The sequence below is a fragment of the Streptomyces sp. SP17BM10 genome, assembly GCF_036322405.1.
In the GTDB taxonomy this organism is placed as follows: Bacteria; Actinomycetota; Actinomycetes; order Streptomycetales; family Streptomycetaceae; genus Kitasatospora.
This window is the reverse complement of the sequence record NZ_JAQYXB010000514.1, coordinates 113,883-170,460: the sequence shown is the minus strand read 5'-3', so window position 1 is coordinate 170,460 and position 56,578 is coordinate 113,883. Positions and strand designations below refer to the sequence as shown.

At 70.1% G+C, this 56,578-nt stretch carries 46 protein-coding genes, 3 pseudogenes and 3 CRISPR repeat arrays (1 of these 52 running past the window's edge); of the genes and pseudogenes, 21 read left to right on the top strand and 28 right to left on the bottom strand.

The window, feature by feature from the left end; translation table 11 throughout:
* Positions 1 to 2,261 carry the 3' portion of a DUF6493 family protein gene (locus PUR71_RS10075; protein WP_329926225.1) on the top strand. The gene continues 205 nt to the left of window position 1, outside the view, so the window shows 2,261 of its 2,466 coding nt (coding positions 206-2,466); its start codon lies beyond the left edge, outside the window; the stop codon is at positions 2,259 to 2,261.
* Positions 2,262 to 2,414: 153 nt separating this feature from the next.
* Here PUR71_RS10075 and cas2 read toward each other — a convergent pair whose 3' ends face one another.
* The 7 genes from cas2 to PUR71_RS10040 are packed head-to-tail and all read right to left on the bottom strand — an operon-like array spanning position 2,415 to position 10,474.
* Complete coding sequence (gene cas2 / locus PUR71_RS10070; protein WP_329926223.1) at positions 2,415 to 2,678, bottom strand: CRISPR-associated endonuclease Cas2; 264 nt, start codon at positions 2,676 to 2,678, stop codon at positions 2,415 to 2,417.
* A gap of 6 nt (positions 2,679 to 2,684) precedes the next feature.
* Positions 2,685 to 3,665 (bottom strand): type I-B CRISPR-associated endonuclease Cas1b, encoded by a 981-nt coding sequence (gene cas1b, locus PUR71_RS10065; protein ID WP_329926222.1) that lies wholly within the window; start codon positions 3,663 to 3,665, stop codon positions 2,685 to 2,687.
* Positions 3,666 to 3,671: 6 nt separating this feature from the next.
* A complete protein-coding gene (locus PUR71_RS10060; protein WP_329926221.1) occupies positions 3,672 to 4,169 on the bottom strand; it encodes a CRISPR-associated protein Cas4 in 498 nt (165 codons plus the stop codon).
* The gene (cas3, locus tag PUR71_RS10055) at positions 4,166 to 7,297 is read right to left on the bottom strand and encodes a CRISPR-associated helicase Cas3' (RefSeq protein WP_329926220.1); all 3,132 of its coding nucleotides are present in this window, start codon (positions 7,295 to 7,297) and stop codon (positions 4,166 to 4,168) included. The genes PUR71_RS10060 and cas3 overlap by 4 nt, the downstream gene beginning before the upstream one ends.
* Positions 7,294 to 8,319 (bottom strand): type I-B CRISPR-associated protein Cas7/Cst2/DevR, encoded by a 1,026-nt coding sequence (gene cas7i / locus PUR71_RS10050; protein ID WP_329926218.1) that lies wholly within the window; start codon positions 8,317 to 8,319, stop codon positions 7,294 to 7,296. Before cas7i ends, cas3 begins: the two co-directional genes overlap by 4 nt.
* Positions 8,316 to 9,749 (bottom strand): hypothetical protein, encoded by a 1,434-nt coding sequence (locus PUR71_RS10045; protein WP_329926217.1) that lies wholly within the window; start codon positions 9,747 to 9,749, stop codon positions 8,316 to 8,318. The genes cas7i and PUR71_RS10045 overlap by 4 nt, the downstream gene beginning before the upstream one ends.
* Positions 9,746 to 10,474, bottom strand: a complete 729-nt coding sequence (locus tag PUR71_RS10040) for a CRISPR-associated endoribonuclease Cas6 (protein ID WP_329926216.1) — start codon at positions 10,472 to 10,474, stop codon at positions 9,746 to 9,748. Before PUR71_RS10040 ends, PUR71_RS10045 begins: the two co-directional genes overlap by 4 nt.
* 2,075 nt (positions 10,475 to 12,549) lie before the next feature.
* Between PUR71_RS10040 and PUR71_RS10035 the strand changes: the two genes are divergently transcribed.
* The 3 genes from PUR71_RS10035 to PUR71_RS10025 all read left to right on the top strand — a co-directional run bounded on the left by PUR71_RS10035 (position 12,550) and on the right by PUR71_RS10025 (position 15,598).
* Positions 12,550 to 14,109 carry an ISL3 family transposase gene (locus PUR71_RS10035; protein WP_329926214.1) on the top strand — a complete coding sequence of 520 codons (1,560 nt, stop codon included), beginning with the start codon at positions 12,550 to 12,552 and terminating at the stop codon, positions 14,107 to 14,109.
* A gap of 261 nt (positions 14,110 to 14,370) precedes the next feature.
* Entirely contained in the window at positions 14,371 to 14,769 is a 399-nt protein-coding gene (locus tag PUR71_RS10030; protein WP_329926212.1) for a hypothetical protein, read from the top strand.
* 217 nt (positions 14,770 to 14,986) lie between these two features.
* Entirely contained in the window at positions 14,987 to 15,598 is a 612-nt protein-coding gene (locus PUR71_RS10025; protein WP_329926210.1) for an SMI1/KNR4 family protein, read from the top strand.
* A 45-nt stretch (positions 15,599 to 15,643) separates the two neighbouring features.
* Here PUR71_RS10025 and PUR71_RS41240 read toward each other — a convergent pair whose 3' ends face one another.
* Positions 15,644 to 16,447, bottom strand: coding sequence for an ATP-binding protein (locus PUR71_RS41240; RefSeq protein ID WP_443077414.1), 804 nt, complete (start codon positions 16,445 to 16,447; stop codon positions 15,644 to 15,646).
* Between the two features lie 132 nt (positions 16,448 to 16,579).
* Complete coding sequence (locus PUR71_RS10010) at positions 16,580 to 17,530, bottom strand: ankyrin repeat domain-containing protein (protein WP_329926208.1); 951 nt, start codon at positions 17,528 to 17,530, stop codon at positions 16,580 to 16,582.
* Between the two features lie 450 nt (positions 17,531 to 17,980).
* Here PUR71_RS10010 and PUR71_RS10005 point away from each other — a divergent pair, with 450 nt between their 5' ends.
* Positions 17,981 to 18,613: a class I SAM-dependent methyltransferase gene (locus tag PUR71_RS10005; protein WP_329926206.1), complete on the top strand. Its 633-nt coding sequence runs from the start codon at positions 17,981 to 17,983 to the stop codon at positions 18,611 to 18,613.
* A 25-nt stretch (positions 18,614 to 18,638) separates the two neighbouring features.
* On the opposite strand, the gene PUR71_RS10000 is transcribed toward PUR71_RS10005, so the two are convergent.
* The 5 genes from PUR71_RS10000 to PUR71_RS09980 all read right to left on the bottom strand — a co-directional run bounded on the left by PUR71_RS10000 (position 18,639) and on the right by PUR71_RS09980 (position 23,623).
* On the bottom strand, positions 18,639 to 19,481 hold the full coding sequence (locus PUR71_RS10000) for an IS5 family transposase (RefSeq protein WP_329926205.1): 843 nt from the start codon (positions 19,479 to 19,481) through the stop codon (positions 18,639 to 18,641).
* A 350-nt stretch (positions 19,482 to 19,831) separates the two neighbouring features.
* A CRISPR array of direct repeats spans positions 19,832 to 20,728; the repeat unit is 30 nt; unit sequence GTCCTCATCGCCCCTTGGAGGGGTAACAAC.
* 414 nt (positions 20,729 to 21,142) lie between these two features.
* Positions 21,143 to 21,631, bottom strand: a complete 489-nt coding sequence (locus PUR71_RS09995; protein WP_329926203.1) for a hypothetical protein — start codon at positions 21,629 to 21,631, stop codon at positions 21,143 to 21,145.
* Positions 21,632 to 21,659: 28 nt separating this feature from the next.
* The gene (locus PUR71_RS09990) at positions 21,660 to 22,352 is read right to left on the bottom strand and encodes a hypothetical protein (protein ID WP_329926201.1); all 693 of its coding nucleotides are present in this window, start codon (positions 22,350 to 22,352) and stop codon (positions 21,660 to 21,662) included.
* A gap of 168 nt (positions 22,353 to 22,520) precedes the next feature.
* Positions 22,521 to 23,003, bottom strand: coding sequence for a hypothetical protein (locus PUR71_RS09985; protein ID WP_329926199.1), 483 nt, complete (start codon positions 23,001 to 23,003; stop codon positions 22,521 to 22,523).
* Positions 23,000 to 23,623 (bottom strand): hypothetical protein, encoded by a 624-nt coding sequence (locus PUR71_RS09980; protein WP_329926197.1) that lies wholly within the window; start codon positions 23,621 to 23,623, stop codon positions 23,000 to 23,002. Before PUR71_RS09980 ends, PUR71_RS09985 begins: the two co-directional genes overlap by 4 nt.
* A 377-nt stretch (positions 23,624 to 24,000) precedes the next feature.
* Here PUR71_RS09980 and PUR71_RS09975 point away from each other — a divergent pair, with 377 nt between their 5' ends.
* The 3 genes from PUR71_RS09975 (at position 24,001) to PUR71_RS09965 (ending at position 25,773) form a co-directional block, all read left to right on the top strand.
* Entirely contained in the window at positions 24,001 to 24,435 is a 435-nt protein-coding gene (locus PUR71_RS09975; protein ID WP_329926196.1) for a hypothetical protein, read from the top strand.
* Positions 24,436 to 24,927: 492 nt separating this feature from the next.
* Complete coding sequence (locus tag PUR71_RS09970; protein WP_329926194.1) at positions 24,928 to 25,347, top strand: DUF5959 family protein; 420 nt, start codon at positions 24,928 to 24,930, stop codon at positions 25,345 to 25,347.
* Between the two features lie 45 nt (positions 25,348 to 25,392).
* Positions 25,393 to 25,773: a hypothetical protein gene (locus PUR71_RS09965; protein WP_329926192.1), complete on the top strand. Its 381-nt coding sequence runs from the start codon at positions 25,393 to 25,395 to the stop codon at positions 25,771 to 25,773.
* Positions 25,774 to 25,884: 111 nt separating this feature from the next.
* Here the strand turns inward: PUR71_RS09965 and PUR71_RS09960 are convergent, their stop codons facing one another.
* Positions 25,885 to 27,324 (bottom strand): SMI1/KNR4 family protein, encoded by a 1,440-nt coding sequence (locus tag PUR71_RS09960; RefSeq protein ID WP_329926190.1) that lies wholly within the window; start codon positions 27,322 to 27,324, stop codon positions 25,885 to 25,887.
* Positions 27,325 to 27,972: 648 nt separating this feature from the next.
* On the opposite strand from PUR71_RS09960, the pseudogene PUR71_RS41235 reads away from it, so the two are divergent.
* Positions 27,973 to 28,305, top strand: a pseudogene (locus tag PUR71_RS41235) (RICIN domain-containing protein); the annotation flags it as partial.
* Positions 28,306 to 28,336: 31 nt separating this feature from the next.
* On the top strand, positions 28,337 to 28,531 hold the full coding sequence (locus PUR71_RS09955) for a hypothetical protein (protein WP_329926189.1): 195 nt from the start codon (positions 28,337 to 28,339) through the stop codon (positions 28,529 to 28,531).
* 845 nt (positions 28,532 to 29,376) lie between these two features.
* Positions 29,377 to 30,219: direct repeats of the CRISPR family, unit length 31 nt; unit sequence GGTCCTCATCGCCCCTTGGAGGGGTAACAAC.
* A 287-nt stretch (positions 30,220 to 30,506) separates the two neighbouring features.
* On the opposite strand, the gene PUR71_RS09950 is transcribed toward PUR71_RS09955, so the two are convergent.
* The 5 genes and pseudogenes from PUR71_RS09950 to PUR71_RS09935 form a co-directional block, all read right to left on the bottom strand.
* Positions 30,507 to 30,944, bottom strand: coding sequence for a hypothetical protein (locus tag PUR71_RS09950; RefSeq protein WP_329926187.1), 438 nt, complete (start codon positions 30,942 to 30,944; stop codon positions 30,507 to 30,509).
* Positions 30,945 to 31,665: 721 nt separating this feature from the next.
* Positions 31,666 to 33,873, bottom strand: coding sequence for a WD40 repeat domain-containing protein (locus PUR71_RS09945; protein ID WP_329926185.1), 2,208 nt, complete (start codon positions 33,871 to 33,873; stop codon positions 31,666 to 31,668).
* Between the two features lie 1,013 nt (positions 33,874 to 34,886).
* Positions 34,887 to 35,649: direct repeats of the CRISPR family, unit length 30 nt; unit sequence GTCCTCATCGCCCCTCCGAGGGGTAACAAC.
* A gap of 30 nt (positions 35,650 to 35,679) precedes the next feature.
* Positions 35,680 to 35,861 (bottom strand): annotated as a pseudogene (locus PUR71_RS41230) (ISL3 family transposase); the annotation flags it as partial.
* 84 nt (positions 35,862 to 35,945) lie between these two features.
* The gene (locus tag PUR71_RS09940) at positions 35,946 to 36,443 is read right to left on the bottom strand and encodes a hypothetical protein (RefSeq protein WP_329926183.1); all 498 of its coding nucleotides are present in this window, start codon (positions 36,441 to 36,443) and stop codon (positions 35,946 to 35,948) included.
* 675 nt (positions 36,444 to 37,118) lie between these two features.
* Positions 37,119 to 37,982 carry an alpha/beta fold hydrolase gene (locus tag PUR71_RS09935; protein ID WP_329926181.1) on the bottom strand — a complete coding sequence of 288 codons (864 nt, stop codon included), beginning with the start codon at positions 37,980 to 37,982 and terminating at the stop codon, positions 37,119 to 37,121.
* Between the two features lie 329 nt (positions 37,983 to 38,311).
* Here PUR71_RS09935 and PUR71_RS09930 point away from each other — a divergent pair, with 329 nt between their 5' ends.
* Positions 38,312 to 39,856 (top strand): immunity 49 family protein, encoded by a 1,545-nt coding sequence (locus tag PUR71_RS09930; protein ID WP_329926179.1) that lies wholly within the window; start codon positions 38,312 to 38,314, stop codon positions 39,854 to 39,856.
* A gap of 105 nt (positions 39,857 to 39,961) precedes the next feature.
* On the opposite strand, the gene PUR71_RS09925 is transcribed toward PUR71_RS09930, so the two are convergent.
* A complete protein-coding gene (locus PUR71_RS09925) occupies positions 39,962 to 40,126 on the bottom strand; it encodes a hypothetical protein (RefSeq protein WP_329926177.1) in 165 nt (54 codons plus the stop codon).
* 44 nt (positions 40,127 to 40,170) lie between these two features.
* On the opposite strand from PUR71_RS09925, the gene PUR71_RS09920 reads away from it, so the two are divergent.
* Positions 40,171 to 41,814 (top strand): hypothetical protein, encoded by a 1,644-nt coding sequence (locus PUR71_RS09920; protein WP_329926175.1) that lies wholly within the window; start codon positions 40,171 to 40,173, stop codon positions 41,812 to 41,814.
* Between the two features lie 782 nt (positions 41,815 to 42,596).
* Positions 42,597 to 43,958, top strand: coding sequence for a condensation domain-containing protein (locus PUR71_RS09915; protein ID WP_329926174.1), 1,362 nt, complete (start codon positions 42,597 to 42,599; stop codon positions 43,956 to 43,958).
* Here PUR71_RS09915 and PUR71_RS09910 read toward each other — a convergent pair.
* Positions 43,955 to 45,145 (bottom strand): UDP-N-acetylglucosamine--N-acetylmuramyl-(pentapeptide) pyrophosphoryl-undecaprenol N-acetylglucosamine transferase, encoded by a 1,191-nt coding sequence (locus PUR71_RS09910; RefSeq protein WP_329926172.1) that lies wholly within the window; start codon positions 45,143 to 45,145, stop codon positions 43,955 to 43,957. The two genes, PUR71_RS09915 and PUR71_RS09910, sit on opposite strands and share 4 nt — an antisense overlap.
* A gap of 107 nt (positions 45,146 to 45,252) precedes the next feature.
* Between PUR71_RS09910 and PUR71_RS09905 the strand changes: the two genes are divergently transcribed.
* Both PUR71_RS09905 and PUR71_RS09900 read left to right on the top strand, forming a co-directional pair.
* Complete coding sequence (locus tag PUR71_RS09905) at positions 45,253 to 45,819, top strand: MFS transporter (RefSeq protein ID WP_329926264.1); 567 nt, start codon at positions 45,253 to 45,255, stop codon at positions 45,817 to 45,819.
* Positions 45,726 to 46,520, top strand: a complete 795-nt coding sequence (locus PUR71_RS09900) for an MFS transporter (protein ID WP_329926262.1) — start codon at positions 45,726 to 45,728, stop codon at positions 46,518 to 46,520. Before PUR71_RS09905 ends, PUR71_RS09900 begins: the two co-directional genes overlap by 94 nt.
* Positions 46,521 to 46,557: 37 nt before the next feature.
* On the opposite strand, the pseudogene PUR71_RS09895 reads toward PUR71_RS09900, so the two are convergent.
* Positions 46,558 to 46,908: pseudogene (locus tag PUR71_RS09895) on the bottom strand (LLM class flavin-dependent oxidoreductase); the annotation flags it as partial.
* A 574-nt stretch (positions 46,909 to 47,482) separates the two neighbouring features.
* Between PUR71_RS09895 and PUR71_RS09890 the strand changes: the two are divergent.
* Positions 47,483 to 47,947 carry a phage tail protein gene (locus PUR71_RS09890; RefSeq protein WP_329926170.1) on the top strand — a complete coding sequence of 155 codons (465 nt, stop codon included), beginning with the start codon at positions 47,483 to 47,485 and terminating at the stop codon, positions 47,945 to 47,947.
* A 273-nt stretch (positions 47,948 to 48,220) separates the two neighbouring features.
* Here the strand turns inward: PUR71_RS09890 and PUR71_RS09885 are convergent, their stop codons facing one another.
* Positions 48,221 to 48,796: a TetR/AcrR family transcriptional regulator gene (locus PUR71_RS09885; protein WP_329926168.1), complete on the bottom strand. Its 576-nt coding sequence runs from the start codon at positions 48,794 to 48,796 to the stop codon at positions 48,221 to 48,223.
* 51 nt (positions 48,797 to 48,847) lie between these two features.
* Between PUR71_RS09885 and PUR71_RS09880 the strand changes: the two genes are divergently transcribed.
* Positions 48,848 to 49,174, top strand: coding sequence for a hypothetical protein (locus PUR71_RS09880; protein ID WP_329926166.1), 327 nt, complete (start codon positions 48,848 to 48,850; stop codon positions 49,172 to 49,174).
* A 101-nt stretch (positions 49,175 to 49,275) separates the two neighbouring features.
* On the opposite strand, the gene PUR71_RS09875 is transcribed toward PUR71_RS09880, so the two are convergent.
* Entirely contained in the window at positions 49,276 to 49,422 is a 147-nt protein-coding gene (locus PUR71_RS09875) for a hypothetical protein (RefSeq protein ID WP_443077415.1), read from the bottom strand.
* A 328-nt stretch (positions 49,423 to 49,750) separates the two neighbouring features.
* Here PUR71_RS09875 and PUR71_RS09870 point away from each other — a divergent pair, with 328 nt between their 5' ends.
* Positions 49,751 to 50,227: a hypothetical protein gene (locus PUR71_RS09870; RefSeq protein ID WP_329926164.1), complete on the top strand. Its 477-nt coding sequence runs from the start codon at positions 49,751 to 49,753 to the stop codon at positions 50,225 to 50,227.
* Positions 50,228 to 50,333: 106 nt separating this feature from the next.
* Positions 50,334 to 50,612, top strand: coding sequence for a PspA-associated protein PspAA (gene pspAA / locus PUR71_RS09865; protein ID WP_329926162.1), 279 nt, complete (start codon positions 50,334 to 50,336; stop codon positions 50,610 to 50,612).
* A 272-nt stretch (positions 50,613 to 50,884) separates the two neighbouring features.
* Here the strand turns inward: pspAA and PUR71_RS09860 are convergent, their stop codons facing one another.
* Positions 50,885 to 51,187: a putative quinol monooxygenase gene (locus PUR71_RS09860; RefSeq protein ID WP_329926160.1), complete on the bottom strand. Its 303-nt coding sequence runs from the start codon at positions 51,185 to 51,187 to the stop codon at positions 50,885 to 50,887.
* Positions 51,188 to 51,340: 153 nt separating this feature from the next.
* On the opposite strand from PUR71_RS09860, the gene PUR71_RS09855 reads away from it, so the two are divergent.
* Positions 51,341 to 51,742, top strand: coding sequence for a tautomerase family protein (locus tag PUR71_RS09855; protein WP_329926158.1), 402 nt, complete (start codon positions 51,341 to 51,343; stop codon positions 51,740 to 51,742).
* 80 nt (positions 51,743 to 51,822) lie between these two features.
* Complete coding sequence (locus PUR71_RS09850; RefSeq protein ID WP_329926156.1) at positions 51,823 to 52,617, top strand: hypothetical protein; 795 nt, start codon at positions 51,823 to 51,825, stop codon at positions 52,615 to 52,617.
* Here PUR71_RS09850 and PUR71_RS09845 read toward each other — a convergent pair.
* Positions 52,577 to 54,493: a trypsin-like serine protease gene (locus PUR71_RS09845; protein ID WP_329926154.1), complete on the bottom strand. Its 1,917-nt coding sequence runs from the start codon at positions 54,491 to 54,493 to the stop codon at positions 52,577 to 52,579. The two genes, PUR71_RS09850 and PUR71_RS09845, sit on opposite strands and share 41 nt — an antisense overlap.
* 913 nt (positions 54,494 to 55,406) lie before the next feature.
* Positions 55,407 to 56,045 (bottom strand): hypothetical protein, encoded by a 639-nt coding sequence (locus tag PUR71_RS09840; RefSeq protein WP_329926152.1) that lies wholly within the window; start codon positions 56,043 to 56,045, stop codon positions 55,407 to 55,409.
* Positions 56,046 to 56,578 lie beyond the last annotated feature (533 nt).

The window sequence follows — 56,578 nt, the reverse complement described above, 5'->3', positions numbered from 1 at the left end:
TGCCCGCCACCGACGGCTTCATCCGCGGCTGGGTCTCCCAGGGCAGTGGCATTCGCTACCAGCACCAGGAGATCTACGAGTGGTTCGCTGCGCGAGGCTGGCGCGAACCGGTGCCGCACCACACGACCCTGCTCTCCTGGCTGCGCGCCGAACCGCGACTCGCGGAGTTCGTCCCTCGGCTGTTCGAAGTCGATGGTGTCGGTGGCGAGTTCGTCGACCCCTACGCGGCGCGTTTCGGTGCCGATAACGAGTGGCCCAAGGCACTGACGGCTCTCGCCGAGGAGGGGGCGCTCGACCGGGGCGTACTGCTCGACCAGTGTCTGGCGAGGCTGCTCCGTGGCGACCGTCCGGGCAACCTGCGCGGCTTCGTGGCCCTGCACGAACAGCTCGCACCGACACCGGAGGAAACGGCGGAGCGCGCCGGGACGTACATCCGGCTCGCCGCCGACGCGGCGGGGACCGTGTCCAAGATCGCCCTGAAGCTGCTGAGCACGCTGGACTCGCAGAGGCCTCTGAATCCGGACGCCTTCCACGACCTGTGCTCAGCCGTCCTCACCCGCCCTGAGACGACCCTCGCCCGCGGGCAACTCGCATGGATGGACAAAGCCGTGCGACGCGATCCCGTACGGGCAGGCGCTCTTGTGGACGCCCTGGCCCTGGCCTTCGGCCACCCGGCGACAGCGGTGCAGGAGCGGGCCGTCGGTCTGGCCGCCCGCTGGATGCCACACCTCGATCCACAGGCTCAGGCACGATTGAAGGACGCGATCGGCGCGGTGGACGCCTCTCTGCAGAGTGAGGCCTCCCGTCTGCTCGGCGCAGCCGACCCGCAGCCGGAGATCCGGTCCCTGATGCTTCCTGTCCCGCCGGTCCGGACGATACCCGAGGCCATCGAGTCGCCGGCGGAGCTCGCGGAGCGCTTCGCGGCGGTTCTGGTGAGCCGTCGGTGCGACCCGATGGAGCTGGAACGGGTCCTGGAAGGTGCCGTGACCCAGTACCACGCGGACTGTGGAGCCGTCGCCGAGGCTTTCGCTCCGCTTGCCGCTCGCTATCCGGCCCAGCAGGAGGCCGGTCGCTGGTCGGTCTCCACGATGGAGCTGGCCTTGGGTTGCCTCTTGGACGTCCTCGCCGGACGCTCCTCCCACGTGGCGGTCCAGGTCCGTGCCCTGCTGCTGGAGGAACGCCTCACCAGCGTCGACCACATCCCGCTGCGGCGCATCTACGAGATCGCCAAGCGTCTGCCCGGCGAAGCGGTCCCATGCCTGCTCGCCACCCCGACCCTGGCCAGCGGGTCCATCGAGCCGGTCGTGCTCGCCGGCCGGCTCGACCGGTTCCAGGCCGATTCCGTCACTCCGTGGCCGGACGACCTTGAACAGGCGCTCCTTCGCCTGCCCGAAGACGCGCGGTCCGACATCGCCGGGCAGGTGCGGTTGCTCGCCGTCGGGGGAAGCGATGTCGTCGTCCTTCCGGTGTTCTCCGGATTCCACACCCAGGCGTTCGGTATCGACGAGTTTCCCGACGCCGACGGCTACCAACGGATCTCGACGCCCCGGGTGGTGCCGGTGATGAAGACGGTGGGTCGGCCGGAGGAGTGCACGCTCGCCCGCATCCTGGCGCAGATCCCCGACCCCCTGGAACCGCAGGCGTACTTCTGGCCCAACTGGAACGGACGCTCCAACACGCTGATCGGCCTGTGGGCCGGCCTCGCACCGCACCACGGCGACCTGATCGCCGCCCACGCGCTACCCACGTTCTTCAAGCAGGCCGACGACGACACGTCAGACACCGGTATCACCGTGCTGCCGCTATTGGCGGAGTCGGGAGGGAGCGGCGCCCCGGTTCTGCACCTCGCCCTGGCGTACGGGTTGACGGCCGCAGGGCCCAGGAGTCGGACCGCCGCCGTCGATGCGTTGCTGACGCTCGCCGCGCTCGACACTCTGGATCCGGCCCTGCTCGGCGGTCTCCTGGCGGCGCTGTGGCATGAGCACATCGCACGACCGAACCGCTTCCTGAAGGCACTCGGCGAGGCCGCGCGCGCGGGCGCCGCGGCGCAGGTCTGGACCGTCGTACGGACGCTCATCACCAGCGTCGCCGCGCAGCCGGGCCTCAAGGGCCTGCCGGATCTCCTGTCGCTCGGGTCCGAGTGCGCCGCCCTCGGCAACGTGCGGACCGAGTTCCCCGAACTCGGCGAGCTGGCGCTCCAGGTCAAGCCGGCGAGACTCGCGAAGGAGGCCGAGCGTTTGCAGGAGATCCTCCGCCAGTGACTTGTGCTCCGTGCCGTGCTCGCGCGGACGCTCGGGGGCGAGGCACGCCACCGGGATCTGCGCCGAGCCACCCCTATCACCCTGGCCCTCGTCGTCCCTCGGTGGGGAAGTGACAGGCGATTCTGCGTGCGCTGTTCCCGGATGTAGTGCCCGTCAAAGAATGTCGGTGGGGCTGGGTTCGGTGGCACCTAGCTCGATGCGTTGTGGCTTTGTGCCATAGGGCAGCGTGTAGATGAGAACGCCGTCGTAGTCCAGGTCGAGCACGTCTTGGACGGCTGCTTGGAACCTTCGTAGCTGGGCTTCGCTGAGTTGCCCTTCGAAGACGCTCCGCTGGACGTGATGGAGGTACTTGCGGCAGGTGCGGAGGATCTTGGGGTTGCGTTCCGCGGCCGTGTCGTAGACGACGATGACGTGCACGGTGTTTCACCACCAGATCCGGAAGGGCTTATAAGGGGTGCCTTCCAGGCAGTGTCGGGTGAGGGCCAGGGCATCGAGGTAGAGCAGTTCGTCGTAGGCGACCTGGCGGCCGAGGGTCCGGTGGGCGACGGTGGTGGCGAATTCGTCGCGGACTGCCTGGACGACCGTCTTGCGGCCGCTTTCGCTGAGCATGGCCTGGTTCGTGTCGCGATCGAAGTGGTGCTCCTTGAGCTGGTTGCGTGCGGCCATGCGCAGGAGCAGTCGTTCGGCGAAGAGTGGTTTGAACATCTCGGAGAGGTCGAGTACCAGCGAGTGGCGTTGGCGTTCCATGGTGCTGTGGAGGAAGGCGATGCCGCTGTGGAGGGGGGTGAGGCGTACGGCAGTGAGGACTCTGGCGTAGGTGATGCCGTTGACGTAGCCGATGAAGGCGTTGCCGGCGTTCTTGGGCGGTCGTCGGTGGCGGCCGTCGAGCTGGAGCCAGGCCGGGAGTTTGGTGTCGACGACTTCCCATGCGGAGCGGCGGAATGTTCCCTCGGCGCCCATGAGGTGGGCGGGTGTGGTGGCGTTGGCGAGGGATTCCTGCAGGACCGTGTAGGGGCGGGTGAGGAGTTTACGGTCGACGACGCGTCGAACGTTGAAGGCGCAGGAGTCGACGATGGAGCGGGCGAGGGCGAGGCCGGCCTCGGGGTCCGCTGCGAGGCGGGCCTGGGCGAGGACGGTTTCGCCGGAGGTCGCGGTGTCGGCGGTGAGCAGGGAACCCGCGTAGTCGCCATAGTGGCTGAGCAGGTGGACGTTGATGCGGTGACGGTTGAGGAGGGAGATGACGGAGGTGTTGAGGTCGACGTGGGAGCAGGCGACGATGTCGCGTACGTCGGTGACGGGGATGTGGACGTCGGGGTTGTCGTCGCGTTCGATGACGAGGGACTGGTCTTTGCGGCGGATTCGGCACGCGGTGGTGAGCCAGTAGGTTCGGGCGGCGGCGGGCATGGGTGCTTATTCCGTCCAGCAGTAGTCGGTGTAGCTGCAGCCGCGGCAGTTGGTTCGGGTCAGGCGGCTCGGGGATTCGGGTGCCGTGCAGACGTCGAGTACCCGGTCGATGTCGGCTCGGGCCTGTTGGGCTTCTTCTGCGGTGTACGGGTGCCTGTGGGTGCGGCGTGTCTTGGGGTAGTGCAGCACTGTTCCCTGGGCGTCGATTCCGATCTGCTGCAGGCGATGGCAGTAGTGGCGCCCTTGTGCTTGGTCGGCGGGTGTCGGCCGGGTCGATGACTTGACCTCGTGGACCCAGTGTCTGCCGTCGACGAAGTCGAGGCGGGCGGCACCGAGGTCGACCGGGGTGTTGCGGGTGTAGGAGGTGTCGTGGACCGCTTCGCCGAGTAGCACGGCTGTATTGAGGTGTTCGGGTCGCACGCCCCGGGCGTAGAGCCACAGTTGGCGGGGGCAGTGGTAGAGGTACTTGATGTGGACGCCGCCGACGTCGGCTTCGGTGATCACAGGACTTCTCCGGGCTGATAGGCCTGTTGGTGTGGTCCTCGCACCGCGAGCAGGCCCAGGTCGGGCTCGTACTCGGCGTCGAGGACGCGGACGTTGAGTGCTTTCTCGAAGCGGCTGAGCGGGGTGGCCCAGGCGGGCATGGGGATGAGGTACTGGTCGGCCAGGAGGCGTCCTTCGGCGTCGGTGCCTTGGGCGAGTGCCCCGGTGTAGGCGTCGCGGTCCTGCTCGAGGATGGCTTCGGTGCCGTCGAACATGTCGTCGAAGGTCTGGGCGAGGCCGGTCCGGTCGGCGAAGGGGCGGCGGAACTGGAGGAACGCGGTGTCGAAGGCGTCACGGTGGGTGATGACCTCGTCGTGCCACTGCCGGCCCCAGGGGGTGGCGGTGTAGATGGTGTTGAGCCAGGTGGTGGCGTCGGTTTCGCCGACGGGGCCGTCGGCGTGCGCGGTCAGGCGTTCCCATCCGGTCTCGACGGGTTCGCGCGGGTAGATCCCGTCGGCGAAGTCGCCGGCCTGGCCGCGTCGTCGGGTCCAGGCGGGGGAGTGGACGATGACGTCGGCGGGCTGGCGGGAACCGAGACGGTTGATGCGGCCGAACCGCTGGAGCAGGGCTTCGAGTGGGGCCGCCGCGGTGAAGAGGACGTCGAGGTCGAGGTCGAGGCTGACCTCGACGACCTGGGTGGCGACGAGCAGGCCCGGCCTGCGGTCGGCCACGGAGCTGGCGAACCGCCCGAGGATGCCTCTTTCGATGCGGTCGCGGTCGTGGCGGGTGAAGCGCGAGTGCAGCAGGAAGGCGCTGTCGTCGCCGTGGAGCGCGCGTGCGTACGGGGCGAGTTCCTCGAACAGGCCGCGTGCGTGGGCGACGTTGTTGGCGACGACCAGCACGCTCTGGTTCCGGTGGAGGCGTTCGCGGATCTCGTCCGCGGCCTGCTCGTCGAGAAGGTGGTGGTGTCGGATCTGCAGGTGGTGCCGGGGTGGCAGGCCGAGGTCCGGGGTGTCGACAAGCGAGGGTTCCGTGACGAGGGTTTCGGTGAACAGCTTCGTGAGGACGTCGGGCAGGGTGGCGGAGACGACCGCGATGCGGCCGCCCAGGCGCTCCCACAGTCGGGCGGAGGCGAGGATGTAACCGAGGCGTCGGGGATCGTAGGCGTGCAGCTCGTCCAGGATGAACACCGAGTTGGCGGCGTCGGCGAGCATGCCGGCGTGGGCGGGTCCTGCGAGTGCGGCGCGCATCAGCTGATACGGGGTGCCCACGCGTACGCTCTCGCGGAAGAGCTTGGTGGCGGTCGCCCTGGAGAGGGCCTTGGCGGCCTCGTCCGCCCGGCACGGCCCGGTCTCCTGGTCTTCCTCGTCCCCGCCGTCGGCGGCGTCGATCGCGGCGGCCAAGTGGTAGGAGGCCGCGCGCGAGTGGGCGACGCCGATGAGTTCCGGGTCGCCGAGGAGGTCGGCGAAGCGGTCGGCCATCGCGTTGATCGACGCGAGGTAGGGCAGGGTGAAGAACACGCGCGGCACACCGCCGCCGTGTGATGCGATGTCGACGACCTGGCGTGACGCCCACAGCAGGACGGCCTCGGTCTTGCCGCTGCCCGTGGGGGCCCGCAGGAACAGGTGACCGCTGGTGACGGCCGCACGGAGCTGGTGTTCCCGCAGGGTCCTGCCCTGGGCCGTCATCTTCTGTTCGAGAGCCGCGCGGAAGCTGTGGTCGAAGGGCTGTGTCGTGTGGAGGGAGCCGTGGGCGGAGGAGAGGTGGTCCGCGAGCGTGACCGCGCCCTGGAGCAGGACCGCGGTCAGGCCGGTGTCGGGGTCGACCCGCCTTTCCCAGCGTTGGAGGAGGGCGGTGAGGGTCCTGTGGGCCGAGGCGATGAGTTCCTCGGCGTCGAACAGATCGCCATGGCGATGTCGGACGGTGGGGAGTCCTTCGTCGGCGGCGGTCGCGTGCAGCCAGTCGAGCAGGGCCCTGACCGTGTGGCCGTCGATGGGGCCGATGCGCGTGGCGAGCTCGTCGGCTGTCAGGCCCTCGTAGAGGAAGCGCAGGTCCCGGCCGTCGGTACCGCTCAGGGCCCGGTGGTGGGTGGCGACTGCGGCCGCTACCCACGCCCTGACGTCCTCGTCCGGGACAAGGGCGTCGAGGAATCCCAGGGAGGCGACCTCGTGGCGCTCACCCCAGGAGCGCGTGAGCCCTCGGACCATGCGCTGGAAACCGTCCGGGAGTTTCCCCGTGTCGTGGGTCAGGCCGCCCAGCAGGACAGCCTGCCAGAACCGCCCGCCGGTCTCACGCTCGGCGACTTCGATCCGGCCGACGCGGCGGGCCACTTCGACAGCCGCCTTCAGCGTTTCGTTCAGGTGCGCGGTGAGCGCCTCCGGCGCAGCGCCGCCACGTGCGCTCTTCGCCAGCACGGACGCCAGCCGATCGGGCACGCCTCCCGCCTGGTGGCCGACCGCCGCCCTCCGGACCGGTGCGACGCCGGCGCCGCGGGTGAACAGGACTGCCGGATGCACGGGAGGCAGAAGCGAGACGGCCTGACCGTCGGCTTCCGACCAGCTGTCGGGCACCGGGATCCGGCTGCGCCCGGTGGCGTCGTGGTGGTAGTCGCCCCAGTTCGTCCGCTCGCGTCCGGGGGCCACCGCCGTGGGCAGTCGCAGCAGCGTGCCCCCCGCTTTCGGGAAGCGGGCGACGACGGCACCGCGTTGTTCGCCGTCCCGTCGGTGCAGGGTCGTGGTCTCGAGGTGGATGCCGACGAGGTCCTGGCTGCGGCCGAGGCGTAGCGGCCACACCGGTCGGCGCAGTCTGTGTCGCCACAGGTCGATGTCGTCCTGTAGCCAGATGGTGAGGACGGCTCCCGTGAGGAACTCGCGGGTCCGGGGAGCCGGGGTCGTCGCCTTGCCGGTGGCGTCCAGCGGGTGGTAGGTCTCGAGGTCGGTCCCCGTTCCGGCGGCGTGGAACGCCATCGCGAACCGCAGGTCGTGGTCGACCTGGTCCCAGCCGCCGGCCGTCCCCGCGAGCAGTCCCGCCACGGTGGACGGAGACGGGCAGGGCAGGGTGACCTGGACGCCGGGGTACAGGTGGTTGCGGAAGGAGACGACCGGTGCGGTGAGTGTGACCCGCAGCGCGGGCGTGGAGGCGGCCGTCATGCCTTGCGGTCCTCGAACCAGTCGGCGTGCAGGCCCGTTTCGATGCCCTCGGCGAGGTCGTTGATGATTACGCGGGGGTGGTCGAGGACGACGGTGCCGTCTTCGAGGAGGTCGGCGAGGTCCTTGCGGGCGCGTTCGCGTTGCTCGCCGAGGAAGCCGGGCGCCCAGCCGAGCAGGATCGGGCCGTCGAGTTCGTCGTGCCAGACCTTGATCTCCTCGCGTAGGACGTCGGCCTGGAAGACGGTCTTCCCGTCGCGGGCGCCGACGATGCGCGTGAACGGGTTGACGCCGCCCAGCATCGGGGCGAGCAGCAGCATGGACGGGGTTCGGTCGCCGTAGTGGAGAGCCTGCTTGGCGCCGCCGCGTACCGTGGCGAGCGTGCGCAGCAGGGTCGCGATGCGCTGTTGCCGGACCGGAAGGGGGAGTCGCAGAGCCGGGGTGCCCCGCAGGGTCGTCTCCTCTGCGCCGGCTTCGCGGGCCTGGGCGGATGCGGCCGGGCTGAGTGCGGTGCGCAGGCCGTTGCCGTCGGTCTCGAAGACGCCGGCGCGCGGGAGGTCCAGGAGGAGGTCGCCGGCGAGGGTGGCGGTGTAGAGCTCGTGGGAGTGGATGACGGGGTGTTCGCCCGCGGGGAAGTCGCGGCTCATGGTGCCGAAGTCCATGGTGGGGCGTTGGGGGACGACCGATACGAGGGTGCCGGTGGCCAGGACGGTGTCGCGCTGGTAGTTCTCCTTCTTCACGGCGACCATGTAGCCGAACAGGTCGTCGTCGAGGTGGAGGTCGGGCCGGCCGGCGGTGTGGGCCTGCTGTTTGGCGACGGATCCGCTGCGGGTCACGGGCGAGCGGGACTCCTGTGGGGGGAGGCTGTCGCGAAGCCAGCGGCGGAAGGCCTGGGCGGAGACGTACGGGTGAATGTCGCGGCCGACGTACAGCTGCTTGACCTTGCCGTTGTTGTCCTCGCTTTCGCCGTTGTTGGGGGCTCCGGCCACCACGTCCAGAACGATCTTGCCAACCAGGTACGTCACTGTGCGTCCTCCTCCGGTGCGAACTTCACGGAATCGATGTCGAGAGGGTCGAAGTCCTCGTCGGTGTCCTCGCCGGGCTTCTCGGGCTTCCAACCGAGGGTGTTCAGTTCCTGCAGGACGCCGACCAGGAACATGTCGCGGTGGAACCACGCCGGGTTGTCCATCGCCGGGTCGAAGAGAAGCTCGAAGCACCGCTCGGTCACCAGCGGACCGACCCCTCCCTCTGGGGGTTTGACGGCCCACTGCACTCCGCTGGCCGTCAACCACCGGCGCAGCTTGCCCGTTTCACGGAACATCGCCCGGAAACTGCGCAGGTTGCCGGCGGACGTCGCGCCGTAGAGGAGCGCGGCCACGTTGCGGGCGTTCCTGGCGATCTCGGCCAGATCCTTCTCAGTCATCAGCATCACCTCGGTGGCGAAGGAACCGAGCAGTGTCGCCAGGGCCTCGGCCCGGGAACGGTCCTGCTCGGCACGGGTCAGGCAGCGCAGCAGGCGGATGTGGCCGGCGGTGACGATCCTGGCGGGCGTCCGGAAGGCGTTGCGGGCCAAGGACACGAGCCCGGGGGTCGATTGGCCGGCGTGAGCGCGGACCAGCTCCGCGAAACCGGTCCTGAGGCCGCCCAGTCGTTGGGTGCGGCGCAGCCACTCGGCGAGCGGTTGGTCCAGGGAGTACGTGTCCAGGAGCTGGCCGCGGTTGTTGTTGTTGAATACGAGCAGATCGACGGCCGCGCCGACCGGTCGGCGGTGAGTCCGCAGGGCCACCAGCGCGACCACCTCGCGTGCGTCGCCCTGTCGTGCGCCGGCGTCGCCGGTCGCGGCGATCATGCGGTTGTGATCGACCTGCTCGCTGACCGCGTGCTGCAGGAAGTCGTCGTCCCAGCTGTGCAGGGCGATGGAGGACCCACCGGTCAGGCGCACCCCGTAGGGCAGCGCGTAGAAGCTCTGAAGACACGGCTGGCACAGAGCCATGCCGTGGTGGCCGCGCGGGGTGGAGTTGCGGTAGGACTCGCTCTCGGCGAGTGGGACGTCGCGTTTGCCGAAGAACCCGACGGCCTGCCGCGAACACAGCACGCAGTCCACCGGCGGCCACGACGGCCGTCCCGGCAGGGCGCGCCACTGTCGGATGGCCTCGGTGATCTCGGGGTCTGTGCGCTTGCTGTTGCTGGGGTGGTTCATCGGCGAGTTCGGGAAGAAGGAGTAGCTGACCTTCAGCCAGAAGCCCGCCGGTCCTTTGCTGTCGCGTACGAGTGCGGCCCGTACGGCATCCCCGGTCACGCATTCGAGCGCGGCGTCGAACTCCGCTGGGGTGACGTTCTCCGGCGGACTGTCACCGGCCAACGCGGCGAGGGCGAACGCGCCCACCCGCTGCAAGGGGTGCGCGGTCAATACCAGCCGCTTCTGCTCGTCGGCGCTGTCATCCGTCGCCGTCATGCGTTCACCCATCCGAACCCGGCCGAGTTGGCCTGCCCCAAGCCCCAGCTCCACAAGGCCTGGAGTGTCTCCGGGGCTCCCGTGAGTTCCACTTCCACAGCTGCGCCGGGTTTGGCCCCCTGTCCCACGGCGAACGAGCGTTTCGGTCCGATCCAGGTGATGGCTTCCAGGTTCAGGTCAGCGTCGAGCCCCAGGGTCTCGGCCTTGCGCCGCAGACTGCCTTGGAAGTAGCCGGGCCATTCCGGTTCCGTGGGCAGGAGCCACGCTTGGCGAGTGGTCCGTACGCCTTCCTCGTCTCGGCCCGAGCCCTTCATCACGACAGGTGTCGCCGTTCGCATCACCGCGCGCCCCGACGCGAACGCCGGCGGAGACAGCGGCACGGCACCAGTAAGCCGCAGAGCCACGCCTCCCCAGTCCAACAGTTCACGTTCCGCGAAACCGGCCGCCAGGGCCGAGACCACCTCCGGGAGCGGGCTCCCGAACTCCACCACCCCACGGCCGCCGGCCGTGTACCGGCCGCGACGGCGAGGTGCCGATGCGAAGACCGGCGCACTGTGTCCGAACGGTGCCATGCCACGCGGGCCTTCACCGTTCTCGTGCAGTCGGCGTCCCAGTTCCGGAGCCACCCTCCCCAACACGTCGTAGACCAGGCCCCGTCCCGGAGCCAGAACGCTGCCCCATGGCAGCTCCGACGCAGCCGTCACAACGGCCAGCTGCACCCTCATCCGCACCCCTGCGCTCAAAACGGCATGGCAAACAAGTGGACTGACGTTCAGTCAGTCGCACATTCCAGGACCCTAGAGGGCGCCACTGACAGCCGTCACAAGATTGCGCATAGTCACGTCCAGCAGGCCGGATACGGGCTCCGCTGTCAGTGCTCCCAGTTAGGCTGGCTATAGGGAACGTTGCGGCCGGTTTTCAGAGTCACGCCGAGTCAGGCGGCATCGTCGGAGGTTCGCAGCGGGTCCGACTCACGATCTTCCTGACCAAGGGGACCCGCGGTTTCACCGCGCGAGGTCCTCATGACCTGCCGGAGCCGCCCGCGCGCCGACCCACCTGACCCGTTGAGAGGCAGTATCCGCCGTGTGCCCCGAGACCTTGGTGGGGTTCCTCATCGCCTCTCGGGGATGGCGACCATGGTCGGCGGGCCGGCACCGTTCCTCATCGTCCCGTGATGGAGTGGCTGCGCATCCCAGAGCGGGTGCCCGGTCAGCTTGGACAGGAGTCCCTCATCGCCCCTGAGGAGAACGCGGGTGCTCGCGCCCAGGCCGGGGCCGCGCAGACGGTCGCACCATGCCGGGGGAAGGCAGCCTCACGGCATTGACCCGCATGGTCGGGGCACGCGTCACGACAGGAGGCGAGGGGAACGGCGGCCAAAGCGGCGGGCCTACGGCCGACCGTTGCGGCCGGGTCCTCATCTCGTCGTACCAGTGACAGCATCGCGACCGCCGCTCAACGGCAGGCGTCTTGCCCCGGCGCGCCTCGTGGCGGCCGAACCGACTACGCCACGGTTTGGGCTCACCATGTCAGTACCGCAGGGCGAGACGGAACCCTCACCCCGCACGACCATGGTCACTTCGGCCACAGCGCGAAGGGCACGCGACAATCCACCCGTCAGTTCGAGTGCAACGTCGCCGGGATCGCCATCGATCATGGAGACCGGACCGACCGGTACTGACGGTCAATCCGGTCCAAAGCCACATCATGTGGCTATCAATCGGGGTGGATAAAACCCGATCAATCGCTCAAGTGGCCGACGGGATCCGCTAGAGCAAACGGCCTGCGCGCAGCACCGCCAGAGCCATCGTGAGCGCGCCACAGAACGAGGCTCCACCTTTTGCGATCGCCTGGGCCGGCCCAACCGGCCAGGTCACAACTGCGGCAGCCAGCCCAACGACCAAGCTGAACCACACCGCATTTGTAAGGAGAAGCCACCGCTTCATCCTGGAGAGTTCTTCCATGCCACCCTTCCCACTCAGAGAATCAAGCTTTATGACGCAAGAGCTCGACGAGCAAATGAACTGTACAGGGAAGCACGATGACACATGTTTCACGCCTGCGGGACAGAAGAATGAAATAGAGCTGAAATTTTCGAAAAGCCTAACGTTGCATCTAAAGTTTGATCACATTGGATCACTTCAGGTGCAACAGTGGCGATCCCTCTCTCCGTGACAGCTGCCGACGTAGGAGAGAGGGATCATCCGAGAAGCCCCTCAGAGGGGCGATGACAGATCGAACCCACCCAGCGGATCAACCTTTAGTTGCTACCCCTCGCGAGGGAACACTGCCAGTGTGACAGACCTTGTATCAGCAGAGTGGCCACTTCAAGCTTGCGGTCCCGTCCCGACCCGCGCCGTGAAGCGCAAGCTCAAGATGCTGCAGTACCGCTCCGAGGTGATCGAGCGCCTCGGGGTCCTCATCGCCCCTCGGAGGGGTAGCAACCTGTGCTGTCCGGTGGTCGCCACCTGCTCCCTGCTGTGTCCTCATCGTCCCTCGGAGGGGTAACAACGGGTCGAGCAGGATCGCGTCACGTGAGCCGGCGGCCGGTCCTCATCGCCCCTCGGAGGGGTAACAACGGTGGCACGAAACCTGACATATGACGCAAGAGGGCGTGTCCTCATCGCCCCTCGGGGCCAGGACAGCCAGTGCAGACTTCTCAATGCCTCTGTCAAAGCAGTTGGATGGTGTCCCGACGCTTCAGTGGCGGGTCGGGCGCTCTGTCAGCGGACGCGGCAGACTGGCTCAGGCGCGAATTCCGTGAAAGCCGCCCGGCGATCTTGAGGACTGGCGATCATGACGGGTGTCTGTCGCTGAGCTCCTGGCTGTCCTGTTCCCCCAGTTCGCGCCACTGCAGGTGGACTTGATCAGACCGGCTGGTCGGTCGATACGGGTGCATGCCCGAGGCCGGATACCGAGAGCGGCGTGCCCAGGCTGCGGGATCTGGTCCGACCGTGTTCACAGCGGCTACGAGCGGCGGATCAGCGACGCGGCGGTCTCCGGGCAGGAGTTGGTGCTGCACCTGCGGGTTCGCCGGTTCTTCTGCGATTCCGCCGAGTGCGGGAAGCAGACCTTCGCGGAGCAGATCCCAGGCCTGACGTTTCGTTATGGCCGGTGCACCGTGCCGCTGCGGAAGGCCCGCGAGGCTGTCGCCCTCGCACTGGGCGGGCGGGCCGGCGCCCGGCTGACCGAGCACCTGGCGGCCGGGATTGGCCGCGACGCCCTGATCCGTCTGGTCCGAGCGCTGCCTGATCCGCCGGCCGGGCCGGTACGAGTGCTCGGCGTGGACGACTTCGCCCTGCGGAAGGGACACAACTACGGCACGGTTCTGATCGACATCGAAGGCCGTCGCCCCGTCGATGTCCTGCCCGAACGATCCGCCGACGCCTTGGCCGACTGGCTCACCGAGCACCCCGGCGTCGAGGTGATCTGCCGCGGCCGGGCCCGCTACTACGCCGATGGCGCGGATCGCGGCGCCGCCACCGCTATCCAGGTCGCAGACAGGTTCCACCTGTGGAAGAACCTCGGGGAAGCGGCCGAGCGGCTGGTCGCCCGCCTCCGCTCGCAGTGGATTCCGCCCGCTCCGCAGAAGGCGGAGGTGGTGTTGCCCGAGGGACTGCGTGCCCAGCGCACCCGCGAGCGTCACGCCGCGGTGCACGCGCTGATGAACAAGGGCGTCAGCCACAGCCGGATCGTCGCCGAGCTCCGCCTGGACCCGAAAACGGTCCGAAAGTTCATGCGTGCTGCCACACCGGAGGAGCGGATCGGCGCGCGCCCCACAGGGCGGCAGAGCAGCCTGGACAGCCACGCCGCCTACCTGATCGCCCGGTTCAACGAAGGGTGTACCAGCGCCGACCGCCTCCACCGCGAACTCGCCGAGCGCGGCCTGACCGTCAGCGAGCGGACCGTCCGACGCTTCGTGCACCGGCTGCGCGACAACGCCAAGCCGACGGCCTGCCCGGCAGTCCCCAAGGTCCGCGAAGTGACCACCCTGATTCTCACCCATCCCGACAACCGTCCCAAGGACGGTCGCGTCATCCTTAAGGAACTCCGCGACCGTTGCCTGGACTTGGACGCCGCCTGCGAACTCATCACCCGGTTCGCCTCCATCCTCGTCAACCGCCGAGGCCAGGAAGAACTCGAACAGTGGACCGCGGACGCCGAGGCCAGCATCCTGCCCGAGCTGCGGGGATTCGCCATCGGCCTGCGCAAGGACTGGGACGCTGTCCTGGCCGGCCTAACGCTGCGCTGGAACTCCGGCCCGGTGAAGGGCCATGTAAACCGGATCAAGATGATCAAGAGGCAGATGTTCGGCCGTGCGAAGCTCGACCTTCTTCGCAAGCGTGTACTCCTCGCGTCCTGAAGATCGCAGAGGGCGGCTTTCACGTGAGTCGGGCTGCTGGGCAGGGCAGGGCAGGTGCCGCCGACCGTTGCCCGAGGGATAGCAACGCGGTTAGATCACTCTCTGAACGGTGGGCTCGTGCGGAAGCATCGAGCCCGTTGCCTTCCCCCGGTGGCGATCGCTCCTGGCTCGGCTCACCCGGCGTGGACGGGACGCCCCTGAATCAGAGCAAGTGAGGCGGATGTGGATCGGAACGTAAAGCTCCACCCCAGGTGGCAGAGGGTGTTTCTCGTGCTCATTGGCCTGGTCTTCCTTGTCATCTCTGTAGAGGGCATCACGCGGGGCCCGATCCTGGCCAGGATCTTCTACTTTGTCATCCTGCTCGGCTCGGCATGGTTCACCTACCGCGGTGCACGCCTGGGTCTGACAATCGACAAGCAGGGCATCACCGAGCGCTCACTGGGGCGGACCCGTCGCTTCGGCTGGTCCGAGCTTGGCGAGCCAACCGTCGTACAGCAGACCGGCAACGCCGCGAACCCGCTCTATGTTGTGACCATTCCGCACCGCGCCGCTGGTGAGGTCCGTCTGCCTGCAACCGCACGATTCAATCGCAACGACACGGAACGGATCCGGGACCGCGTGGCCGAGCTTCAAGTACTGGCAGAGCACCCCGCGTCGTAACAGAACGCCCGCCCGGCCGGTCTCTTCACGGAATTCGCGCCTGAGCCAGCTCCTACCGTCCCTTGACAGCGCTCAGCCGCGGGCTGTTCTTCCCAGTCGATTCGAGCTTGCCCAGCTGAGTCGATGTCGCTGGTCCCCGTTACCCTCACGACAGGCCGCAGCATTCGCGGTGGCGATGACGCGGCGTCCTGACGTCCGAACCCGATGAGGAGAGTCGGTGAGCGACTATCTCGCTGAGGTCTTCGCCATGCTCGGCCCTGGCGAGCAGCGCTTCACCAGCCCCGATGCGTGGGCCGAGTTGGAAGCCGAGATCGGCACTGACTTCCCCGAGGACTACAAGGCGGTCGTTGACGCCTACGCCCCGATGCAGATCAACGGGCACCTGTATCTCTCGCATCCGGCCACCGAGCGCTGGAACCTCGGGAAGAAGATCCGCGAGACCTCCCGGGTCTGGGCCGGGCTCGACTGGGACCGGGAGGACTGGCTGGAGCCGGAGGAGAACATCCGCGTCGCCCTCGACCTGCAGGCGGTGAGGTTCGGAACGAAGGACGGCCTGATCCCGATCACCAGCACCGATCGCGGCGAATACGTTTTCCTGGCGCCGCTGCCCGACGGCACGGGACGTCGGATCTGTGTGGTGGAGCACGACGGATCCTGGTACGAGTACCGGATGAGCTTCTCCGAGTGGCTCTACCGCTATCTGGCCGGCGAGGACATGGTCGGCCCGAACAGCTCCGCCTTTTACCCCGGTCCGGTGCGGCTTGAACCACTGCCGATGTCACCCGATGACCGCCCCACGCCGATGTACGGCCCAGAGCGCGGTATGTGACTGGCACAAGCGCGTCGGCCTGCGAACGCCCGCTGAAGCACTCATTCACAATGCGGGGGCGTCACTTCGGTGTCGTGAAAAGGGATTCCTGGGTGGTCTGGAACCGGTAGGACTCGGTGCCTGTCTGGACGAGGGTGCAGCGGAAGGTGATCCGGTCGGCGATGGCCGCGCAGAGGCGGGCGTCCCCGAAGGTCTTGTCCTACTCGGTGAACGGGGAGTTCGTCGCGACCGCGGTGGCCTTGCACTCCTCGTGCTCCGTGAAAATCTGGAACCGCAGCTTGGCACCTTTGCGGTCCAGGTTGAGATGCCGAACTCGTCCAGGCACAAAAGGTCGATCTTGCTGTAGCGGGCGATCACCGAGGAAGGCCGCCGTCCGGCGTCGGCCTCGGCGAGCTCGTTCACCAGCGCCGAAGTGGTGGTGTAGCGGACCGACAGGCCCGCCTCCGCGATCGCGGTGCCGATCCCGATCAGCAGGTGGGACTTGCCGGTGCCGGAGTCCCCGATCAGCACCAGCGGGCGGCCCTCGCGGACCCAGCCGGGGGACTTCAGGTCAGCGACGACCTCCGGCGTGACGTTCGGGTTCTTGGTGAAGTCGAAGTCCTCCAGTCGCTCGGGACGCGGGAAGCGGGCCAGCCGTAGGAGCCGCTGCTGACGGCGCACGTCGCGGTCTGCGAGCTCGACCTGTAGAAGGTCGAGGAGGAACTGCTTGTAGGTGGCTTGCTCGCGGCGGGCGGTGCCGGCGAGTTCGATGAACCGATCGCGGAACGCGGGCAGCCTCAGGTCCTGGCATGCCGCCTGGTCGCACCGAGCCCACGCACTCGCCGCTTGACGGTGCCGCCGTGTGCTCATGGCTACAGCTCGGTGCCCGGTTATCGAGTGTGGGGGTGGGGGACTGTCGCTCTGCCAAGTTCATTGTGCTGAGCTTCATCTCGATCCTGCGGGCCACCGCCGTGTGGCTGCCATCCGGGGCCTGCAGGCAGGTCAGTGCTTCCAGTGGTCGAGGTCGGGCAGCCGGATCCAGGTGTCGGCGGGGCCGGTGACAGCGCGGGCGCTGCTGGGCCGGAGACCCGCGAAGGCACAGGCGTAGGCGACGGCGTGATGGCGGTAGAGATAGCCGGCCAGGACCTCCTCAGGGGTGTCGTCAGGGAGCGGGCGACCGCCGGGGTGGAGGTCCCAGCCGTCGACGGTGCCGTCGCGGACGATGCTGCCCTGGTTGCCGCTCTTGGGGTTCGCGTAGAGGCCGTAGCCGACGGTACCGGTGGTCAGGCGGGTCATCGCGCCCGGGATGGACGGTGTACAGCCCCAGGGTTGGGTGACGATGCATCCGCCGGGAACGGTCGTGACGCCGGCGATGAGCAGGCTCTCGTCCGTGTCGTACTCGTACGGGGCGTCGAGGAAGTCCGCGACGAACTCCGCGTGCACAGGCGCTGCGTCCAGGCGGCGGATCGCCTCGGCGGCGTCGATGCCGGCGATGCAGGCGAGGCCAGTGCCGTCGTAGCGGAAGCGTCCCAGTGCCTCGATGAGTTGCCGGCCGCGCTGGACGGTGGCCTGCTCAGCTGCGGTCAGGCCGGGTTCATCGTCGGGGACGGGGAACAGATCGGGGATCGGCCCGGCCAGGGCGAGGCGGCCCGGCGACCAGCCGCCAAGCTGGGGCCGCCAGGGATCGGCACCGGCGGCCACGAGGGCCCGGGCATTGTCCGGTCGGTCCCCCGTGACAGCCTCCCACAGCGCAGTCGTCCCGTACTCCAGCGCGTCCACGTCCGAGACACGGCCCGCCAGTTCGGCCACCACCTCGGGAGAGCTGAACCCTGCCGCCCGGTGCAGAGGATGCCCCCCGCCCCACGCATCCGGGTCAGCGCCCGCGTCGAGCCGCGCGCGGATGTCGCCGTGGTCTCGCCAGCTTTCCCAGGTCACACCGGCCCAGCCCGTCATCGTGCCTCTCCGTCCTCTCCGCACCAGCGCGGGCGTCAGCCCCTCCGAACGATCGCATCCGGGTCCGACAGCCGTCGTTCCGGAGCCGATCCGGTCGGCCGATGCCTGTCGCGACGTCAGGAGCGCCGGACAGTCGCCGCGTGGGCCCAGGAAATCCGCGCCAGCAGGGCCGCGGCCGAGCACCACGGCGGCGAGAACCCGGCCGAACACCGACCGGTAACCAGGACGACCGCGTAGAGGCGAGTAAGAGGCCGCGCGGATAGGCGGATGGAGGCTGGCCAACAGCCGTGGTGGGCGCGAGTCCTTGATCACGGAGTTGCTGACGCTCTGTGATGGTTCGATCCGCTTAGATGCTTGGCTGCTACCGGCGCTGGGACCGGCGACGGGCTGCTGGAGGTTCCCGTAGTGCCAGCTGGCCGGGGGTTTCGGGGCGTGTCGCATACTGGCCGAATGAACAACGCCTCCATCCGGGACTCCTACGACGCGGTCGCGGACGTGTACGCGCAGGGCTTCACTGCGGATCTGGCCTCCAAGCCGTTGGACCGTGCCATGCTGACGGCCTTCGCCGAGCAGGTCCCGAATGAGGGCCTCGTGGGCGACGTGGGGTGCGGTCCTGCCCAGGTGGCGTGCTTCCTGGCCGATCTCGGGGTCCCGGTTCTGGGGTTGGATGTGTCGCCGGGCATGGTGGAGGTGGCCCGGGCGCGTAGGCCTGGCCTGGATGTGCGGGTCGGATCGATGCTCGACCTTCCGCTGGGAGACGGTGAGCTGGCCGGTGTGGTGGCGTTCTACTCGCTGATCCATCTCCAGGTCGAGGAGCGGCCGCTGGCCTATGCGGAGTTCGCCCGGGTGCTGCGGCCGGGAGGCCTTGTCCTTGCGGCGTTCCATGCGGGTCAGGAGGTTCGGCATCTGGACTCCTGGCTCGACCGTCCGGTCTCGCTCGACTTCTTCGCTCTTCGCCCAGAGGCGGTGGCCGCGGGCCTCTCCGCCGCCGGATTCGCAGTGGAGGCGACATTGATGCGGGGACCGTATCCGGGTGAAGCGGACACCGAGCGCGCGTATCTGCTGGCCCGCAGGCTGGAATGACCTGGGCCTGTGGATGGGTGGTCGCTCATGGTCGGCGCCGGGGGCGTGTGTCCCAGCGGTGGGTGGTCCAGGCCCGGCGGATCAGGCTGCGGACGGTGATGATGGTGTCGGCGAGGTCGAAGAAGGCGTTGATGACGGTGGTGCGGCGTTCGTAGCAGCGGGCGAGGTGGTGGAAGGCGTTCTGCCAGGCGTGGGTGCGTTCGACGTGCCACCGCCGACTCGCCTGGATCGCTGCCTTCTCGCCCTTGTGGGCGATCTGCCCGTGCAGCCCTCGACCGTTCAGTTCGCTGCGAGTGCCGGCGGAGTCGTATCCGGCGTCCAGATGCACGGTGATGTCGTCCGGCAGCGGGCCAAGTTCGCTCAGGAGGTCGAGAGTTGGGGCCAGGAGCGGGAAGTCGTGGCGGTTCGCGCCGGCCAGGACGCGTCCGAGCGGGATGCCGTAGCCGTCGGTCATCCCGGAGCGTTTCATGCCCTGCTTGCCCCGGTCGACGGGTGAGCGTCCGGCCGCTTCGCCTCCGCCGGGCGCCTTGGTGATCGCACCGTCCACCGCGATCTGCTCCAGGGCGAGGCCGACGATCCGGTCGTAGGCGTCAAGTGCGAGCTGTTTGAACTGGGCGAATACGCCGAGGCGTATCCACTCGTCACGGCGGTTGCGGATCGTCGTGGCCGAGCAGGTGGTGTCGGCGATCGCCTCGTAGGAGCAGCCGAACCGCAGGAGCTGGACGAGCTTGTCGAACACGATCCGGTCGCCGATCCGTCTGCGGTGACAGCCCAGCGGGTGGTCCGGATGGAAGACCGACCGCTCGGGCAGCAGCGCCGAGAATTGGTCCCAGAGCGGATCGGTGAGCCATGATGGCAGGACAGGCACAGGTCTCCCCAGTGATCACAGAGCGTCGCAACTCCGTGATCATCCGAGACCTGTGCCTCCTGCTGCCGGGAGCTACCCGTCGCCTATCCGCGCGAGTTCTAAGAGCAGCCAGCCCGCGGTTCCAGCCGACGCCAGTGTCACCGGGACGTGGCACGATGTCCCCGAAGACCCTTGACATCTCAACAGGCCCTTGACGGCCACGGTCCCATCCAGCCTGCTGTAGCGTCGTAGACCATCTCAGCCGGAATTTCAGCGCCACACCGGGTTCCGGAGCATCATCGAAGGTTCGCTGAAAAATCCGGCCCAAGACCAGCCCGTGCGTAGGCACGGGCCTGCGGTTTTACCGTGGGGTCCTCATCGCCCCTTGGAGGGGTAACAACTACAGCCACCACGAGGCGAGGCTACCGAGAGCCCACGTCCTCATCGCCCCTTGGAGGGGTAACAACAGTGCGACGTGCGTCGGGGCGGGCGTGGACCGTATGGGTCCTGTCCTCATCGCCCCTTGGAGGGGTAACAACTGGCTGGGGCGCTGGAGGGAGATGACCAGGGCAGCCCCGTCCTCATCGCCCCTTGGAGGGGTAACAACATGAAGACGGGAGGCAGACCGCCCACGGGGCACCTCGTCCTCATCGCCCCTTGGAGGGGTAACAACTGGGCGGTGCGGCGGCGCCGGATGGCGGCGGCCCAGGTCCTCATCGCCCCTTGGAGGGGTAACAACGGCCGCCTCCTCCCGCCACTTCTCGGCCGTCCAGGTCCTCATCGCCCCTTGGAGGGGTAACAACATGCGCTCCCGCGGGGGACCGAGAACTGCATGACTCGTCCTCATCGCCCCTTGGAGGGGTAACAACAAGATCGGTGGATGACCAAGCGCCCGGACCCGGCTAGTCCTCATCGCCCCTTGGAGGGGTAACAACCTCACGGCGGGCACCTCCAGGGTGGTGGCGGGATCCCGTCCTCATCGCCCCTTGGAGGGGTAACAACGGTGTGGAGGATCCAGTTGCCGCTGTCGCGGGCGGCTGTCCTCATCGCCCCTTGGAGGGGTAACAACAAGCACACCAGCTCGGCCGTCAGCAGGTCCGGGCCGGTCCTCATCGCCCCTTGGAGGGGTAACAACCCTCGGTGGCGGCGTGCTGTGCCTGCTCGGCGAGCTGGTCCTCATCGCCCCTTGGAGGGGTAACAACCGGTAGCTGCGCGGCGGGTTGGTCTCACTGCGGATCGTCCTCATCGCCCCTTGGAGGGGTAACAACACGTGCACTGGGAACCACCACCGGCCACCCTCAGGGAGTTCTTCCCTCGGAGGGGTAACAACGTGTCCGGGATCGGCAGGGTGTCGCTCAGGATCGCCGGGTCCTCATCGCCCCTCGGAGGGGTAACGACGCGATCTCGCCGTCGCCGTGGTGGCCGCTGACGCCGGTCCTCATCGCCCCTCGGAGGGGTAACAACGACGCCGACGAGACGGCCCGTTATCTGGCCACGCCCGTCCTCATCGCCCCTTGGAGGGGTAACACCTGATCCTGCGCGTTCGGCCTGGCCGGTCCTCATCCCCTTGGAGGGGTACCGGTGCGTGGGTGTCCGCCAGCAAGGTCACCGTCGCTCCTTTGCTCGCGTCCAGGCCGCCCCGTCCGAGTGATCCTCTCGAAGTGGGGAAGGAAGGCCGGAACTCAGCTACGGGCGGCAACGGCGATCATCGGCCGCAGGACCTCGGCCGCGGGGGTGCCCGCGAGGTAGACGATCAGCTTCTCGCGGTGGCTGGGCGGGATCCCGTGGGTGAGGCCCGCCGCGAGCAGGGCGGCCACGTAGGCCTGCTCCAGGATTGGGGGTGGGAACCGCCGGCGCAGCTCGGCGCGCAGCCGGGCGGCTTCGGCGTGTCGGCCCTTGCGGTCGGCCCTGACGAGGTCGACGGCCAGCCGCACCGCGGGCAGCACCGCGGCCAGTCGGAGCTGTTGCTCCGGGCCGGTGGTGCCCGTGCTGAGGAAGTGCGTCAGACGCGGGCCGTAGCGCCCGGCCAGTTTGCGCAGTTCCCTCGGAGCTGAGGGAAGTTCCGGATTGGGGTTGCCCTGACTGCACCAGTCCAGCCGGGCCGTGTCCCGCCAGAACCGCGGCGGATCCTCGAACCACGCCCACCGCACTACGGGGGAGAGTCCGGTCACCGGGAGCCCGGTGGTTCGGAAGCGGTGCTCAGGTCGGACGGCGAACTCGGTGCCGTCGTCGCCGCGGAAGGCCAGGACGAGCTCCCAGGTGCAGCAGGAACTGCGGATCCGCGCGGTGACGATGAAGCGCTGCGACTCGTCCCGGGGCCAGCCGCACGTGGGTACGGTCGAGGAACGGGCGGGCACCGACACGTCCACGGGTGAACTCGTCCACCTGCCAGAGTTCCGGATGTTCCTGGTCGAGGTCGAGTTCCAGCTCCGGTACGCCGCTGACACCCTGCGGGAGCCGGGAGACCAACGCTCCGGTGAGCGGTTCGGCGCGGTCGATGACCTCAGCCGTCAAGCCGCGCAGGGTGAGGTGGGCGTCGGAGCGGTTGATCACGGTCACAGACAGCTCCGTGGTCGCGAAGTCCACGCCCCCGTGCCCGCGTGCCCACTCGGCCACGTCCTCCTCGCCCGGGCGCTGACCCGGCAACAGTGCGGGAGGTACCTCCAACGCCGCTCGCGAGGGGACCACCAGCCACTGGCCGGGCTCGAAGTACTCAACGAGGACGTCCACCGTTCCGGGGCCCGTCGGCCGCACCAGCCGCTCCGCCGCGTGGAGGTGCACGCCTCCGTGCACGCTTCCGGCCTGCAGCACCGAGCCGTTGACGGTCGCCCCGTCGGTGAGGAGGTTCTCCACCGAGGAGGTCGAGGACGGTTCCGGGTGATCCTGCGGCATGATTCCATGCTCGCAGCCGCGGAGGGGACCCGACGAGCGTTTGCCAGAAACTCCCGTACGGTCAGGGGGGAGGAACGACCTTAGCTGACCGAGAAGTTGGGGGCACGGAAGCGTCAGAGGTCGGGGCGCGGCAGCGCCGACAGTCAGGGACACGGCAGCACCTCGGGGTCATTCCACCAGGGCGGCGGCGATGCGGCGAATCGTCTCGCGGTGCTCCGCCCGGTCGGCGGGGTACAGGACCGCCGGCACATCGGGGTTGGACGCCGTCCACAGCATCGCGATGTGGGTGAGCAGAGCGAACAGGATCCGGGGGTCGAACCGGGTCGAGACCCCGGCCCTTGCCCTGCAGCTCGGCGATGACGGCGCTCTTGTCGCGCACCTCGGAATGCCGAGTTCGTTGAGCGCGTCACCGTGCTCCAGCCGCTGCCAGGTGATGATCCGGAGGCCGTCGGGGTGCTCGGCACAGAGGTCGCTCGGGCTTGCCGTGAACCCGACAGGTCGTTCACGTCGAGCGGCACGTTCACGACGATCTGCTCGACCAGGGCGGCGGAAGCGGCACGGTCGATCAGCCCGCCGGAGGCGGCTCCGGCGGCCACTCCGCTCACCGAAGGCGGCAGACTCCCGAGACCAGGCGAGACCTGGGGATGTCACGAGTTCAACGCCTCGACAACTCGCGCCCGGATCGCAACGGCTGCCGGCACTCCGCTTCGCCCTCTCCACCACAGGCCTCGGTCGCTTCGGTCGCTGCCCGACTCCGTGCAGGCAATCGGCCCACGCCGAGCCCGCCAGTGATCGACACCGGCGGATGGGACCACCCGTGGCACAGGCCTGCGGTCGTGATGCCGGGCAGCCGGGCGACAGCCGGCACAGATCGGAAGAACAGACTGAAGGGGCGTAGCCGATGACGCTCTCGAGAGCCTGACGGCACTGCAAGGCTGCGCCCGGATCGCCTCCAGCAGCGGTCGCCGGTTGTCGGCGGGCATGACCATCGTGTTGTAGACGACGGTGTCGATCGACCAGTTCGGGTTGCGGGTGATCGGCGTCAGGTCATCGGGCACCGATTGTCCGGCGAGAACGAACAGGTCGGCGGCGTGCAGGCCGAGGACCGGCCCGAGGTCATTGAGTAGCCGTCCGCCCGGCGGCTGCCCGCCGAGCAGGGCTTGCAGCTCTACTGGATCGGTGCCGGCCGCCGCCGCGAGCGTGGCGGAGTCGAGCGCCCGCCGGCCGGCCAGGTGCGCCAGCAGCGCGCCGAACCGCAGAAGAACCGTCATACCGTCAGCCTAACGACGACCGATGGCCGTAGTGAGGCGTCGTCTGGAGCTACGGTTTCCCGGCCGCCTGCCTGTGCCGCCAGATGCCGCGCTCCCGCTGCCGCGCCCTGGTCGGCCGCCCGGCTGGCCCGCTGCGCCCTGCCCGCCGTCCCCTGTTCCGTCCCGCCGTCCTCGCGGGCTCAAGGATGAATGGGGGTGCGGCCCGACGGGAGTAGATGGAGCATGTGGCTCGTGCTCGGGTTCGTCGTCCCGCGCCCGCCGCTGCGCGCCGTCCCGTCGCTGAGCCGGGGCGTCGTCCCGCCAGCCGTCCCTGCCGCTGCGACCCCAGCCCGGGCTACGCTGCGCCCAACCGTACAGGGGCGAACGAAAGGGAGCACATGGCGGAGATCGTCGTACCCGGACCGGAACCGGACTGGCAACCGGCCACCAACCCGCCGTACTACACCGGCAGGAATCCCGCCGCGCAGACCAGCCTCTGGGAAACCGCGGCGAGCACCTTCCGGATGATCGCCGGCCTCAAGGCACCGTTGGACGCCCTCGCCGCCCGGCTGCGCCTGAGCGTGGAGCGCAGCTGGGCGGACCTCGGGGCGGTGGATGCCGCCGTGTTCAGGGTCGACCGGCGGCGCTTCGCACTCAGCCTCATGCCGGACGGGCAGAGCGAGACATGGGTGTGGTTGCACCGCTCCCACGAGGACGTCGACGACGCGCTGCGGGTGCTGCTGGACGCTCTTGGGCTGGGCGACGACGCCGTGGTCTTCACCGGCGGCCCGGACACCGGCTTCCACTACCGTGACATCGGCCGGCCCGCCTGAAGCACGTCCTGTCAACCAAGTCGCCGTGGTCCTGGTCGACGTTCTCGTCCTGCTTTGCCGGGCCGCCTGAGCGGTCTCCTCGCCGCAGTCTTGGCGTGCTGCGTCGGCGCCATGACCGTCCGGTTGCGCCGTGCCGCCGTCGCGGGGGCCACCGTTCGGCCGCAAGCCCGGCAATTTCCCCTGGGACCCTGTGTGCGGTGCGCAGAAGTACCCGGTCCCGCACGAACTCGTCGAGGAGGCGACGCCGCGTATCGATCGTGAGCGCCCGTTGGGCGTTGAGGGGCCTTCGGACCGGGCCCAGCGTCCGTGCCTCCGGGGTTGCGGGTGTGAGCTCTGGTTGTGCAGGTGGCCATCGAGAGCAGTTGTTGGTGGCTTTGAAGGCTAGATGCCTGCCAGTGGCGCGCGGAGGGTCGGTGAGAAGTGAGAGCGCCCTGGGTGTGTCGGTGTCGTCCGGAATGATGCCCTTGTTCGAGATCGAGTGGGAGGGCTGTGATGTACGACGCACTGGACGATCTGATCCACCTTGCTGACCCGCCAGGGACGAGCGGTCATGTCGTCGCGTTGCGGGTGCTGCAGCGACCGGAGCCGGGCGGTGGGTTCCTGGACTGTGAGTTCGTCGTGTCGACAGAGACCGTCACCGGCAACTTCCGGGTGGGGATCTCGGCCTTCGAGCTCGACCTGTGGGAAGAGGCTCTCGACAGCCTTGCCGGGAACAGGTTCGTCTCATGGCTGAACTCCGGCCGGACGGTCCAGCTGAAGATCAAGCCGCTCAGCCCCAGGGCGATCGGGGTGTCGATCAGCGATGACCCGTCCTCGCAGGTGACGGTCAGCCTGCCCATGTCCCCGCCCGCGGGTTGGATCGAAGACCATCGAGCGCGTCTGGTGAAGGCTCGACAAATCCTTTCAGGCTGACCATGCGGGACGCCTGTCCGACCAGCACCCCTCGGAGGAGCTGACATGCGGCACCTCACTCCCGCCTTTGCCCTCAGCACCCTCCAACGCGGGAAGCAGATTGAGCAGTTCCTCGGCGCCATCGAAATCGACGGCCGGCCCGGGCTCCGCTGGATCGCCCTAAGCCCCGGCCGTGCGGGCATCACCATCTACCTGAGCGAGGTGGAAGACGTCGGCACCGACGCCTTCCTCGACATCACCGAGTTCCCATCCCTGGACCCCGAGGACGAGACCTGGGGACGGAAAATCGCTGTCCTGCGCACTCCCGAGGAGGCCCTGTATCTGTCCGAGCGTGAACTCGCCGCAGACCCGCAACGCTGGGTCAACGACGGCATCGTCTGCGACGAGTACCAGGACTTCCGGACCGCACGCAGGTCGAACCCGTGAGAACCGGCGTGCGAGTCAAGGAGCCGTTGTCGACTGGCCGTCGACCTGTAGAAGGAGCTGAACCACGCTGAAAGCCAGAGCACCGAGGGGGAGCGCCAGCGCCGCTGTTGGTCAGCTGGTGGCGGCTTGGGGTTCGGCGACGGTTCCGGAGAGGTGGTAGGCGGTGGAGGTGTCAACGCCGAGGGCAGCGAGCAGGTCGAGGGCGGCGGTGAGGGGCGGGGCTCCAGCCATGCGAGCGGCGGCGAGGTGGGCAGGGAGGCGGCTGGCGGCGATCAGGGCTGTCCACTGGGTGGCGGAGAGGGCGACGTAGTGCAGGCCGGGGAGGTCGGCCAGCAACGCCAAGTCCGTGGTGGCGCAGCGGGACAGGTCGAGGGAGCGCAGCGCGGGGAGGGTACGCAGTGGGGTGAGGTCGATCGGGGTCTCGGAGGCGACGGCGAGTGAGGTGAGGTTCGGGTGGCCGGTGAGCGGGGTGAGGTCGGCGTCGGCGGCGAGGCCGACGGTCAGGTCCTCGATGGGGAGTGCTGCCACGGGGGACAGGTCGGAGGTGGCGCAGCGGTTGAGGTGCAGGCGCCGCAGCTGCGTGGTGGCGGAGAGCGGGGACAGGTTGACGGGTGTGGGGGCGTCATTGAGGTGGATCGCCTGGACGCCCGGCGCGAGCCGCTCGTCCAGCGCGGAGAGCACCAACTGGCGCGAGCCGTTCTGGGACTGCTGCGCGGCGTGCGGATCGGGCTGGCCCAGAGCCTGGCCGAGCCAGGCGGTGACAGATGAAGCCACGTAGCGTGGACCGTGGTTGAAGTCCCGGCCGACCTCGATCACCTGACCAGGGTGGCCGTTCGTGGATGGCGTGAGGTCCACGGCGAAGAAGTTGCCGTCGAACCAGGTGGCGAACGGGAGCCAGCCCGGATGCCCCGAGCAACGGCGCACCGTGTTCGGCGGGTCGGCGTCGAAGAGCACCTGGTTCCAGCCGAGCTGCCAGCCGAACCAGGTCGGGACGCCGATGTACTCGTCGTGTGCGTCCAGCGCCGAGTCGAGCGACAGCCAGCAGTACCCGTCCAGTGCCTCGCTGCCGCCGTCCCCGTCGGCCTCCAGGTACAGCGCGCGCAGGTCCGCGGGGAGTGCCTGTCCGAGGCGGAGCTCCGCGGCGGCGAGCTGTCCCTCGGTGACGGGCGCCGGCATCTGCGGTTGCGTGCTGGAGCGTTCGGCGTGCTTCCGGAGTATGGCCCGCAGCCGCTCGACCGCTTCCGCCGGGTCCCCGGCGGGGGGCAGCTCGGATGGTTCTGTGCCGTCGACCGCGCCCGGTTCGGAGGACCGGAAGTCGGGGTCGATGGTCAGTGTCCAGCCGTCCTCGCGGCGGCCCTCGGGCTCCAGGTTGTCCCGGAAGACCACCAGCTCGAAGGCGCCGGAGGGGCGGCAGGTCAACTCCAGGGCGATGGCCTCCCAGTCGTGGCTGTCCCGGAACCGAGACGCCAGCGAGGCGAGGCTCTCGTGTGGGGACGGCATGCTGAAGTAGGAGCCCGGACGGCTCGGCACCACGTATCCGCTGCCAAACATGCCAGTGCCCCTCCGTCCCCCGTGCGCCCGCAGCACGCACTCCGTCCAGCCTTCCGGTGCCTGCGCGACGATCTCCGCCGTGATCTGCCGTGCCGCCTGTTCCACCGTCAGGTCCATGCCTGTCCCCTCGTCCGCGCTGTTCGGACGATCATGTCAGCAGGCTGCGACAGAGCGATCGGCAGTGCTGGCGCCGACAGGCCGCTGCTGCCGCCTCCGATCATCCACAGCACTGCCTGGGCGCCCACCACCCCGCTGCGGGGGTGGGCTGGGCGTTCGAGTCATGGAGTCGTCGTTGTCGACTGGGTATCGGCCTCGGGGAGGAGTTGGACCACACTGGTCCAGGGGGAGTCGCCGGTCTTCTGGAACGCGCGGACTCTCCAGCGTCCTGCGGGCAGGTGGACGGGGGCCTGGTCCGGCTCGCCTCTGCCGTCCGGGTAGGGCACTCGTGAGGCGAGCCCCGCAGTCGGTTCTTCGTGCACCCTGCCGGGAGCCACCGACGCCGAGCACGGTGCTCTCATCGCCGTCGAGATTCGGAATGTCGCACTCATGCGTTGACGCGGGCCCCCGCCGTTCGACGCGAAACGGCTGAGGCTAGGATCCTGCCGCGATCGGCCGGGCACCGGTCGGCAGGACAAGGGGGAGTGGGCAATGCGCGGGCGGATGGGAATCGTCAGAGTCGCCGTGGCGGCCACGGTGGCGGCGGGTCTGGTGGTCGGAGTCGGAAGCACGCCGGCGAGCGCGCAGCAGGCGCATCCGCTGCGGAACCACAACAGTGGCAAGTGCCTCGAGATCGCGGACTGGCGTACCGACGCCGGCGCGCCCGCCCGGCAGTGGGACTGCACCGGCGGGGCCAACCAGATGTGGCTGGTCGTCCCGGACTCCTTCGGGAGGACGCGCTTCGTCAATGCGAACAGCGGCCAGTGCCTGGAGATCGCGGACTGGCGCACGGACATGGGTGCCCCAGCCCGGCAGTGGTACTGCACCGGGGGGGGCCAATCAGGCGTGGCAGTACATGGAGCTCGGTCCTGGGATCCCGTCCGATCCGAACATCGCGGAGTACCTGCTCAACTGGAACAGCGGGAAGTTCCTGGAGATCGCGGACTGGCGTACCGACAACGGCGCTACCGCCAGGCAGTGGGACGCCTCCGGACGACAGGCGAACATGGAGTTCGACTACTGCTACCCCTGGGTCAGCTGCTCCTGGTAGCCGACTTCCACTCGTGGCCGGGTGAGGGCGGGGTCGACCGTCGGCGGCCCCTGCCTCTACGAGCCTGTCGTCGACCGCCGCCACCGGCAACGGAATCATCATCGCGACGGGCACCGAACCCTGCCGGATGGTCGTGCCCCTGGCAAACCCGAACACTCGCCAAGGGACGACTGACTCTCCGACCGACTACGCGAATGACGGCACTGCTCGGATGGTCGGCGGGAGGAAGCAAGGCCAGCCGGAGCGTCAGTCAGAGGTGGCAGGCCAGAATGCCACCGCGGCATGTGATCTTGAACGATCCCGCAGTCGCGGTCATGGTGGCGGTGATCTCCGCTGCACGGCTGACGGTCTCGTGAAACGGGACACCGCATTGGTCGGCCCATGCCTCGTAGGAGGCCAGGGGGGGCGACGACCGGTGCGGGGTCGGTGACCTCGATGGTTCCGGCCAGCTCCCGCACCCGGATGTCCTTGAACCCCGCGAGGTAGCCGGGGGCCTTCTCCAGGGAGAAGCGGGAGCTGAGCGAGACCCGGCCTGGCCCCTCGGGAGTCCCGAGGATCCGCCGGTGACCTGGGCACGGACGTCGTCGCTTGGGACCGCGGCCGCAAGGTGGTCGTCCAGCCGACGCGAGTGTCACCGGGACGTGGCACGATGTTCCCGAAGCCCCTTGACATCTCAACAGGCCCTTGACGGCCGTCGCCCCATCCGGCCTGCTGTAGCGCAGCGAACCCATCGCGACCAGAATTTCAGCGCCATACCGGGCCCCGGAGCATCACCGGAGGTTTGCTGAAAAATCCGGTCCAAGACCAGCTCGTGCGTAGGCACGGGCCTGCGGTTTTACCGTGGGGGTCCTCATCGCCCCTTGGAGGGGTAACAACGTGGGGGACACCACCCCCGCCGTGACTGTCCCCCAGGGGTCCTCATCGCCCCTTGGAGGGGTAACAACAGCCCACCCCGGAGGCCTCCGTCCCCCCGGCACCCGGGTCCTCATCGCCCCTTGGAGGGGTAACAACTCTTCGGACTCCGTGCGTCCGGTGCGGGCCCGCAGCTTGGTCCTCATCGCCCCTTGGAGGGGTAACAACTCGGAGACGTCGAGGACGTCCTCGATGTCGACGGCCGGGTCCTCATCGCCCCTTGGAGGGGTAACAACGCGGTCGGCTCCAAGCCGGGCTCGGGCTCCTCGTACCGGTCCTCATCGCCCCTTGGAGGGGTAACAACTAGCACCCGCTCCGGGCAGTGCGGCGTGGGCTCCTCGGTCCTCATCGCCCCTTGGAGGGGTAACAACATCTCCAGCGCCTTGATGAGCTTGTTCAGCGACTGCGAGGTCCTCATCGCCCCTTGGAGGGGTAACAACCGCCTTCGAGAAAAGCAGCCCATTCCGCCGTGTTGTGGTCCTCATCGCCCCTTGGAGGGGTAACAACATCATCGTCCGCACCCCGGCCTCGCCAAGCGCCTCGGGGTCCTCATCGCCCCTTGGAGGGGTAACAACTACGAGCACCTGCACGACATCGCCCGCGCCAACGGCCGGTCCTCATCGCCCCTTGGAGGGGTAACAACATCGCACCTGCGGCGTGCGTCGTGGTGGGCGCGGGGTCCTCATCGCCCCTTGGAGGGGTAACAACCTTGCACCCCCCGGGGCGGTCTGCTTGCCTCTGGCGCGGTCCTCATCGCCCCTCGGAGGGGTAACAACTACACCCCGATCAGGGTCAGCTCCGCCTCGGCGACGCGTCCTTTTCGCGCGCAGGCAGCGGCCGAAGTCGGCCTGCCGGCTCCGCGACGAGGAGCTGTTCCCGCTGGTCGCACGCCTGATGCGCCAGGCGGACCTCGAGGGCGGCCACCGCGCGACGGCGGCGCCGAGGGCATCGACGGTGGGGGCATTCTGGCTGAAGGCGAGCTTGACGGGGAAGTTGACGCTCGGCCCGGCCTTCTTCTCCAGTTGTGCGAGGTCGAAGGTGACGGATGTCAGCTTGCCGTCCTTCAGGTAGAGGTCACGTTCGTCTCGCGGACACCGGCCGGCACGGAGTCGGGCAGCTTCCCGAACTTCCCGGGGAGCTTGGCGGCCAGCGGCTTGAGCGCCTTCGGCAGTTCGTCTGCCAGCTGGCGGCCCGGGGCGCTCATCCAGACGTGGTCGGTGCCGTCCTTCTCGCCCTTGTCCTCGAAGGTGACGGTGCGGGTGAGGACGGCCCGGATGGAGTTGGTGAACTGCTTGGCGGTCTCCGGGTCCAGTGTGGGCTTGCCGTCCGGGCTCGGGGAGGCGGCCTTGGCACCGTCGGACTTCTTGGCCTCCTCGGCGAGTGCCTGCGGGTCGAAGGTGACCCACTTGCCGGCCAGGACATCCCGGAGCGGGGCCAGTTCGGCCGGCATGTCCTTGCTGGCGGCATCCACCTGGGACGGGTCCTGGCCGACCAGCTTCACCAGGCCCTTGGCGTCGGCTGGCAGGTACGCCTTGGCGTCGACCTGCCGGTACTCCAGCAGCGCGGGCGGTCGGACAGCACGTAGGACAGCCGCACCGGCTTGTCGACCGTTAGGTACTTCTCGGTCCCGGGGCTTTGCGCGATCTTGAAGAAGTCGATGCCCTTGAGTGGCTTGTCGGCCCCACCGCGACGGACACGCTCAGCCCGGACAGGGCCTCGGCGCTCCTCGGCTCGACCTTGTCACCGGTGGCCTGGCCGAAGGCGGTGATCTGCTCGGGAGTGCCGCAGGCGGCCAGGCCGGCGACGAGTACGGACGCGGTGACGGCCACGGGAATGGTTCCAGCAGCGAGCAACTGCCCACCCCGACGGCGAGCACCGCGACGCTGCCCGCCGCGCGGCGGCCGGATCGGCGCACCCGCACCCGGCCCGGTCCGCGCGGTGCCGTTGGCCTCTTCCTCTGTCGTTGTCATCCCCTGCTCTCGTCGTCCGGAAGGGCCTTGCGGGCCCGGGCTCGTCGGAGCGTCCACGGGTGGCGTGAATGCGCCATCCTTAACCGGAGCTTGAGGCGATTTGACACTACCTGGATGAGGAACGGGAACTTTGACGGAACATCAGGCGCAGCGGGCACTCCCGGGTCGAATACTTCGGCGATTGCACACAACTCTGTCTACGGTTGTTCACAATCGACGGCTGGCGCGCTGGCCGCTTCCGTCACATCGGGGTCAGCGACGGGCCAGCGCCGCGACCTCCCGGCCCGAGGTGACGACGAGCCGCCCACCGTCCGGGGAGAGTGCCAGGCCCATGACCGGCCCGGGGAAGCGCATCGCGGAGTCGACGAGCCGACGGCTCGTCAGATCCCATTCCAGCACCGTGCCGTCGCCGCTCCCGCTGACAGCCACCGGCCGGCCGTTCACCACCGCCGTCGCGACCCGCCACACACCGCGCCCGTGCCCCCGCAGCGGCTCGCCGAGCGGGCCACGCGGCGCCCGGTTCCACAGGCCGCGCCCGGTGCCCAGCTCCCACAGCCGGACGGTCGCGTCCTGGCCGCCGGTGACGGCCACCGGCCGGCCGTCGACCACCGCCGTGGCCACCGAGAACACCGGGCCGTCGTGGCCCGTCCGCGGCTTGCCCACCTGCCGGCCCGTCGCGAGGTCCCAGACCCGCACGGTGCCGTCCACCCCGGCACTGACGGCCAGCGGGCGGCCGTCCACCAGGACGGCGGCGACGCCCCACACCATGTCCGTGTGCCCCTGCAGCGGCGGCAGGAGGGGTGCGCCGGTCCTCGCGTCCCACACGCGCAGGGTGTGGTCGACGCTCCCGCTGACGGCCAGGGTACGCCCGCCGACGTCCAGCGTCGCCAGGGCGCGCACCGGGCCGGTGTGGAGCGGGAAGGAGGCGGCGCCGCGGGAGTTGGCGGCCAGGCTCCAGCAGTTCACCGAGCCGTCCAGGTCGCCGCCGGTGAGCACGTGGCCGTCGGTGGCGGTCAGGGAGGCGACGGTGTCCCCAGGCGGGTCGAGTCGGTCGCCGACGGGCTCGCCGGTCGCCAGGTCCCACACGCGGGCCGTGCCGTCGTCCCCGCCCGTGACGGCGAGCGGACGTCCGCGCAGGGCGGCGGTGGCGGCGGCGAGCACCTGGTCGGTGTGCCCCGCGACGGGTGCGCCGACGGTCTCGGGGGCCGAGAGGTCCCACAGCCGCGCGGACTTGTCGGTGCTGCCGCTGATCACCACCGGCCGGCCGGCCACCCGGGTGGTCGTGAGCGTCGACACCGGGGCCCGGTGCCCGACCAGGGGGGCGCCGACGAGCCGCCCGGTCCCGAGGTCCCAGACCCGGAGGATGTCGTCGCGGCCACCGCTGATCGCGAGGGGACGACCGTCCACGACGGCGGTCGTGATCGACAGCACGACGTCACTGTGGCCGATCAGCGCGTCCCCGATCTCCCGGCCGGTCGTCAGGTCCCAGCGCCGGACGGCGCCGTCGGTGCCGCCGCTCACCGCGACCGGGCGGCCGTCGACGACGGCGGTAGCGACGCAGTAGACCCGGCCGTCGTGGCCCGGCAGCGGGTCGCCGTGCGCGCGGCCCGCCTTCAGGTCCCACACGCACACGGTGCCGTCCCAGCTCCCGGAGACCGCCACCGGCCGGCCGTCCACCTCGGCCGTCGCCACGCCGTACACCCGGTCGCCGTGGCCGCGCAGGCCCTCGCCCACGCGCGCGCCCGTGGCGACGTCCCACACCTCCAGGCCGAGGTCCCAGCCCGCGGTGACGGCCACCCAGCGGCCGTCCAGCTCCGCCGTGGCCACCGCGTAGATCGGGGCCACGTGCCCGCGCCAGGGCTCCAGCAGACGGCGGCCGTCGCGCAGGCTCCACACGCGCACGGTGGCGTCCTCGCCGACGCTCACCGCCACGGGCTCGCCGTCCACCCGAGCCGTCGCCATGGCGCTGACCTCGGTGCCGTGCACCCGGAACGGCTCGCCGAGCGGTGCGCCCGTGCCGCCGTCCCACAGCCGCACGAACCCCTCGCCGTCGCCGACAGCGACGACCGTCCCGCCGTCCACCTCGGCGGCGGTGGCGGCGAACACCAGGTCCAGGCCGCCGTGCAGCACGGCGCGGCAGCGGTGGTCGACCTCGGAGCCGGACGCCCAGGAGACCGGCCACCGCGCGCCGACGTCGCCGTCCAGCGGGACGGCGGCGAAGCGGGCCGCCCAGTCGCGCGCGCCGAACCGGGCCGCGTCCAGGGCGAGGAGGTGACGGCGCGCCGCCGGCCCGGCGTCCCGGTGCAGGTGCGCGGACGCCCGGTAGACGGCCGCGAGCAGGTGCCCGTCGGCACGGTCGGCGTCCTCCAGCGCGGCCAGCACGGCGGCCGGTTCGGCGGTGACCAGCCACGCCGGATCGCTCGCTGAACCCCGCACGGCATCGCGGACGTCCTCGGACATGTACCGGCCCCTCTCCCCGCCCCATGCCGAAAGCCCGCCCCCGGGGCGTCGATTCGCGTACCACCACCGACGTGAGCCGCCCAGCATCGCAAAAGTGGAATGGGCGGGTCAACGGCGGCCCGTCGGCGGACGTGATCTGGGAGCGACATCGTGGCGGGGGCGAGCAGCACCGCGCCGGCAGGAGGGAGAACGTCCGGGCCGTCCGGCCGACGGTCGATGGGACCCGCCGCTGTCAACTCGCCGCGTTGCCACCCCTTCGGGGGCGTTCCTTCCCACGCTCGGCCAAGGGCCGTCAAGGCCCGGGTCCGGCGGCAGCCGGACTTCCGTGATCGGCGCAGTGACCCTGGACCCGACGCAACGCACACCAGGCGACGAGGGCCGGCCCGGGCGGCGGAAGCGGCACGGTCGATCAGCCCGCCGGAGGCGGCTCCGGCGGCCACTCCGCTCACCGGATGCGGCAGTCTCCAGAGACCAGGCGAGACCTGGGAACACCACGAACTCAACGCCTGACAGCTCACGCCTGGATCGGCCCGGTGAGAAGACACGAAGCGGGCGCGACGCTGTTGGATCACGGTGACCGCCCGACGAGTCGGCGCCGGCAATCCACTTCGCCGTCTCCACCACGGGCCTCGGTCGCTTCGGTCGCTGCCCGACTCCGCACAGGCGATCGGCCCACTCCGCGAGCGCCAGTGGTGCAACACCGGCAGATGGGACGACCCGCAGCACAGGCCTGCGGCCGTGGTCCCGGGCAGCGACAGATTGGAAGAACGGGCGGAAGGGGCGCAGCCCACGCCGGCGTCACCGGGACGTGGCAGATGTCCGAAGCCTCTTGACATTTCAACAGGCCTTGCCGGCCACCGCCCCATCCGGCCTGCTGTAGCGTCGTTGTCGGCGACCACCCCGGCCGGAATTTCAGCGCCACACCGGGCCCCGGAGCATCACCGAAGATTCGCTGAAAAATCCCGCCCAAGACCAACTCGTGCGTAGGCACGGGCCTGCGGCTTTACCGTGGGGTCCTCATCGCCCCTCCGAGGGGTAACAACCGTCCACGATCGCCTTCTGGGCGACCGGCGTTGCGGTCCTCATCGCCCCTCCGAGGGGTAACAACACCTTCGCTGCGGGCGGGTGGGGGGCTGATGCCCCCCAGTGTCCTCATCGCCCCTCCGAGGGGTAACAACACGGGCAGAGGCTCTGGCTCGGAGACCGTCGCTGAGGGTCCTCATCGCCCCTCCGAGGGGTAACAACGAATTCCGCAACGAGGCCGACGCCACCGTCTTGGATGTCCTCATCGCCCCTCCGAGGGGTAACAACCAGCAGCCCCGCGTACCCATCCCGAACCTCAATCGTGTCCTCATCGCCCCTCCGAGGGGTAACAACTCGTTGACGACCAGGGTCACGGCGTCGTCGCCCACCGGGTCCTCATCGCCCCTCCGAGGGGTAACAACCTGCGGCGAGGCGAGCGCGGCGGCCTGGTCGCCGTGTCCTCATCGCCCCTCCGAGGGGTAACAACATGCCGCGTTGGCCCGGTCCCGGCCGGCTTCGGCCGGGTCCTCATCGCCCCTCCGAGGGGTAACAACGCCGCCATCACCCGGACGTTGGCCGGACCCGCCTCACGTCCTCATCGCCCCTCCGAGGGGTAACAACAGCCGTCCACAAGGTGTGGTGAGCCGGGCTGCAAGTGTCCTCATCGCCCCTCCGAGGGGTAACAACGTGCGGTCGGGCTCGGAACTGCCCGCGGGATCGGGGGTCCTCATCGCCCCTCCGAGGGGTAACAACGCGAAGGCGACCTACAGCTCGGCGCGGACCTGGCCGGTCCTCATCGCCATGCACCCGCCCCGTCGGCTGCCCGCACATCGGGCACGGCACCGGATCGTCCCCGGGTTCGCGCGGATACCCGGATGACCTTGCCCCTCGTCCGCCACGCCCTCGACGACGAGCGCCGACAGCCCCGAAAACACCACACTCACAAGTTCGTTGACCTCGTGCATGCCATGCCAACGACGACTGTCACCGATCGTTACCACCGATTACGAGACAGAGCCGGTCACCGTACAGATCCCACCTCCGCGCGGTCACAACCCAGATGGCGCGAGCCGATACGCATCGCCAAAGGAAACGAACCAGCGTGAGGAGTAGTCTGCGGGGATGGTGTACGGGTGTTGCGGCTCGGTCAGCATCCGGACCATCAGCTCGGTCGCGGTGCAGTCAAACCGGTCTCCGTCATCGTCCCCGACACCCATTACGCAGACCGGCCAGGCCTCGGGGGCAGCCTCGTCGGTGATCCAGCAGAAGAGCATCTCCTGCTCGTTGCTGGCCCACGGCAAGACCCCTGTGTCGGCGTGAAACTGAGTCCAGGCGGCAAGGTCATCAGGGACGTGCAGATCGACATACCCGTCATCGAACGTCCCCTTCCCGAACCACTCGATGAGACGTTTGTAGTCGCCCGGCAGCCGGGATCCGACCCGGTCCTCTGCGGAGGTCCAGTCAACCTGGAGCGTCTGCTCTGCGTCCCAGCCGGTAGCTGTCACGAGCCGAAGCAGCCACTCGACGCCAGCGGAATCTGTAGTCATGCGCAGAGTCAATCACTCAGGTCTGCCACAAGGTGATTTGGCCGGCCAGCCTGGCCCCAGCCTCAGAACGCTCGCCACGACACACCAGGGGTGCTCTCACTTCTCATCAACATCTGGGCCCGTCCTGCCCCTCGATCGCTCTCCAAAGCGAACAACAATCGCTCCCCGTTCTCACCTACGCGGCCAGCGAGTCCGCGCTTGTCGACAGTCACCCTCAGCGGGATGCCGACGAACTCACCATCCTTGAATTTCACGCTCATACGCTCTGCACGGTCGTCGATGACCGGCAGACTGACGCCGCGTCCGGTGGGGCGGCCGCTTTCCACGGCGGCCGCCCCACCGGCCAGGTATTTCGTGTGCGAGTACTCGTAGAAAGGACAAACTCTTCTATGAACGACGTGATTGGCGGCCGCCCGTCGGGCTTCTCCGACCTCGCGGGTGGTGCCCTTGCGAGCGCGGGGGCCGGCAGTTCGTTGGCCAGGACGTCCGCCACGGCGTACTCGTCGCGGTCCGGCGGCATGCAGCTGTTCGATTAGCGGCAGTGCGTAGTACTCCATGGGCTTGTTGTCCACCGCCACCGTCGCGAGCACGTCCGGAGGCCGCCCGCCGGCGCGGGGATCGCGCGCGGCGGACGGCCTCCCGGTGTCCTGGGCGGGGAGTTCAGGGCCCCCCGGGTCACTGCCCGGCGGGCAGGAGGGCGACGAGCTCGCCCAGGACCCGGGCCGCCGGGGCCGGGTCGACGAGCCACTTCAGGTGGCTGCTGGTCAGCGTGCGGACGTCGTACGGGTTGTCCGGCGTCAGTGCGTCGCCCTCGCGGATCATCCGGTCCTGGAGGGCGAGCGGCAGGCTGGTGTCCTCGGTCAGCCGGACGTACGTCTTGGGGATCCGGCCCCAGCTGTCGTGCCGGGCCCGGTCGTCGTCGGTGCCGGCATCGAGGTTCTCGTCGGGCTGGAAGGTGTTGAGGAGGGCCAGGAACTCGTCGTCCGTGCCGTCGGCGAGGAAGGCCGCCTTGAAGCCCGCGAGGACGCCCGGGTCGGCGGTGCGGAAGTTGGAGCGCAGCAGGCCCAGTTCGGCGGGGTTCGCGACCATTGCCGCGCCCATGGCCGCGAGGTCGACCGTGGCCATCTCGGGCTCGGCGTAGTAGGCGCCGACGGTGAGGTCGACGGGGGCCCACGAGGAGACGTAGACGATGCGGTCGATCAGGTCGGGGCGCTGGTTGGCCGTGACGGTGGCCGTCATGCCGCCGCGGCTGTGCGAGACGAGGATGACGGGCCCGTTCTGCTTGGCCCGCTCCAGGATCCCGATGAGGTGTGCGGCGTTGTCGGCGAGCGTCACGCCCTTGATGGCCCCGGGCGCGGTGGCGAGCGCGTCGAGGTCCTGCGGTGCCTGGTAGGCCCGCGGGTACGTCGCGGCGAACCCGTGACCGGGCAGGTCGACGGCGACCGAACGGTGCCCGAGGAGGCCGAGTTCGGCCTGGAGCGGGGCGAAGGAGAAGGAGTTCGAGAAGGCTCCGTGAACCAGTACGAACGTCGGTTGCATCTGCTGGTGACTCGCTTTCAGGTCCTCTGTGGCGTGGACCGTGCACACATCGCACTCGTGAACGGCCGTCCACGATCCGATGGTTCACACTAGTCAATGGAAGATCATCCGTACTACCCGATCGCCCGGCGCCGTGACGCCCCTCACTCTGGCCGCGGCCCGGGCGCTCGACGGGTTCGCGGCCGACCGCCCGTCTCTCATGCGCTCCCGGGGGAGTAACTCAACGCCGCCCACCTGGACTGAGCGGCTCCCGGACGTGGCGGAGCGGTGTCAGTCCCTGCTGCTAGCGTGCCGTTCGGCAGTGAAGATCAACAGGAGGGGCGGCAGCGATGCGCGGGATCACGCGTCACGCGGTCGACGGGCGGCGGGTCGCCGAAGCGCTCGGTCTCATCGTCGAGCGGACCAACCACCGGTGGTACGAGATGTGGAGCAAGGGCCCGTCCCCGCAGCGGATGCTGGCGCTGCGGGACGAGCTCCTCGACCACGTCGCCGCCCGTACCGTCGAGCGCGCGGCCGAGGCGGAGCCCTCCGCCGCCGTCGTCCTGCGCACGGCAGCGGAGATGGCGTTGGGGGCACTGAGCGCCGGCTGCTTCCCGGACGGCGACCAGGAGGTCCTCTTCCCGCTGATCGGCGAGAAGTTGACCAACGACGACGTCTCCTTCGGTGCCGTCGCCGACCAGGCCCCCACGGCCCGGACGTGGCTCGATGCCTTCGAGGCGTGCCTGGTCAGCAAGCTGCTGTGGGAGCGCGACCGGGCCATCGGCCTGCTGCTGCGGTCCGACTACGCGCCGGCGATCCGCAACGGCGTGCCGTACTCGCTGCTGACGTCGGTGTCGGACCCGGCGGACCTCGCCGCGATGGACGCGCTGTGCCCCTACCTGACCGAGGCGAGCGGACACCTGCCCCGCGACTGGCCCGCCGTCACCCTGCGCAAACCGGAGCCCGACGAACTCGCCGAGGCGGCCGGGCGACTGGACGCCGTCGCCGCCCCGACCGCGGACCAGCGACTGCTGCGCGTCCTCCTCGACGACGACCAGCACGCCTTCGAGCAGGCCCTGGCGGCGCGGCTCGTCGAGTACCGGGACGGCCTGGACGCCGACCCGGCCCCGAGGACCCTGCTGCCGCTCGGCATCCTGGCCCTGGCCGCCCTCGCGGTCCGGGTGCACGGGTGGGCACTCGACGTGCGCTCCGACTACCTGCCGGGATGGTCGCCGCCGCCCCGGCGCGAGACCGACGGTGAGGCCGAGGACCCGCTGGGCAGTGTGTACCTGCGGCTGGTCGCCGAGGAGTCGATCCCCGCCGGGGCACGGGAGCACTTCGGCTACCTGCGCCCGCTGGCCACGGACCTCCTGGTCGGCATCGCTCTGGACTCCCCGGAGAGCGTCCGCGTGCTCGACGACCGCGACGTGGCCCTCGTCGACCGGGACGTCCTCGACGCCGCCGCGCGCACCAACCTGCTCGACTCCCCGATCACCTACGACACGTGGGACCTCCCCGACGGCGCGGTCCTCCACATCCTCGGCCACCCCGACTCGGCGTTCGCCGCCAGCAAGCTGCTCGTCTTCGAGGAGGCGGTCCGCGCCGCCGGCGGCCCGCCGATACCGCCCGAGGGCGTGCTGGTCGTCGTCCCCAACCGGCACAACCTCGTCTTCTACCCGCTCGCCGACCGGCACGTGGGCGAGGCCGTCAACTCGCTGGCCCGGTTCGGTCTGGGCGCCTACGAGGACGGCCCCGGAAGCCTCTCGCCACGGGTGTTCTGGTGGCGGGCGGGCACCCTGACGTCGATCACCGTCCTCGACCCCGAGAGCCGGTCATTGAGCATCTCCCCGCCCGACGAGCTCATGAGCATCATGCGCCGCCTGGTCCACGGCTAGCGGACGACGGACGACTCCGGCCTCGGCAGGCGCCGGTCACCCGTCAGGTGCACGAGAACCCGACGGACCGACTCCCGCGCCTCGCCCGATCCCGGTTCGGGTGGGTCAGCCGGCGTCGGCCTCGTCGATCAGATCCGGGAGCTCGTCGTTCCGTTCATCGGCGGCCGCGCCCACCCGGGTGATCGGCCCGGCGTGGCGGCGGGGCCGGTCGGGGCCGCGCTGCGAGCGTGGGCGGCGGTCCGGGCGTCGGCCGCGCCGTAGGTCGGGCACGTCGATCCCACGTCAGAAGCCCGAGAAGCCCGAGGAGCCCCGCCATGCCGCACCGGTTGTCCGTTGCCCGGCCGGCAGCACTCGTCGTGGCCCTGGTCCTCGGGCTCACCGCCTGTTCCAGTTCCGGGCCGGGAACGCGGGTGGCCGACGCGCACCAGAGCTCCCCGCCCGCCGACGTCGTGGCCGCCGGAGGTCCGCTGGTGGGTGACCCCACGCTTGTCCCCGGGGAGCAGTCCTGTGCGGCCGCCGAGGGCAACGCCCCCTGGTACCCGACCATCGCCGCGTTCGAGGTCCACGACTCCCACCGGACACACCTCTACGCCTGTGCGCACTTCCAGGGCGCCCCGTCGAACAACCAGGTCTACGCCCACAGCTCGCAGCAGGTCTACGCGACTCCGTACAACATCGTGGACCGCGGCCCCGACGAGCTCTACGCCTACGGCGGCGGCTACGGCGACGACCCGGCCGCGTCCGGCTCGTTCGTCTCGCGCGTCGAGCCCGGCACCTTCAACGAGGTCTGGCGCCGGGTGCTCATCAACACCGACGCGACCGACGAATGGGACTACCCCGGTGTCCTGAACGTCCTGGCGGACGGCAGCCTGGTGGTCATCTACGGCTACCACATCGCCCGCATCGACCCGGCGACGGGCGCGGTCCTCGCCCGCACCACGCTCCCCACCGGGGGCTCGGCCCCGCGCGACACGGCGTACAACGGCTACGACGCGCTCCCCGACGGGACGATCGTCGCCAAGACCGTCAACCGCCAGCCCGGATGCACCGAGCAGGGGTTCAGCGCCTTCCTCAACTGCCCCGACCCGACGGCCGTGCCGCCCTCGATCATGGTGGCCATCGACCCGAAGAGCCTCCAGGTGCTCACCGAGGTCACGCTGCCGGAGATGATGGGCGGCCGCATCACCACCTCGACGCTCGACGGCACGCAGGAGATCTACCTGCCGGGGGCGACCAAGCTCTACCGCTACGCCTTCCAGAGCAACGCCTTCGCCCCCGACCCGACGTGGGGGCCCGTGAGCTACCTCAAGGACGGCCAGACCGCCGCGTCCGCCATGGCCGTCGTCAACGACTACGTCGTCGCGATGACCAACGGCGGGAAGCCGACCTCCACGCCCATGAGCGTCGTGGCCGTCTCCCAGAGCGACTCGACCAAGGTGGCGAACGTCCAGCCGTTCGCGAACAGCGGCAGCAAGAACAGCTTCATCCCGTCGATGGTCTCGGTCGACCCCGAGAACAACCGCGTTTACGCGATGGACGCGGGAGCGGGCAAGCTGGCCGGGCTCGACCTGACGAACGGCACGCTGTCGGTGGCGTGGACGCAGGATCAGACGACCCTCGGCTTCACCACCCTGCTCGGCCCCAAGGACCAGCGCGTCCTGATCGGCACCGACATCCCGGTGAAGTTCTTCCAGGGACTCAAGAAGTACGACACCGAGCAGGTGGTGTGGCGCAGGGCCCAGGACGGCACCGAACTCGCCCGCTCCAGCCAACTGCCCAAGATGACCCAGGGAATCCTGGTCACGCCCGGCTACGCCGGACTCCAGTACTTCCTCACCGCGGACGGCCACGTCACCGGTCTTCAGGTCGCGCCGAAGCCCCCCACTGCGTCCCCGTCCGCCCCGGGCAGCCCCACGAAGTCCTCGTCGCCGGGCACCGCGACCTCGAACCCGTCCTGAGGCTCCCGGCACAGGGTGGTATCACGGACCTCCGGGTCCGGGTTCGCTGTCACGCCTGCGGGATCACGCCTGCGGGATCACCGATTCCGGGGTCAACGGTCCGCTCGGGCTCGCGTGAGACGGCCCGGTCTTCGGCGATGTCGAGGAGCCCACTTCGACGATCTGGGGTTCGGGCTGGCGGTGAGGTGGAAGGCTGCAGAGCCGAGTCGATGATCGGCGGTCGCCTTGTCCACGCTCTTGGTGAGGGAGATCGCGGCCTGGGCCGGTGGCGCCATCACGCTGCTGCTGAACAGCGAGCCCGCCACCAGGGCCAGGACCCAGGCGATCCGCCCGGTCCGGAAAGGAATACGCATGCCTGGCAGTTCATCCGACCGCCCCACCGGCTGCTCCGACGGCGCGAGGGCGGACGGGGCAAAGCACCTGCTCAGCGGACTGCGGGAGCACTGCCGGAGGCGGCGGCGGACGCGGAGCCGGAGCCGGATCGTGGGGCGCGCGGATCGACGTGAGTCGCTTTCGCCCCTCGTACGGCGCGAGCACGAACGTTCACACCCCTGGCAGTGATCGAGCGCCCGTACGTCGCGCCCGAACGCCGTGCCCGGACGCCGCACCGTTCCCTCGACAGTGCCGGTGACGGCCCCCGCGCCCGTCACCCGATCGGGCGACGGCCGTACCCGGTGGCCGTATCCGATGACCGGCTGGGCCGGTTGGTACGGCATCGATTGGTAGGCCGGTGCGCGACTGCTGTGGACACCACCCGGCGACGACAGGCAGAAGAAGGCGGAATGCTCCAAATCTCAGTCGAGGACTCCGAGATCGACCCGGGCGAGGCCCATCGGTGGCACCTGGTCTCCCTGACCGGCGACGGTGGGCCCGCCCCTCGCCGGACGACCGGGTACAACCAGGCGAAACATTTCACCGTGGCACAGCACGCCCAGAGCATCGACGAACCGATCCGGTCCTACGTCGCGGCCAGCTTCGACCTCCCCGGACGGGTGGATCTGGACGCGCTGGAAGGAGCGTTTCTCCACCTGGTGCGGAGGCACGAGGTGCTCCGGGCGGTCTACCAGCCGCTCGGCGGGGACCTGGGCTGCGAGGTCCTGACGCCCGACGAGGTGGCCCTCAAGCACGACTACGTCGGCCCGCTGGAGACTCCCGCCGAGGTCACCGGGCACCTCCACGAGGCGTTCCGGGAGGTGGACACGCTCGCCTGGCCGCTGATCACGATGGGCGCGGTCGTGCGGCCGGAGTCGACCACGGTCTGGTTCTCGTGCGACCACCTCGTCACCGACGGCCTCTCCAGCGCGATCGCCGTCAACGACATCGCCACCGCCTACCGGGGCCTCGCCCAGGAGCAGGAGCCCGGCAGCTACCTGGAGTTCAGCCGCACCCAGCGCCGCGCCAACCGGGCGATGAACGCCGACGACGCGCGGCTGGACTACTGGCGGGACTTCCGTGACCGCAACGACGGCCTGTTCCCGCGCTTCCCTCTCGACCTCGGCGTGCGGCCCGGCCGGCTGTACGCGCCGCTGGCCAGCACCGAACGGCTGCTGACCGCCCGCCAGACCGAGGAGTTCGGCGCCGCCTGCCGGGCCCGTGGCGGGCGGCTGTCCATGGGACTGCTCGCGGGCGTCGCGCTCGCCCTGCGGCAGTTGGGCGGACCGGCGGAGTACCGGGGGCTGGTGCCGGTCAACGAGCGCGGCCGGGGCGTCTACGCCGAGTCCATGGGGTGGTTCATCAACACCCTGCCGATCGAGTTCCCGGTCGGGGAGCGGGCCGGCTTCGCCGACGTGCTGACCGCTGCCCAGGACGCCTACGGGCGTGCGCAGGCCCACGCCGGAGTGCACTTCGTGAAGGCGTGGCGGCTGCTCGCCCCGGCCGAGTACGCGCGACTGCACTACTGGCCGCACGCGGTGAACTTCTTCTCCTACATCGACTTCCGCCGCCTGCCCGGTGCCGACCTGCACGCCGCCCAGCGGGCCCGGCTGCACGTCTGGGTCTCCGGCTGCAACGGGCTCCTGCACTGGCTGCACCGCACCGACGACGGCCTGTTCGTCAACACCATCCACGTGGACACCCCACTGGCCCGGGAGACCAACCGGGCCCTGCTGGACGGATTGGCCGGTGTGCTGACCGACGTCGCCTAACGGTCCAGGACCGACAGCAGCACGTCCACCAGCCGTTCGGCCGCGTCCGGGCGGCCGTGCTCACGGGCCCGCCGCGCGATCTCGGCGCGGCGGGCCGGGTCGGTGAGCAGCGGGCCGATCGTGTCCTGCAAGGCGTCGGAGGTGGCGGGGCCGATCAGCGCGACGGCCGCGCCGGCGTCCGCGAGGTGCCGGGCGTTGTGCTCCTGCTCGTTCCCGGCGCTGCCGGCCAGCGGGATGAACACCGCCGCCCTGCCGAGCGCGGTCAGCTCGGCGAGCGTCCCGGCACCGCTGCGGGAGACCACGACGTCGGCGAGCGCGAGGACGTCCGGCAGCTCCGGGCCGATGAAGCCGGACACCAGGTACCGGGCGCGGATGTGCGCCGGCAGCGCGGCGACCCGCGCGCGCAGTCCGGCTTCGTGGGCGGGCCCGCACTGGTGGATCACGTTGGCGTGGCCGAGCAGCCACGGCAGGATGTCGCTGATCAACTGGTTGATCTGCTGCGAGCCCTGGGCGCCGCCGGTGACGTACACGGTGGGCGCCTCGCGATCGAAGCCCCACAGGCCGAGCGTCTGCACGGCCTTGTCACCCCGGCCGGTCAGCACCTCGGGACGCACCGGGTTCCCGGTGACCACGGCATGGGGCCGGGCGGAGTCGGGCAGGAACCCCAGCGTGGACTCGGAGGAGACGGCGACGCGGGTCGCCATGCGGGCCAGCGCCCGGTTGCCCAGGCCGAGCCGGACGGTCTGCTCGTGGACGACCAGCGGCCGGTGGCACATCCGGGCGGCCATCCCGACCGGCACCGCGACGTAGCCGCCGGTGCCGAGCACGACGTCCGGGTCGAACTCCGCGACGGCGGTGCGCGCCTGGGCGACCCCGAGCGGGACGCGGCCCATGTCCTTGACGTTGGCCGGTGAGATCAGCTTGAGCGGATTGGCACTGCGGCGGATCTTCCCGGTGGCGACGGTCCTGAACGGGATGCCCTCGGAGCCGGCGACCCGGGCTTCGAGCCCGGCGGCGGTGCCGATCCACAGCACGTCCAGGGCACCCCCGGCCGCGGCGAGCCGCGCGCGCAGCGTGCGGACGGCGGTGAGGGCCGGGTAGGTGTGTCCGCCGGTCCCGCCCCCCGTGACGATCAGCCGGAGGGGGCGGCCGAGGCGGGAGACGAGAGCAGTGGTGTCGGGGGTCACGGCTGGGAAGATACCAGGTCGCGAAAGCCCTTCTGAGACATGGAGCTGACGGAGCATCGGAGGGCGGAGCGACGAAGGCCGGGAGGGCCCCTGTTAGCGTGATCGGCATGATCATGAGGAGGTCCGGGGAGCGGGTGCGAAGCGGGGCGCGGGCTGGGCCGGAGAGGGCTCTGATCGCCGCCGGTTTCGTCAACAGGGTGGGCAACGGCCTCTTCAACACCGCCGCCGTCCTCTACTTCACGTTCGTCGTCCACCTGCCCGCCGCGCAGGTGGGCGCGGGCCTGACGATCGCCGGCCTCTGCGGGCTGGTGGCCGGAGTGCCGGCGGGGAACCTCGCCGACCGGTACGGGCCGCGCGCGGTGTGGCTGACGAGCCTCGTGCTGCAGGCCGTCACGATGGCGGCGTTCGTCCTCATCGACGGCTGGTTCGCGTTCGCGCTCGTCGCCACGCTGGACCGGCTGGCCGCCACGGCGGGCAGCGCCGCGGGCGGTGCGCTCATCGCACGGGTCGGGGGTGAACGGCGGCCGCCTTCCGGGCCAGGCTCCGGACCTTCGTCAACCTCGGCGTCGTCGTCGGCACCCTGGGCGCGGCCGTCGCCATCCAGCTCGACACGCGCGCCGCCTACACCGGGCTCATCCTCGCCAACGCCGCCAGCTTCGCCTGCGCCGGAGTGATCGCGTTCCTGGGCGTCCCGGACTACCGGCCCCTGCCGCGGCCGGAGGAACACCGCCGGTGGTCCGTCCTGACCGACCGGCCGTACGTGTCCTTCGTGGCGCTCCACAGCGCCATGGGCCTGCAGTACCAGACGGTCTCGCTCCTCCTGCCGATCTGGCTCACCGCGCACACCGACGCACCGCGCTGGACCGTGGCCGCGGTCTACGCGATCAACAGCGGCGTCTGCGTGCTGTTCCAGAGCCGGCTCGGCTCGAAGGTGGAGATCCCGCGGCAGGGCGGCCGGGCCTTCCGCCTCGCCGGGTTCCTGTTCCTGGTCAGCTGTCCGCTGATGGCGCTGACGGCCGACGTCCCAGCCTGGGTGGCCCCGGGGCTCGCGGGGCTGGCCGTGTGCGTCCACAGCATCGGAGAGGTGTGGGAGTCCTCGGGCGGCTACGCGCTCGGCTACGGTCTCGCACCCGATCACGCCCAGGGGCAGTACCAGGGCCTCCTCGGCATCGGCTTCGGCGCGGGCCAAGCGCTCGCGCCCGTGATCCTGACCGGGGCCGTCCTCACGCTCGGACACTCGGGGTGGCTGCTCCTCGGCTGCTTCTTCGCGGCCCTGGGCGCGGCAGGACCGCCGGTGGCCGCCTGGGCGGAGCGCACCCGCCTCGCGGACCCGGGTGCGCAGGCGCCGCTGCGCGAAGCCGGCTGCGCCTCCTGAGTGCGGCAGGCCGTGGGCTTCCACGGCCGGCCGCGCGTCAGCTGCGGGACGGGTGGGTCCACAGGCCCTGGTCGGCGAGCAGCGGCAGGACGCCGTCGCCGAACCAGTACGCCTCCTCCAGGTGCGGGATCCCCGAGAGTACGAACTCGTCGATGCCGAGCCGGTAGTACTCGGTGATCCGGGCGGCCACCTCCCGGTGGTCGCCCACCAGGGCCGTGCCCGCCCCGCCGCGGACCAGGCCGATGCCGGCCCAGAGGTTGAGCGTGATCTCCAGGGCGTCGGCGCGGCCGCCGTGCAGCGCCAGCATCCGGCGTTGGCCCTCCGACTCGCTGCGGGCCAGGCCCGCCTGGACCGTCCGGATCGCCTCCGGCGTGAAGCCGTCGAGCAGCGCCTCGACCTGGTGGCGGCCACGGTGGCGGGCCTGACCGAGGCCGAGACCCGGCTCGAGCCGGAGGCCCGGAGCACGGCCCTGACCGCCCGGATCGACCGGTTCGTCGAGCAGCACCTGTCCGACCGGGAGCTGACGGCCGACCTGATCGCCGCCGCCCACCACATCTCGCCGAGCCAGCTCTACCGGATCTACCGCCCGAACGGGATGACGGTGGCCGCCTGGATCCGCCACCGGCGGCTCGAGCGCTGCCGGGCCGACCTCGCCGATCCGGCGCTGCGCGGCGACCCGGCGCACCGGATCGCCGCGCGGCACGGCCTGGGCGGCCCGTCGGAGTTTCCGCGCGCGCTTCGGCATGACGCCCCGGGAATTCCGCCACCAGGCGCTACGGAGGACCGACAGCCCGGCATGACGTCGCCCGGTGCCGGAGTCCCGCCGGTGTCCCGCCGGTCTCCCGTCCCCGATCGATCAGGAATCGAGAAGCCGCACGGCGGCCCGCGACGTAGCGTGAACACGTCGCCGGGAAGATCCGGCACCGGTGATCCACAGCCGGACACGTTGACCAGGAGGAACCATGCCGTACGCCGTCGACTTCAAGAACGTCTCCACCGTCGGCCTGGAGTCGTCGCCGGTGGCGGAGGCACTCGCCGGGCTGCGTGCCAACGAGGCGCGCTACTTCAAGAACAAGTACGACCACGAGTTCACCGTCCTTCCCGCCGACGAGGCGCCGGAGGTGCTCGACCTGGTGAACCGCATCCTGTCCGAGGAGCGCGGCATCGTCATCGGCTCCCGTCCGCTGGAGGTGACCTCCTTCGAGGCGGGCGGATTCCGGATGATGTACGTGTTCTACGAGTCCGGCCTGTCGATCAACGTGATGTACGGGATCGAGGACGGGGGGAAGCGCGCGGTGGGGTTCAAGCTCTCGGAGGGCATGGACGTCCCCGAGGAGCTGGCGTCGAAGTTCAAGTTCGCGCGCCAGAAGTCGAAGCTGGCCGGCGAGATCCGCGGCTCCTTCTTCGTGATCAAGGGCGAGTACTGAGCGCTTCCGGATCCCCCGTCGGATCTCCCCCGCCGAGGGGAGGTCGTCGGTCCTCCGGGAGGACGTGACCCCGGCGCCGGTCGGCGAGCCTGGAGGCGTGACCGCTCTCACGAACGCCCCTGCTCGGCCGCCCCGTTGGGCGGTCCGCGCCGCGCACGCCGCGGCCCTCACCACCGTGCCCTGCCGACCAGAAAGGCTGACATGTCGGCTGCCTGGGGGCGACCCTATCGCCGGCCCCTGGGACGAGGCTGCGGCAGGGGCGAACCGGTGGCGCTACCCGGGCGTCGGTGGCCAGATGGTGCTCAGGATGCGGTCCGGCCAGTCGTCGGGGATGCCGGCTGCGGTGACGTACTGGCCGTAGAAGGATCCGATCAGCATGCTCGTGAGGGCGTCGAGGTCGGCGGAGTGCGGGAGGTCGCCGGCGGCGAGAGCCTGCCTGAGCAGCGCGCGCCGTGGCTCGACGATGCGGGTCCTGAAGAGGCCGAGCAGTTCGGGGTGGCGCTCCTCCTCGGCGAGCAGCGAGCCGAGGACGGCCAACGCGGGCATGGCCCGCAGGTTGCCGTGGAAGTTCTCCAGGATCGCCAGGGCGTGCGCACGGGGGGTCGGTGCGTCGGCGGGCGCGGGCGGTCCGTCGACCCGGAGCGAGCCGATGACGGCGGCGACCAGCTCCGCCTTGTTCGGGTACCGGCGCCGGAGGCTGGGCACGGTGGTGCCCGCGGCGGTCGCCACGGACTCCAACGACATGCGGGCGTAGCCGAGTTCGCCCAGCTGACGGGCGCCGGCCACCAGGATCGCCCGATCCAGGGCCGGGTTCCTCGGCCGTCCGGGCTTGGCGTGCGGAGTGCTCATTGAATTATGATGGGGCATCGGAACGTAAGTCATCGATGGGTGGGGGACACCATGACCGAGTCGTTGCCTGCTACCGCGTACTTCCGCGTTTCGCGCGCCACCTTCGACCCGAGCCGGTTCGAAGAGGTCGACGCGATGAACACGAGGACCTCGGAGTACCTGATCCCGGCCGTCAAGCGGCTCCCGGGCCTCATCCACTTCTACGCGGGCGTCTCCCCGGAGGGCTCCGCCGTCCACGTCAGCGTCTGGGACTCCGTCGAACACGCGGCGCAGCTGGACACCCTGAAGGAGATGGCCGTCGACGCGCGAGCGGAGGCGGAGGCGGCCGGCGTGACGTTCACCCCGATCGTCAACTACCCGGTGAACTGGACGATTTGATCGGACGGGGCGAGCCGGGGTGGCCTGCGGGCCATCCCGGCGATCTTCGGGGCAAGGCTGGGGCCGGTTCATGCCGTCCTGTGCCCGTGGAAGCGACGCTGTCACCGCCCCGGCACCTCGCGCTCCAGTTCGTCACGCGGCCGGGCGCCACCGACGTACGCACCCACCTCCGGTGAGGCGAAGAGCTCGATCACCACCGCGCGGTCTCCGGCCCCGGACTCGCGGAGCACGAGTCGTTCGGTCCTCATCGGGGGGCGGCCCGTCTGGTGGGGCACGGTGTGGCGCCTGACGCGCGCCGGGCGCCCGCTGGGTCCTCTGTCCCGTCGGGGTGGGGTGCGTGCATCAAATGTCGCTCAGATCGGGGGCCGGGGCGCGTACTCGACTCCTAGAGTCGCCTGTGTCGGGTCGATCGGCGTGGCGGAGGAGGGAGTCGGGCAGATGGGGCGATCCACAAGACTCGCGATGGTGGTGATGGCCTCGCTGGCCGCCGTCACGGCTGCGTGCACCGGCGGCGGGGCGTCCCGGCCGGAGGGGCCACCCTCGCCCTGGCCGCTGAACGGGCTGGCCGCTGCCCCCGTGGACGCGGCCGTCCAGGGCGGCATCGACGCCCCACCGGCGAAGGGGCGGGCCAAGGTACTCGGAGTGGCTCGGGTCTCGGGCACCGATGTGGTCCTTGCCCTCAGGAACGGCATCTGCGAGGCGGCGTTCCTGCCGGCGGGCTCCGTCGGTCCGACCACCACGGCGCCGGCGTCGTTCGGAGCGCAACGTCCGGTGGGCGGTGATGGCGACTCCGACAGCCACGGGCAGTATCCGGGGACCGTGCTCGCCGGACACTACACCCGGGCGACCAGCCTGATGGAGCCCTTCGCGTTCGCGGACCTCGGCTGTTCCGAGGACGGGATGGCGCTCAGGCTCGAAGGGGTCGGCGAATCCGAGCCGGTGCGGAAGGTGACCGGAGATTCGTTGACGCACTGGCGATCCGGCCGGGACGTGCTGATGACCGTCGGGAACGTCGACCGGGCCGCAGCCGAAGGAGTGGTGGGCGTCCGCTGAGCGTGAACGGGGTGGCATGTCGGAGCGGTGGACGGGTGCGCTCTGGTGGTCTTGGCGGGCGGCGCCGGCGCGGTGTCGGTGGCCGCTTTCGGGACAGGAGACCACGGTGATCGTGCGCATCATGGGCGAGGGGCAGGTGAGGCTCGCCGATTCGCACGTCGCCGAGCTGAACGCGCTCGACGACGAGCTGCTCGCGGAGATGGAGAGCGGCGACGAGGAGGGCTTCCGGCGGACCCTGGGGGCGCTCTTGGACACGGTGCGCCGGCTCGGCACCGCGTTGCCGGATGACGCGCTGGAGCCTTCCGAGTTGATCCTCCCGCCTCCGGACGCCTCGCTGGAGGAGGTCCGCGAGTTGCTCGGCGACGAGGGGCTCATCCCGGGCTGATCGGGTTCAGGGGCCGGTGGTCGTAGCTCCCACGGCCGATGCCTCCCGTGCCCGGCGGCCGGTGGGTGCCGCTGTTCGGCGGCGGCATCACGCTGCGTGGCCGTTCGCGGGTGGCCCGGTCCGGCGCCGTGTCCGAGGCCGGGAGCACCAGGCCGCCGCCACGCAGGGCCGGAGGACGCCGGGCGGGCCGGCGATCGGCGCGGTCCAGTCGGCGTCCTCCGACGGATCCGCAGCGGTACGTGGCGGCGTACCGGGCCTGAGCCCTCGCCCTTTCAGGCCACCGGCTCGGCCTCGATCTCGATCACCTGCGCCCGGCCCGCCCGGAACGCCGGGCTGGCGGCGTCGGCGGCCACCATGTGCGGGGTGGCGTCATGGGCGGCCAACGCCTCGCGCGAGGACCAGAGTTCGGCGAGGACGAAGCGGTCCGGGTCGCCGGCGACGCGGTGCAGGTCGTACTGCAGGCACCCCTGCTCGGCCCGCACGATCGGCGCGAGCCGTTCGTAGGCGTCGACCTGCTCCTGGCCGCGGCCCGGGAGGGTGGTGATGTGGATGTGAAGGCGTATCGGCTGTGGCATGCGGGCGAGCGTAGATCAGCGGGCTCGGTGGGGGAACCGGATTCCACCGGGCGGCCATGGCTGTACCTACTGGTATGTACAATCTCCGGTGGATGGGCCAGTCCCGGTCGTGGCTCCCGCGGGGCGCGGCCGGCCGATGGAGAGGAACCCGCGATGCCCCTTGTCCGGATCGATGCCCTGCGAGCCGACGGCCCCCGCCTGGAGGCGCTCGGCCGTGCGGTCCACGAGGCCCTGGTGGAGACGATCGGGATTCCGCCGGACGACCTCTTCCATGTCCTGATCGGTCACGACGGTGTCAACGGCACGTTGCAGTGCGGGAATTACCTCGGCGTGCAGCGCGATGAGGGCATCGTCTACATAGCGATCACGCTGCGTGCCGGGCGGACGCCGGACCAGAAGCGCGCGCTGTACCGACGGATCGCCGAACTCGCCGAGAAGTACGCGGGCACCGAGCCGCGGAACGTGTTCGTCACCCTGACCGAGAACGGGCCCGTCGACTGGTCGCTCGGCAACGGCCTGGCGCAGTACGACCCGGCCTGGAACGACCCGGCCTGAATCGGGACGGCCCTGACCTGCGGGCTCTCGGCGGCGTAGGGCATGATCTGCGGTCGGATCGTGGGTTTGGGAGGCAGGCTGTGAGCGCCACGGGTGTGTGGGTCGTCGGGACGCTGACCGATGAGCAGGTACGGGAGCTGCTGCTCGCCGCCGTTCGGAGCTCGCCTTCGCCGCCTCCGCCGTCGGCGCCCACCGGTGTGACGGCCGAGCTGGCCTGGTGGCGGGGGTTGGGAGGCGAGTCCCTGTTCACCGAGCGGGCCGCCGGTGAAGGGGGTTGGGTCGCCACGGAGGGCGCCTTTCGGCTCTACCGGTTCCTCGACGGCTGTCAGGACGACTCCGACGCGGTGGAGGAACTGCGCGACGCCGTCATGGAGCAGTTCCCGGCGCAGGAGGGCGAGGGCCTGTTCGCGGCCGCGGCCCGGAAGGCCAACCCGTTCTGGGCCCTCGCCTACGCGCTCGGCGCCGACGCGGCGCTCCTACTCCCCGGCTGGTTCGGTGACTTCCTGCTCACCTCCGCCCAGGTGCGCGCCTGTCTGCCCCGCGCGGAGGAAGCCCTGGCCCTGACCGGCGCCCGGCGGCGGGAGGTGATCGAGCGGGTCCACGCCTGGCTGGACGGCCTCGGCGACGACCCCGCCCACGACGCCGACGCCCTCCTCGACGGCCCGCTGCGCGTTCTGCGCCACGCCGCCCGTACGGGGCGGGGCAGACCCGCTGGTACTGAGGGCCGGATGGCTCGCCTTCTTGCCCTGAAGTGCCGGCACGCGGGGTCGGTTGCGGAATGCCGCAGGGGCTCCCGGGCCGTGGCCCGGGAGCCCCCGCAGGGTGCGCTGCGGATCAGCCGAACGTGGAACGGTCCCAGTTCCAGCTGCCGTTGACGCGGTCGTTGTTGTCCCAGACGTTGACCGGGGCGGTGAAGCCCTTGCCGTCGCTGGTGAAGCGGTAGACGGTCAGCAGGTTCTTCCCGCCGTCCTGGCCGCTGTTGTACATCACCGCGACGTCGTCCTTGCCGTCGCCGTCGACGTCGGCGACGACCGGCTTGGAGCGGTTCCAGTCCCAGCTGCCGGTGGTGGCGTTGTCGTTGTCCCACACCTTGGCGGGGGTGGTGACGGCACCGGAACCGTTGTTGGCGAACTTGTAGAGCGTCGTGATGTTCTTGCCGCTGCCGTTCTGACCGTTGTTGTAGAGGACGACGGCCTCGGCCTTGCCGGTGCCGCCGAAGTCTCCGACCAGGAACTTGGAGCGGTTCCAGTCCCAACTGCCGGTGGTGCTGTCGTCGTTGTCCCACAGCTTGACGGGGGCGGTGAGGCCGCCGGTGCCGTTGTTCGGGAACTTGTAGAGCGTCGTGATGTTCTTGCCGGTGCCGCTCTGGCCGTTGTTGTACAGGACGGCGATGTCGGCCCTTCCGGTACCGCCGAAGTCGCCGGCGGCGGGCTGGATCCGGTTCCAGTCCCAGCTGTCGCCGGCGGGGTTGTCGTTGTCCCAGACCTTCGCCGGGGCGTCGAAGCCCCTGCCGTTGCCGGCGAACTTGTAGACGGTCAGCAGGTTCTTGCCGTTGGCGCCCTGGCCGCTGTTGTACATCACGGCGATGTCGGCCTTGCCGTCGCCGTCGAGGTCGCCGACGACCGGCTTGGAGCGGTTCCAGTCCCAGCTGCCGGTGGTGGCGTTGTCGTTGTCCCACACCTTGACCGGGGCGTCGTAGCCGTTGCCGTTGTTGGTGAACTCGTACAGCGTGACGAGGTTCTTGCCCGCCGGGTTCTGGCCGCTGTCGTAGAGCACCACGAGGTCCTTGCGGCCGGTGCCGCCGAAGTCGCCGGTCAGGACCTTGGACCGGTTCCAGTCCCAGCTGGTGACGGGCGGGTTGTCGCTGGCCCAGGCCTTCTCGGGGGCCTTGAAGTAGCCCGAGCCGGTGTTGGCGAACCGGAAGAGGCTGGTGACGTTCGTGCCGTCGTCGGCCTGGCCGCTGTTGTACAGGGCCGCCACGTCGGCCTTGGGCTGGTGGGAGCGCACCTCCTCGATCCACGGCGCGACGTCGTCCGTGCGGACGTCGTACGCCCCGGTGCGCGTCTCGGCGCTGCCCAGGCAACCGCCCTGCCAGGAGCGGGAGGCCACCGCCGCCAGCTCGGCCCTGCCGTTGAGCTCGCGGATGACGGGGGCGCCGGTGTCGCCCTTGCAGACCGCGGCGCCGCTGACGCCGCTCGTGTCGAGGCCGGCCGCCTGCACGGCGTCCACGGTGAGGGTGCCGGTGTGCGCCCGCGCGGGCGCCCACTCGTCCTTGGTGCGCCCGAAGCCCGCCACGCGCAGCGTCTGGCCCGCCGTCGGCGCGGTCGTCGCCACCGGCAGGACGGGCACGCCGCGCACCGGCTCGGCCAGGCGGGCCATGACGAGGTCGCGGTCCTGGCGCGGCACCAGCTCCACGACGTCGCGGACCTGCCCGGGTGCGGCGTCGGCACGCCCGACGGCGGCGGAGGTGTGCCGCTTCGGGGCCCCCGGCCGGAGCGTGGCCGGCTGGGCGGGGTCATCCGAGAAGCAGGACGCCGCGGTGATCACCCAGCGTGGGTCCACCAGGGCACCCGTACAGGCGCGCACGGAGTCGCCGACGGTCAGCTTGACGGTGTACGCGTACGCGCCGTCGGCCGCCTGGTCGCCGACGACGGCGCCGGCCGGCGTGCCGGAGACGGTCGTGATCGCGCCGGCGACCGCAGCCGCCGCCAGCGCGCCGACGCGTCGGCTGGAGGGTATCTGGCGAAGCATGTGCTGAGCTCCTGTCGATTGGTGGAGGCGAGGCGGGAGAGGGACGTCCGGTGACGCGGGGCGCGACGCGTGGGTGGTCAACGCGTCATGGCCGGTTCCTTTCAGCGCGGTGGACCGAAGGGCGGTGGAAGAAAGACGTCCACCGTCCCCGAACTTGCCCGTGTCAAAGCGGGATCGGCGCGAAGGAAGAGATGAAGCGGATTGGTCGTCCCGTCACTAAACCGTCCCCCCGACGACTTCGCTGGCCAGCAGCCTAGAACATCGCCGGTCGGGGGTCCGGCGGAGCGTCAGGATCAAGACAGTGAATGCCGTTCCGGAATGCGGTCGCGAGCTCTCTTTGTCCGGCTTTGCCTGGGCGCGGAGCTTCCGTTGTGGGCGCCCTGGCGGCCGGTTGTCCGGGAAGTTCTCATCGATCGTGCACTGGCGAAATATGGATCACGGTGATGTTCCGGTGACGAACTTCATCCGGAGCGATGATCCGCTCGCCGGGGTTCGCGCGGTGAAAGGCATGCCCGTGCACTCGGTATCTGTGTCTTTCGGCTTTCGCCGGCCTTGTCAGCCTTGTCAGCCTTGCCGGCCTTCACGACTGGCGATGACCACCGGTGCCGACACCGGTACCGGCGTTCCGTCTGCGGCGGACGGATCGTCACGGCGCGCCTCGGCGGCATCGTTCACACCGGGGGCGGCAAGCGCGGGCAGATCTGCACCACCTACGTCCCGGTCGGGCGTGGAGACGAACCACGGGACTCGCTGACCACGCGCCGTTCCGGCGGCAGATCACGGATGAGGCCCACGAGGTCCGCGTCACGTGCGCGGCCGGGAGGGTCTTCCTGGTGCGGATCGACCCTCTCGAGGGCCCCGGGCAGCTGGACGGGCGGGCCGTGGCGGCCCAGGGCCGGGGTGGGCGCGAACGTCACATCTCGCCGCGCAGGCGGGCCGCCGTGGTGGCGACCAGGTCCGGGAAGCGGTGCACCGGGACGGCCGGCGAGGCGCCGGTCGCGAGGGCGCCCTCCGGGACGTACGCGACGTGGCAGCGCAGGCACAGGTAGGCGGCGCTCCAGGCGGTCGCGAAGGACGGGTACACCACCGAGTGCGACTGGAACGCCTCCCGGGCCTGGCGGCGGGACTTCGCTCGGTTGATCAGCATCATCACCGCGGCGAAGACGAACGGGCCGCCGAGCACGGTGAACATGATCGCCGCGTTCCGTCCGGCGTCCTTGTCGCCGGACGTGAACAGGTACGGGAGCAGGATGACGCCCCAGGCCGCCGCGAAGGCCAGGACGACCGCCAGCCCGCACCCGCCACCCGGCTGCGCGAGCCGCGGCGGGGGCGGCGGCGCGATGTGGGAGGCCAGCAGGCTGCTCGACGAGCCGGACGTGTGGACGGTCGAGCTGCCGAAGCTGGGGATCACGCCGACCCCGCTCGCGTACGCGACGCCGGAGGAGTAGCCGGTGCTCGTCCCGGCGTACGTGCTGGTCTGCGACTCGTAGATGCTGGGAACGCTCCGCACCTGGTCGAGCGTCCCGCACTGTGGGCAGTTGATCCGGCTCATGTGTCCCCCCGGGGTCGACCTGACGGCATGACGGCAGACGATCATGACACAGGCGGCCCAAAGGGGTACAACTGTGCGCACCTCCGGAGGGCGGGACGGCCGTCGGCCGGGATCGCGTCCACAGCCCAGGGATTCGACGGGTGGGGATACCGCCGGGGGTGCGCAGCTGCCGCGCCGCCCTTGGCCTGCGGAGTTCGCGCTCGGCGGCCAGTGGAGTGACCCGCGGGGCCCGGGGCTGCCAGGGTGTGGGTGGTCCCGGGTCCGCCGCACGGTCGTGGCGGTCCGGTCTTGTGGTGATTTGGTGCACGTACGGCCCGGGTGCCGCCTTTGGTGCGGGATCGGCGCAACGCTACTTCTTGATCGACGGAACGTCAGCAGTGCGCCGGGGCAGGGCTCCGGCGTCCGTGGGGGACGGGCCGGCTGCCCGTCGGGGCCTTGCCGGGTTCCCCGGGAGGGCAGGTCGGGCGCGCGGGGGCGGTTCGACCGGAGTTGTCGGTGGGTGCCCGAACGAGCGAGGGTGTCCACCGAGGATT

What these genes read in the sequence shown, in the direction of transcription:
- cas1b (WP_329926222.1), bottom strand. Translation starts at nt 3,665, where the DNA reads ATGCCCGCCGCCGCCCGAACCTACTGGCTCACCACCGCGTGCCGAATC.
- cas3 (WP_329926220.1), bottom strand. Translation starts at nt 7,297, where the DNA reads ATGACGGCCGCCTCCACGCCCGCGCTGCGGGTCACACTCACCGCACCG.
- PUR71_RS10045 (WP_329926217.1), bottom strand. Translation starts at nt 9,749, where the DNA reads ATGACGGCGACGGATGACAGCGCCGACGAGCAGAAGCGGCTGGTATTG.
- PUR71_RS10040 (WP_329926216.1), bottom strand. Translation starts at nt 10,474, where the DNA reads ATGAGGGTGCAGCTGGCCGTTGTGACGGCTGCGTCGGAGCTGCCATGG.
- PUR71_RS41240 (WP_443077414.1), bottom strand. Translation starts at nt 16,447, where the DNA reads ATGAGCACACGGCGGCACCGTCAAGCGGCGAGTGCGTGGGCTCGGTGC.
- PUR71_RS10010 (WP_329926208.1), bottom strand. Translation starts at nt 17,530, where the DNA reads ATGACGGGCTGGGCCGGTGTGACCTGGGAAAGCTGGCGAGACCACGGC.
- PUR71_RS10005 (WP_329926206.1), top strand. Translation starts at nt 17,981, where the DNA reads ATGAACAACGCCTCCATCCGGGACTCCTACGACGCGGTCGCGGACGTG.
- PUR71_RS09990 (WP_329926201.1), bottom strand. Translation starts at nt 22,352, where the DNA reads ATGCCGCAGGATCACCCGGAACCGTCCTCGACCTCCTCGGTGGAGAAC.
- PUR71_RS09980 (WP_329926197.1), bottom strand. Translation starts at nt 23,623, where the DNA reads ATGACGGTTCTTCTGCGGTTCGGCGCGCTGCTGGCGCACCTGGCCGGC.
- PUR71_RS09975 (WP_329926196.1), top strand. Translation starts at nt 24,001, where the DNA reads ATGGCGGAGATCGTCGTACCCGGACCGGAACCGGACTGGCAACCGGCC.
- PUR71_RS09970 (WP_329926194.1), top strand. Translation starts at nt 24,928, where the DNA reads ATGTACGACGCACTGGACGATCTGATCCACCTTGCTGACCCGCCAGGG.
- PUR71_RS09965 (WP_329926192.1), top strand. Translation starts at nt 25,393, where the DNA reads ATGCGGCACCTCACTCCCGCCTTTGCCCTCAGCACCCTCCAACGCGGG.
- PUR71_RS09960 (WP_329926190.1), bottom strand. Translation starts at nt 27,324, where the DNA reads ATGTTTGGCAGCGGATACGTGGTGCCGAGCCGTCCGGGCTCCTACTTC.
- PUR71_RS09955 (WP_329926189.1), top strand. Translation starts at nt 28,337, where the DNA reads ATGGAGCTCGGTCCTGGGATCCCGTCCGATCCGAACATCGCGGAGTAC.
- PUR71_RS09945 (WP_329926185.1), bottom strand. Translation starts at nt 33,873, where the DNA reads ATGTCCGAGGACGTCCGCGATGCCGTGCGGGGTTCAGCGAGCGATCCG.
- PUR71_RS09940 (WP_329926183.1), bottom strand. Translation starts at nt 36,443, where the DNA reads ATGACTACAGATTCCGCTGGCGTCGAGTGGCTGCTTCGGCTCGTGACA.
- PUR71_RS09935 (WP_329926181.1), bottom strand. Translation starts at nt 37,982, where the DNA reads ATGCAACCGACGTTCGTACTGGTTCACGGAGCCTTCTCGAACTCCTTC.
- PUR71_RS09930 (WP_329926179.1), top strand. Translation starts at nt 38,312, where the DNA reads ATGCGCGGGATCACGCGTCACGCGGTCGACGGGCGGCGGGTCGCCGAA.
- PUR71_RS09920 (WP_329926175.1), top strand. Translation starts at nt 40,171, where the DNA reads ATGCCGCACCGGTTGTCCGTTGCCCGGCCGGCAGCACTCGTCGTGGCC.
- PUR71_RS09915 (WP_329926174.1), top strand. Translation starts at nt 42,597, where the DNA reads ATGCTCCAAATCTCAGTCGAGGACTCCGAGATCGACCCGGGCGAGGCC.
- PUR71_RS09905 (WP_329926264.1), top strand. Translation starts at nt 45,253, where the DNA reads ATGATCATGAGGAGGTCCGGGGAGCGGGTGCGAAGCGGGGCGCGGGCT.
- PUR71_RS09890 (WP_329926170.1), top strand. Translation starts at nt 47,483, where the DNA reads ATGCCGTACGCCGTCGACTTCAAGAACGTCTCCACCGTCGGCCTGGAG.
- PUR71_RS09885 (WP_329926168.1), bottom strand. Translation starts at nt 48,796, where the DNA reads ATGAGCACTCCGCACGCCAAGCCCGGACGGCCGAGGAACCCGGCCCTG.
- PUR71_RS09880 (WP_329926166.1), top strand. Translation starts at nt 48,848, where the DNA reads ATGACCGAGTCGTTGCCTGCTACCGCGTACTTCCGCGTTTCGCGCGCC.
- PUR71_RS09875 (WP_443077415.1), bottom strand. Translation starts at nt 49,422, where the DNA reads ATGAGGACCGAACGACTCGTGCTCCGCGAGTCCGGGGCCGGAGACCGC.
- PUR71_RS09860 (WP_329926160.1), bottom strand. Translation starts at nt 51,187, where the DNA reads ATGCCACAGCCGATACGCCTTCACATCCACATCACCACCCTCCCGGGC.
- PUR71_RS09855 (WP_329926158.1), top strand. Translation starts at nt 51,341, where the DNA reads ATGCCCCTTGTCCGGATCGATGCCCTGCGAGCCGACGGCCCCCGCCTG.
- PUR71_RS09845 (WP_329926154.1), bottom strand. Translation starts at nt 54,493, where the DNA reads ATGCTTCGCCAGATACCCTCCAGCCGACGCGTCGGCGCGCTGGCGGCG.
- PUR71_RS09840 (WP_329926152.1), bottom strand. Translation starts at nt 56,045, where the DNA reads ATGAGCCGGATCAACTGCCCACAGTGCGGGACGCTCGACCAGGTGCGG.